This is a genomic window from Hydrogenophaga sp. (assembly GCF_035481345.1).
Lineage (GTDB): Bacteria > Pseudomonadota > Gammaproteobacteria > Burkholderiales > Burkholderiaceae_C > Hydrogenophaga.
In genome coordinates, this window is the sequence record NZ_DATIGV010000131.1 from 1 (window position 1) to 54,958 (window position 54,958).

The following is a 54,958-nucleotide window of genomic DNA, read 5'->3' on the forward strand; positions in this document are numbered from 1 at the left end:
TGCAGCATGTCGCCGACCTTGCCCAGGGCGCCTTCGGCGGTCTGAGCGAGGGAGATGCCGTCGTTGGCGTTGCGGGCGGCGACGTTGAGGCCGCGCACCTGGCTGTTCATGCGCTCGGAGATGGCCAGGCCGGCGGCGTCGTCCTTGGCGGAGTTCACGCGCAGGCCCGAGGACAGGCGCTGCATGGAGGTGGCAAGCGAACTGGCCGAGCCACTCAGGTTGCGCTGAGCGGTCATCGACATCACGTTGGTGTTGATGGTGGTCATGGTGGTGTCCTTTGAATGAGGGTCGTCGATCAGCGCAGCAGGGACAGCACGTTCTGCGGCGCCTGGTTGGCCTGCGCGACCATGGCGGTGCCGGCCTGTTGCAGGATCTGGGCGCGCGACAGGTTGGAGGTCTCTTTCGCGAAGTCGGCGTCGACGATGCGCCCGCGCGCGGCGGAGAGGTTCTCGCCGGTGATGTTGATGTTGGCCACGGCGTTCTCGAAGCGGCTCTGCAGGGCACCCAGGTCGGCGCGCGAGCTGTTGATCGAGTCGATCGAGGTGTCGATCACCTTCATCGCGAGCTGGGCGGCGCCGAAGCTGTTGATGTCGATGTCGGTCAGTGCGAAGTCGGCGTCGGCGTAGGTGGCGCCGCCGACGTCGCCCGTCGGGGCGGCCGCGAAGGAGCCGCCAAACTCCGTGCCGTCCAGCGTGCGCGAGGACGAGAACACCGAGTAGCCGGTCACAGCGCCCGCGGCGTCGTATTCGATCTTGGCGAAGATGTCCGTGTCGGACGACTTGGCGTTGATCGCGTCGACGATCTGCGAGGTGCGCTGTTCGTTGGTGGTGGCGGCACCGATGGGGCCCAGGTCGATGGCGTTGCCGGCCGCGTCTTCGATGGTCAGGTCGCCGGCGGCCAGGGCCACGCCGTCGGTGGCGTTGGCGGTTTCCACGTCCACCGCGATGACATCGGAGGAGCTCACCGTGGTGGTGCCCAGGGTGTCGGACTTGGCGGACACGATGGACTCGATGGCGATGCCTTCACCGGCGTTGGCGCCGACCTGGAAGGTGGCGTTGGCAAAGGTGCCGTCCAGCAGCTTGGTGCCGTTGAAGCTGGTGGTCTTGGCCACGCGGTCGATTTCCTGGCGCAGCTGCGTCACTTCGGACTGCAGGGCGGTGCGGTCATCGGCGTTGTTCGAGGCGTTGGCCGACTGCACGGCCAGCTCGCGCATGCGCTGCAGCATGTCGCCGACCTTGCCCAGGGCGCCTTCGGCGGTCTGAGCGAGGGAGATGCCGTCGTTGGCGTTGCGGGCGGCGACGTTGAGGCCGCGCACCTGGCTGTTCATGCGCTCGGAGATCGCCAGGCCGGCGGCGTCGTCCTTGGCGGAGTTCACGCGCAGGCCAGAGGACAGGCGCTGCATGGAGGTGGCGAGCGAACTGGCCGAGCCACTCAGGTTGCGCTGAGCGGTCATCGACATCACGTTGGTGTTGATGGTGGTCATGACGGACTCCTGTGAAGGGCTTGTTGAAGGCAACCGGCGCGGCGGCCGGATCACGAACCGCGATCCGTGGCCCGTTGCCTGGGTGTTTCGGCCAGGCCGTCGATTACTTGAGTCCGCAGGCACCTGGCCCTAAAACAGAACGGGCGGTGGATGTCCACCGCCCGTCGCGCTTTTCAAGCCGCACTTCGCCTCATCACCCGGTGTTCCTGTTCCACATCGTGATCTGTTGCGTGATGTACGCGTTGAGCGAGTTCAGGCGCGCCACGTTGGCGTCCATCGCGTTGTAGTAGGCCAGGTAACGCGTCTCGGCGCGCGCCGCGCGATCCACCACCTTGTCCATTTCCTTGTTGGTGCGCTTGATGCTGGCGTTCAGCGATTCGGTGCGGTTGCTGATGGTGCCACCCGACTCGACGAGGCCATCGGCGAAGGCGTCGAGCTTGAGCCCGAAGCCGCGCTTCGTGGGGTCGTCGCTGGTGGCGCCGAAGAGCTTGCCCAGCTCGGCGGGCTTGTCCAGCGCGGCGTCGAGCTTGGTGCTGTTGATGCTCATCTTGCCGTCGGACTTGATCTCGATGCCGATGTCCAGCAACTGCGTGAACTCGCCGCCGGGCGTGCTCGATCGCATCATGCTGCGGATGGCGTTGCGCAGGCCCGTGGCGGTGCTGTCACCCTGCAGCGAGCCGGCGACCTTGGTTTCCGGGTCGTATTTGGTGGTCGTGGCCAGCAGGTCCATGACCGCGTTGTACGCGTCCACGAAGCCCTGCACGGTCTTCTTCATCGCGTCCTTGTCGTTGCTCACGGTCACTTCCACGGGGCCCGTGGTGACCTTCTTGAGCTCGAAGGTGAGGCCGTCGACGCTGTCCTTGACGGTGTTGGTGGCCGATTCGATGGCCACGCCGTTGATGGTGAGCTGCGCGTTCAGGCCCGCCTGCGTGAGCGAGGTGGGCGAGCCCGCGCCGGTGTAAGCCAGGCGCCCGAGGTCCTTGCCATCGCCTGCGTCCGCATCCGTGGCCTCGACCTGAAAACCCATCTCGGCACCCGTGGCCTTGGAGCGCAGCAGCAGCCGTTCGCCGTTGGCGTCCTTCAGCACGGTGGCGGTGACGCCTGCGTCCGACTCATTGATCTGTTTGGCGATGTCGGCCAGGGTGTCCTTGCCTTCCTCGACCGTGATCTCCACCGGCGTCTCGCTGCCGGCCACGAAGCTGCCGCTGCCCCAGTTGCCCAGGGTGATGGTCAGTGTGCCCGCGCCCATGCCGCTGCCCGCGGTCACGGCGGCGCTGGAGGTGTTCTGTGCCTGCGCCAGGCGCTGCACCTCGAGCGAAAAGCCCGTGGGCGCCGTGCCCGCGGCCACCGTCACGCCCAGCGATTCGGGCAGCGAGGAGGTGGCCTTCACGGCCTTGAAGGCGTTCGCCTCGGCCAGCTTGGCGCCCGCGTCGCCCAGCGTGGTGACGAGCGAGCTGATGGTGCCGTAGATCGACAGCTTGCTCTGCGCCTTGTTGACCTGCGTCTGCAGCCCCGTGAGCGGCGCGCGTTCCAGCGCCACGAGCTGCGCGACCATTTCCTTGATGGGCAGGCCGGAGGCCATGCCGGGTGAAGTGATGGTCGCCATGCGGTTCCTTCGGGGTCAGTGGTGGGTCAGCGTCCCAGCAGCGACAGCACGTTCTGCGGGATCTGGTTGGCCTGCGCGACCATGGCGGTGCCGGCCTGCTGCAGGATCTGGGCGCGCGAGAGATTGGAGGTCTCTTTCGCGAAGTCGGCGTCGACGATGCGCCCGCGCGCGGCGGAGAGGTTCTCGCCGGTGATGTTGATGTTGGCCACGGCGCTTTCGAAGCGGCTTTGCAGGGCGCCGAGGTCGGCGCGCGAGCTGTTGATGGCGTCGATGGCGTTGTCGATGACCTTCATCGCGAGCTGGCTGTCGCCGAAGTTCTCGATGTTGATGTCCTCGAGCGTGAAGGGCGCGGCGGTGGGCGCGGTGGCGACCACGGTACCGACGTCGGCGGCGGCGCCGGCCAGGCTTTCCAGGGCCTCGCCCGCGCCAGTGGCGAGCGCGCGGTCCGAGAAGATCTCGTAGCCCGTGGTGGCGCCCGTGGCGTCGAGCACGGGGCGCGCGAACACGCCGGTGTCGGAGGACTTGGCGTTGATGGCGTCGATCACCTGACCGGTGCGCTGCGCGCCGGTGGTGGCTTCACCGATGGGGCCCAGCGGGATGGCGTTGCCATCGGCGTCAAGGATTTCCAGCGTGCCGGCGGGCACGGCGGCCAGCACGGCCGGGGCCACGGGGTCGGCCAGGTTGTTGATGGCGGGGGTGATGTTGAAGTCGGTGGCGCCGATGTCGTCCACGCGGGCGCTGACGATGGATTCGATGGAGATGCCTTCACCGGCGTTGGCGCCGACCTGGAAGGTGACGTTGGCGAAGGTGCCGTCGAGCAGCTTGGTGCCGTTGAAGGCGGTGGTCTTGGCCACGCGCTCCACTTCCTGGCGCAGCTGGGTCACTTCGGCCTGAAGGGCCTTGCGGTCGTCGGCGTTGTTGGAGGCGTTGGCCGATTGCACGGCCAGTTCGCGCATGCGCTGCAGCATGTCGCCGACCTTGCCGAGGGCGCCTTCGGCGACCTGGGCGAGGGAGATGCCGTCGTTGGCGTTGCGGGCGGCGACGCTGAGGCCGCGCACCTGGGTGTTCATGCGCTCGGAGATGGCCAGGCCGGCGGCATCATCCTTGGCGGAGTTGACGCGCAGGCCCGACGAGAGGCGTTGCATGGAGGTCGCGAGCGACCCCGCCGACGTCGCCAGGTTGCGCTGGGCGGTCATCGACATCATGTTGGTGTTGATGGTGGTCATAACTCACTCCTGTGATGGACTGGAAGGGTTGACCCGGGACACTCCGGGTCTCACCGTCACTGATCGCCGCCCTGGCTGGCCTGGCGACGAACTCCATCGGGAAGCTCGCTCCGTCAATTTCGGTGATAGCCGCGAATTCTTTAGATTTGTCCGATGGGGAACGGGCGGATAAGCGGTGCCGAACATCGGCTGTTCTTGGCTTTGCCTGGGGTTGCGCCGGGTTTTCGGTGCGCCCTTTTCGCTCGTGGCACCTCGCGGGTTTCGCTCGTGGCACCTCGCGGGCTCGCGGCCACTGGGTGCCCTGCTCCGCGAATGTCCTCCGGACGGCTGGCTGCGCCGTCCTCCCCCTTTATTTCGCTACGCAGGGCACCCGAGCGCCGATGACCGGACCCACCGGAGAAGAACCGCGCAAACCCTCGACCGACGGCTCCCGAGCGGTCATGAGCGTGAAAAACCGCAATAACTAAAACCTAGGTTGTAGGCATTGCGCCGACACCCCCTACCGGTATTCCCGACAGCACGCACAGACGTTTCCCGATTCAAGTTTGTTCACCACTCGACACAATTCCTCACATCGGGTCAGCAAACGCAACGCAAACGACCCTCAACCGACGACCGACGTGTTTAAGGAGTGAGTGATGGACAGCGAACAACTTCTGGCCGAGATCCGCGAAGCCAACCTGACCTACCTGATGCTGGCGCAGAACCTGATCCGCAAGGACCGCGCCGAAGCCCTGTTCCGCCTGGGCCTGACCGAGGAAGCCGCCGACCTGCTGGCCATGCTCTCCACCGCCCAGCTGCTCAAGATCGCCTCCAGCAACATGCTGCTGTGCCGCTTCCGCGTCGACGACGACCTCGTGTGGAACCTGCTGACCAGCCACAACGTGAAGAAGGTGGACAACAGCACCACCACCCAACTGCACGCCAGCATCCTCATGGCCGGCAAGTACGCCGAGTCCATGGCCGCCACGGCGCACTGATACCCCTTACCTGTAACAGACGAAGCGCAGGAGCACGAACATGGCCGCTGGCAAAAGCATTCTCAACGAGTCGCGCGACATCGAACGCGCGGTGGCCCTGATCCAGCTGGGCGCGCGCCTGCAGGTGCTGGAGTACGAGACCAGCCTGTCCTACGAGCGCCTGCTGCGCCTGTACAAGGAAGTCGCGGGCAAGAGCCCCTCCAAGGGACAACTGCCGTTCTCCACCGACTGGTTCCTGACCTGGCAGCCCAACATCCACGCTTCGCTGTTCCTCAACATCCACGAGTACCTGTCCAAGTCCAGCGCGCTCGAGGACATCGACACCGTCATCAAGGCCTTCCGCCTCTACAGCGAACAGATGACCGCCAGCGCCATCGAGCCGCTGCTGTCCATCACCCGCGCCTGGCGCCTCATCAAGTTCGTCGACAGCGGCATGCTCACGCTGACCAAGTGCTCCTGCTGCGGCGGCCACTTCGTCACCGAACCCTACGAGAACGCCCGCCACTTCATCTGTGGCCTGTGCCAGCCCCCGGCCCGCGCCGGCAAGGGCAGCGCCGCCGGTTCGCTGCGCTTGCACTGAGAAAAAACACACCCGCGCCGTCAAAGCCGGAAAAGGGCCCCTGCGGGGGCCCTTTTCGCGTTTCTGGCGATCTTCATCGCCCCTAGAGTCGGTCGATAAGTCCTGTATCCATTCATTCGACCAAGAACATGTTCGTCATCATCGGCTTCGTGGTCTCGATGCTCTGCATCTTCGGCGTGTTCATCGCGCACGGAGGCAACATCGGCGTCGTGCTCAAGGCGCTGCCGTTCGAGATGACCACCATCCTCGGCGCGGCGCTGGGCGCCTTCCTCATCAACAACCAGATGAAGGTGGTGAAAGCCGCCTTCAAGGGCATGGCCGGCTGCTTCAAGGGCAGCCGCTACACCAAGGAGCGCTACCTGCAGTTGCTGGCGCTGCTCTACGACCTGCTGCAAAAGGCCCGCAAGGAAGGCCTGATGGCCATCGAGCAGGACGTGGACAACCCGCACGAGTCGGCGGTGTTCCAGAAGTACCCCACCATCACCGCCGACCACCACGTGGTGGAGTTCATCACCGACTACCTGCGCATGATGGTCTCGGGCAACCTGAACGCGCACGAGATCGAGTCGCTGATGGACAGCGAGATCGAGACCCACCACCAGGAAGCGCACGCGCCCGTGGCCGCCATCGGCCGCCTGGCCGGCGGCCTGCCGGCCTTCGGCATCGTGGCCGCCGTGCTGGGCGTGGTGAACACCATGGGCTCGGTGGGCCAGCCGCCCGCCGTGCTGGGCGCCATGATCGGCTCGGCCCTGGTCGGCACCTTCCTCGGCATCCTGCTGGCCTACGGTGTGTTCGAGCCCCTGGGCGGCCTGATGGACCAGAAAGTGGAAGAGAGCGGCAAGGAGCTGCAGTGCGTGAAGACCACGCTGCTGGCCAGCATGCAGGGCTACGCCCCCGCCACGGCGGTGGAGTTCGGCCGAAAGGTGCTGTTCAGCGATGTGCGCCCGACGTTCACCGAACTCGAAGGCCATGTCAAAGGGAAGAAAGCGTGAGGATGCGTCATGGCGGGTGATGGAAAGAAGCTCCAGCCCATCGTCATCAAGCGGGTGAAGAAGGCGGGCCACGCGGCGCACGGCGGCGCGTGGAAGATCGCCTACGCCGACTTCGTGACGGCCATGATGGCCTTCTTCCTGCTCATGTGGCTGCTGGGCTCCACCGCCAAGGGCGACCTGGAGGGCATTGCCAGCTACTTCGTCAACCCGGTCAAGGTGTCCTTCCTGGGCGGCGACGGCACCGGCAACAGCAGCAGCATCATCCCCGGCGGCGGGCGCGACCTCTCGGCCGCCACCGGCCAGCGCGACTCGGGCGACACCGAGCGCACCGTCAAGCAGATCGGCGCCCAGATGGCGCGCGCCGAGCTCGCGCGCCAGGACCAGGAGCGCATCGACGCGCTGGAGCGCAAGATCAACACGCTGATCGAGACCGACGGCAAGCTGGGCGAGTACCGCTCGCAGATCCGCATGGTCAAGACGCCCGACGGGCTGCACATCCTGATCGTGGACGACCAGAACCGGCCGATGTTCGACACCGGCAGCGCCCTGGTGAAGCCCTACATGCGCGACATCCTGCACGCCATCGGCCGCTCGCTGGGGGGGGTGGAGAACCGCATCTCGCTGGCCGGGCACACCGACGCCAAGCCGTATGGCAGCGGCGAGCGCGGCTACAGCAACTGGGAGTTGTCGGCCGACCGCGCCAACGCCTCGCGCCGCGAGCTGGTGGCCGGCGGCCTGCCCGACGACAAGCTGCGCCGCGTGGAAGGCCTGGCCGCCAGCGTGCCGCTGCTGCCCGAACAACCCTTGGATCCGAGCAACCGGCGCATCAGCATCGTGATCATGACGCGCGACTACGAGGAGCGGATGTTCCCGCCCGCGCTGCCCGCTGCGCCCGTCTTGGGCCAGGGCGACGCACAGGCCCCGCGGGCACCGGCCGGGCCCAGCACCCCTGCCGCGCCCGCGACGTCTTCCTTGGCGCCCGCCACGGCTGTGGCCGCCACGACCCTACAGATTTCGCCCGACCTGACGAAAACAACCGAGACGAGCACGCGCTGAGCGGCCCGATCCTTTCCGACCCCCACCTCCGCGGAGGCTGCCATGTCCACGCCGATGAAATTCCTGATCGTTGACGACTTCTCCACCATGCGCCGCATCGTGCGCAACCTGCTCAAGGAGATCGGCCACGCCGATGCCGATGAGGCCGAGGACGGCGCGATCGCGCTGGGCAAGCTCAAGGCCGGCAACTTCAACTTCGTCGTCACCGACATCAACATGCCGAACATGAACGGCTTCGAGCTGCTGGCCGCGATCAAGGCCGACGAGAAGCTCAAGCAGTTGCCGGTGCTGATGGTGACGGCCGAGGCGCGCAAGGAAGACATCGTGCTGGCGGCGCAGAACGGCGCGGCCGGCTACATCGTCAAGCCTTTCACCAAGGCCACGCTGGAAGAGAAGCTCGCGAACATCTTCAAGAAGCTGGGCCTGTAAGGGCATCGGGAGAACAAGGTCATGAACGACACCCCCGATACCCCCGGCACCAACCCCGACATGTTCCGCAAGCTGGGCGCGATCACGCGCCAGCTGCACGACGCGATGAAGGAGCTGGGTTACGCCGACAAGCTGCAAGGCACGGTGGAACAGCTGCCCGATGCGCAGAGCCGCCTGACCTACATCGCCAAGCTCACCGGCGAGGCCGCCGAGAAGGTGCTGAGCCAGGTGGAAGAGGGCAAGAAGGAGCAGGAGCAGCTCGCGCAGCGGGGCCGCGAACTGGCCGACACCATCCGGCGCGTGCCGGCGCTGGCCAAGGCCATGCCCGAGCTGCTGGAGTGGTCCACCGACGTGGTGGCGCTGGCCGAGAAGACCGACGCGCGCCTGACCGAGATCATGATGGCGCAGGACTTCCACGACCTCACCGGCCAGGTGATCGCGCGCGTGGTGGGCCTGGCGGGGACGATCGAAGAGCAGTTGCTGGGCCTGCTGCTCGAGTCGGTGCCGACCGGGCAGCCGGGCCAGGACAAGGCGCACGAACTGGCGGGACCGGTGGTGAACGCCGAAGGCCGTACGGACGTGGTGACCAACCAGCAGCAGGTGGACGACCTGCTGGCCAGCCTGGGTTTCTGATCCCGGGGAAAAGCGCGGTTTCGCCGCGCCTTATCGCCCTTTAGTTTTTCGCTCCCGTTTCCACAATCAGGCTCACTTCCCCGAGCCTGACCGATGGATTCCTCGAGCCAAGACAAGAACCTGCCCGCGACACCGCAGCGCCTGAAGAAGGCGCGCGACGACGGCCAGGTCGCCCGCTCCAAGGACCTGTCCAACGTCACCGTGCTGGGCGGCGGCATGCTGGTGCTGTTCGCGCTCGCGCCCGCCGGTTTCGCCCAGTTGCGCGACGCGCTGGCCAGCCAGCTGCGCTTCGACAACGCCAGCGTGCGCACGCCCGAGCTGATGCTGCAGCGCCTGTCGGGCAGCACCGCGCAGGCGCTCATGGTCTACCTGCCGCTGGGCCTGCTGGTCGTCGCACTGGCCATCGCGGCCCTGGTCGCGGCGGGCAGCTTCGCCTTCAGCACCAAGCCCATCGAGCCCAAGCTCAGCAACATCAGCCCGCTGTCGGGCTTCAAGCGCCTGTTCTCGCGCCAGCAAGTCATCGAGACCTTCAAGCTGGTGGGCATCACCGCCGTGGTGCTGCTGGTGGCCGGCCAGTTCATCGTCAACCACGCCGAGGCCTTCGCCACCCTGCTCATGCGCCCGCTGGAGGCCGGCATCGGCCAGCTCGCGCAATGGCTGGCCGTGGGCGTGGGCCTGCTGCTGCTGGTGATCGGCGTGGTCGCCGCCATCGACGTGCCCACCCAGCGCTTCCTGCACAAGCACCGCCTGCGCATGTCGCACGACGAGATCAAGCGCGAGCACAAGGAAGCCGAGGGCGACCCGCACGTGAAGGGCCAGCGCCGCGCGCGCCAGCGCCAGCTCGCGCAGCGCCAGAGCATCCGCGCCGTGCCCAAGGCCGACCTGGTGGTGATGAACCCGACCCACTACGCCGTGGCCCTGCGCTACGACGAGGCCACCATGACCGCGCCGCGCGTGATCGCCAAGGGCACGGACCTGCTGGCGATGAAGATCCGCGACGTCGCCAAGGCCAACGCCGTGCCCGTGCTGCAGTCGCCCATGCTGGCGCGCGCGCTGTACGCCCACGCCGAGATCGACCAGGAAATCCCGGGCGCGCTCTACACCGCCGTGGCCCAGGTGCTGGCCTGGGTGTACCAGTTCAAGGCGGCCATGAACGGCCAGGGCCGCATGCCGGCCGACCCGCAGCCGACGGTGCCGCCCGAACTCGACCCGCATTTCAAGAAAAAGCCCCAGGAGGCTGAGCAATGAACGCCCTGCAGCAGTGGTTCAAGCGCAATGGCGCGCTGGCCGGTGGACTGGCCGCGCCCATGCTGGTGATGACCATCCTGTCCATGATGGTGCTGCCGCTGCCACCGTGGATGCTGGACACCTTCTTCACGCTCAACATCGCGCTCTCGCTGGTGGTGATGATGGTGGCGGCCTACATGCGCCGCCCGCTGGACTTCTCGGTCTTTCCCACGGTGCTGCTGCTCACCACGCTGCTGCGCCTGTCGCTCAACGTGGCCTCCACGCGCGTGGTGCTGCTCGAAGGCCACACCGGCCCCGGCGCGGCCGGCGAGGTGATCGAGGCCTTCGGCCACTTCCTCATCGGCGGCAACTTCGCCGTCGGCCTGATCGTCTTCGTGATCCTGGTGGTGATCAACTTCATCGTGATCACCAAGGGTTCGGAGCGCATCGCGGAGGTGTCGGCGCGCTTCACCCTGGACGCCATGCCCGGCAAGCAGATGGCGATCGACGCCGACCTGGGCGCCGGCCTGATCGACGAGAAGGAGGCCAAGCGCCGCCGCGCCGAGGTGGGCGAGGAGGCCGAGTTCTTCGGCTCCATGGACGGCGCCTCCAAGTTCGTGCGCGGCGACGCCATCGCCGGCATCCTGATCCTGATCATCAACGTCATCGGCGGTTTTGCCATCGGCATGGTGCAGCATGGCCTTTCCGCAGGTCAGGCGGCGGACAACTACATCCTGCTGGCGGTGGGCGACGCGCTGGTCGCGCAGATTCCCGGCCTGCTGATCTCGGTGGCCGCGGCCATGGTGGTCTCGCGCGTGGGCAAGGACGAGGACCTGGGCCAACTGGTGGCGCAGCAGATGTTCCTGTCCTCGCGCGTGCTGGGCATCGCCGCGTCGGTGCTGTTCCTGCTGGGCGTGATTCCGGGCATGCCGCACCTGTTCTTCCTGCTGTTCGCGGCTCTGCTGGGTGGCCTGGCGTACTGGCGCCGCCAGCAGGAACTGGCGCCCAAGCCCGAACCCGGCGCCGCCGCCGCGGGCTCGCCCGCCAACGACGGCGAGGCCACCTGGGACGACCTGCAACCCGTGGACCTGCTGGGCCTGGAACTGGGCTACCGACTCATCGCGCTGGTGGACAAGAACCGCCAGGGCGATCTGCTCACGCGCATCAAGGGCGTGCGCAAGAAGTTCGCGCAGGACGTGGGCTTCCTGCCCCCGCCCGTGCACGTGCGCGACAACCTGGAGCTGCACCCCAGCGCCTACCGCATCACGCTGCGCGGCGTGGTGGTGGGCGATGGCGAGGTCTTCCCCGGCATGTGGCTGGCCATCGACCCCGGTGGCATCAACACGCCCCTCATCGGCACGCCCACCACCGACCCGGCCTTCGGCCTGCCCGCGCACTGGATCGACGAGCGCCAGAAGGAAACGGCGCAAATGGCCGGTTTCACCGTCGTTGATTCCGAGACCGTGCTGGCGACCCATCTTTCACACTTGATGCAAGTCCAGGCGGCCAAGTTGCTGAGCCGGACGGAGACCCAGGAACTGGTCGAACACGTGACCCGCCTGGCCCCCAAGCTGATCGAAGAAGTCGTGCCCAAGATGGTTTCGGTTGCCACCTTCCAGAAAGTGCTCCAGCTGCTGCTGGAAGAAGGTGTGCACGTGCGCGACATCCGCACCATCATCGAATCGATCGCCGAGCACGCCGTGCACGTGACCGAGCCCCACGAACTGGCCCGCCGCGTGCGCATGGCGCTGTCGCCGGCCATCGTGCAGCAGATCTACGGCCCGGTGAAGGAGCTCGAGGTCATCGCCATCGAACCCGGCCTGGAGCGGCTGCTGATGCAGGCCCTGTCCGGCCAGAACGCCGGCGCGCTGGACCCTGGCGTGGCCGAGATGCTGAGCCAGTCCGCGACCGACATCGCCAACAAGCAGGAGGAGAAGGGCGTGCCCGCCTGCCTGCTGGTGCCCGACGCCATCCGCAGCGCCATGGCGCGCCTGCTGCGCCGCGCCGCGCCGCGCCTGCAGGTGCTGGCGCACAGCGAGATTCCCGAGACCCACCTGATCCGCATCGGCCCCATCCTGGGCCAGCTTGCCGCATGAACAAGAAGCACCCCCGCCACGCTTCGCGTGACCCCCTCAAGGGGGCGGCACCTGCGGCCCGGCAAAGCCGGTTCCGTGGTGCCCCCCGGTTTGCATCCCTAGCCTCCTGAACGTTCTCTGGGACTTATCGAATGAACATCCAACGCTTCATCGCCCCCACCTCGCGCGAGGCCATGTCCAAGGCACGCCGCCAGTTCGGCGACAGCGCCGTGATCCTCTCCACCCGCCAGACGGCGGACGGCTTCGAGGTGATGGCCGCCGCCGAGGAAAGCCTGGCGGGCATCGCGCAGGCCGGGCAGTCCCTGGCGCCCGCACCCGCTGTGGCCGCGGCGGTGGCCAAGGCCGATCAACTCGCGACGGCGCAGAAGATGGGGCACATCAGCTCGGTGGGCAGTGACACCGAAGCCATGGCGATGAGCACCCTGTCGTTCCAGGAATACGTGCGCGAGCGCATGCTGCGCAAGCGCCGCGAGCAGATGGGCGAGGCCGCCGCGCCCGCCGTGGCCGCGCCCGCCGCAAAGGCCGCCCCCGCGGCACCCGCCAAGCCTTTCCTCGCCGAACCGGCGGACCCGATCATGGTGCCGGTGCAGCGCTACAACGAGCCGGCCGAGATGGCCCAGCCGGCGCGCCGGCCGCAGGCGCCGATCCGCACGCGCGAGACCGCCTTCGAGGATTCGGTGCCGCCCACGCGCTTCGCCACGCAGGAAGACAACCGCATGGCCGTCGAGCTCAACGCGCTCAAGGACATGATCGAGGAGCGCTTCAACACCCTGGCCTGGCTGGGCTCGAGCAAGCAGAACCCGATCCAGTCGAGCCTGATGCACAAGCTCATCCGCGCCGGCTATTCGCCGCAACTCGCGCGCGCCCTGCTGGAGCGCCTGCCCGCCGAAGCCGGTGCCGGCGAGTCGCTGCGCTGGGTGATGGACGCGATCCAGCGCAACCTGCGCGTGGCCGCCACCGGCGCCAGCCTGGCCGAAGAGGGCGGCGTGGTCGCCCTGGTGGGCGCCACCGGTGTGGGCAAGACCACCACCGCCGCCAAGCTGGCCGCGCAGTGCGTCAAGCAGTTCGGCTCGGGCAGCGTGGGCCTCATCACCCTGGACAGCTACCGCGTCTCGGGCTACGAACAACTGCGCGCCTATGGCCGCATGCTCGGCGTGGTGGCGCACCTGGCGCACGACCGCGCCGCGCTCAAGGACCTGCTGGGCCTGCTCTCGGGCAAGCGCCTGGTCATCATCGACACCGCCGGCCTGGGCCAGCGCGACCAGCGCGTGCAGGACATGCTCGACGTGCTGGAAGTGCCTTCGCTCAAGAAGGTGCTGGTGCTCAACGCCGGCGCGCAGGGCGACGCCATCGACGAGACCCTGGCCGCTTTCAAGTCCGACAAGCTGCACGGCGTGGTGCTGTCCAAGGTCGACGAAGCCGTGAAGCTGGGCCCCGCGCTGGACGCGGCGATCCGCCACCAGGTGACGGTGCGCGGCGTGGCCAATGGCCAGCGCGTGCCCGAAGACTGGCAGAACGCCGACGCCGGCACGCTGGTCAAGCTCAGCATGGGCTCGGCCGGCAAGTCCGCCTTCGACCCCGCCAGCGCCGACATGGGCTTCTACTTCGCGCAGTCCGGTGGCCGCGGCATGCCGCTCGGGGGTCTGCATGTTTGATTTCGGCGTCGATCAGGCGGCCGGGCTGCGGCTGGAGGCCAAGGCCCGCCACGGCGGGCCCGCGCTGATGCCGCTGGCCAGCCCCGCGATGCCTTCGCGCGGCTTCGAGTGGCTGTGCCGCCTGGCCATGGACCTCGCCGAGACCGGTCAGCGCGTGGTCGTCATCGACGCCTGTGCCACCGAGCGCGGCGACAGCGGCGGCCTGAGCCACGCGCTGGCCGACACCGGCGTGGCGAACCTGGGTGCCGATGCCCGGCCCGCCGACGGCACCGACTGGCTGGTGATGCCCGCCGCGCAAGGCCTGCAGAGCCTGGTGGCCACGGCCGATGCCGCGGGCGCCGACACCGCGCTCACGCGCCTGTTCGCCCCCTTCGCGTCCGGTGCGCTGCTGCTGCTGTACGCGCCGGCCCAACTGCTGGCCCGCCTGCTGGCCGGCGTGAAGGCGCGGGTGCTGGTGCCCGTGGTGCCGCAGCCGCAGGCCAGCATCGACGCCTACGGCGCGCTCAAGTGGCTGCATGGCGCGGGCCTGCACCCGGTGCTGGCGCCGCTGGAGGCGCACACGCAGGTGCTGTCCAACGTGCTCGACTGCGCGCAGCGCCACCTCGACCTGAAAGCGCCCGTGTGGTCGCGCGCCGCCTGGGGCCAGCGCGTGCCCGACGCCGCCCTGGTCTGCGCCGACGCGCCGGCCTTCGTTCCCTACCGCTCACCCGCCCGCGGCGCGCACGCCGGGGCCGACATTCCCTTCTGGAGCTGACGATGTACACCGCCAAAGGCACGCTCAACCGCGAGGACCAGCTGCGCAAGTACAGCCCCCTGGTCCGTCGCCTGGCGCATCACATGATCGCCAAGCTGCCCCCGAGCGTGGAGCTCGATGACCTGATCCAGGTCGGCATGATCGGCTTGACGGAGGCGATCGCGCGCTACGAGCCGTCGCAGGGCGTGCAGTTCGAAACCTTCGCCAGCCAGCGCATCCGCGGCGCGATGATCGACGAGCTGCGCGACGGCGACTGGATGAGCCGCGGCTCGCGCAAGAGCCAGAAGGACATCGAACAGGCCGTGCACCGCCTGCAGCAAAAGCTGCACCGCCCGCCGCGCGAGAGCGAGATCGCCGCCGAGATGGGCCTGACGCTGGCCGACTACCAGACCCTGCTGGCCAAGGTGCGCGGCACCCAGCTCGTGTACCTGGAGGACATCGGCGGTGGCGCGGGCGACGACGAGGACGGCTTCCTGGACCGCCACATGGGTGACCACGAGGCCGACCCGTCGGCCATGCTCATGGACCACCGCATGCGCATGGCGCTGGTGGAGGCCATCAAGACCCTGCCCGAGCGCGAGCAGCACATCATGAGCATGTACTACGAGCACGACATGAACCTCAAGGAAATCGCCGCCGTGCTCGGCGTGACCGAATCGCGCGTGTGCCAGCTGCACAGCCAGTCGATCGCGCGGCTGCGCTCGAAGCTGCGCGAGCATTGAGCGGCGGTCAGCCAAGCACCAGGGGGCAGGCAGCGAGATACTCCGGCAGTCGATCGTGCAAATGGATCGCGTCAGCCGGCAGGATCAGTTGCTCCGGTGCCGGATCGATCCCATCGCGCAGGACGGCGAAGCGGTCCATCAGTCCATTGGTGATCAGCAGATCCAGCGTGTCGGGCGAAATGCCTTTCAGCGAAAGCGTGGCATGCGGCTGAAACAGCATCTGCGCCAACTGGTCGCCCGCTGACGCAAGATCATTGCGTCGCGGATCGTTGGTGGACAACGCGTCCAGCTCCTCCCTAAGCGCCGCCGCGAACCGCTCGGACGTGTACCGTGCACGGGTGCGCAACTGGAACTCCGAAACGGGAGGCCTGACCGCGTTGAATTCCGCGTGCAAGGCCGCGTTGGCCTCGCGCAGTTCCGCAACCCGTGGCATGTAACCGTCTGGTTTCCATTGGCGCATCAGGCGGCGCATGTTGTGCACCGCATGGCCGTTGCCGCCTTTCAGTTCGCCGAACATCTCGTCCAGGAACTCCGGCAAGTGGTTTTTTTGTATGTGCTTGTGCTGCTCGGAGGGCGACCGCGTGAAGAGCTTGTAGCTGCCGTCGGCCTGGCGCTCGGCACCGACGCGGTGCATTTCACAAGACCGGCCGGGCGACGGTTCGAGAAAGCTCGGGAGCGTGGGCGCTTCCAGGAATGTGCCGAGTTGTTCGATTTTTTTGATGGGGCGGGGACTGGTTGAAATCATGAGCGTGGATTCGATGGGGGAACCTGAGGCTGGCGTTTGCGCCGGCCGCTGAGTAGTCCCTCCGCCATGAATGTTGCGCCTGCACCCTTTCTCTTCGCTCACGCGCATTTGGTGATAAGAGCCGCCGGCAACACAATGGCCACGCCCCCCCAACGCCCAGGAGGCCGCATGTTCCGCCCCCTCACCCTCGATCACCTGGTCCTGCGCGTCGTTGACCTCGACCGCATGCAACGCTTCTATTGCGAGGCGCTGGGCTGCACCGTCGAGCGGCGGCAAACCGACATCGGGCTGCTGCAACTGCGCGCGGGCCATGCGCTGATCGACCTGGTGCCGGTCGATGGCCCGCTGGGCCGCGCCGGCGGTGCACCGCCCGGGCGCGAGGGGCGCAACCTCGACCACTTCTGCCTGCGCGTGGAGCCCTTTGACGAGGTGTTGATCCGCGCGCAACTGGCCCGCCACGGCGTGGAGGCCGGGCCGGTGGAGCAGCGCTACGGTGCCGAGGGCGAGGGGCCGTCGATCTACCTGGACGATCCGGAGGGCAACGTGGTCGAACTCAAGGGGCCGCCGCGCGCGTGAGGTATTTCACGTTCGTCGCGGGCGTGTCCCCTCCCCTGGGGGAAGTGCGCCTGCTGCCGCCGGGCGAATGCTGATGCAATCGCGCCCATCGTTCTGACGGACGCGATCGGGATCCCATGCCTTGGATGAGCCAGTGCTTCGAGCTGTCGCGCGGCAGCGCCCACAACGTGCGGCCCATGGAAGGCCTGCGAGGCTTCGCGGTCTTCCTCGTGTTCCTGGTGCACTACGCCACCCTGGTCGAGCACTGGCTGGACACCGACGCCTCGGTGCGGCAGCTGGCCGAGGCCCTGCACACCGTGGGCAACACCGGGGTCGACCTGTTCTTCGTGCTCAGCGGCTACCTCATCTACGGCTCGTTGATCGCGCGGCGCCAGCCCTTCGCGCGCTTCATGGCGCGGCGCATCGAGCGCCTGTACCCGGCCTTCACGGTGGTGTTCGTGCTGTACGTGGCGCTGTCCTTCCTGTTCCCGGCCGAGAGCAAGATCCCGGCGGACACCGGTGAGGCCCTGGTCTACCTGCTGCAGAACTTCCTGCTGCTGCCCGGCCTGTTTCCCATCGAGCCCATGATCACCGTGGCCTGGTCGCTCAGCTACGAGCTCTTCTATTACCTGGTGATCCCGCTGGTGATCGGCGCCCTGGGCCTGCGCGAGCGCAGCGCGGCCTGGCGCGCCGTGTTCTTCGCCGCGGCCGGCGCGGCCCTGCTGGTGTGGTGCGCCCTGGCCGGCGGCCACGTGCGCCTGGCGCTGTTCATCGCGGGCATCCTGCTGCACGAGGCCATGAACGCGCCGCGCGTGCCCACGCCCTCGGCGGCGGCGGGCGGGCTTGCCCTGGTGGCGGGCCTGCTGGGCACCCTGTTGCCCTGGGAGGGCCCCATGGGAGGCTCGCTCAGCACCCTGATGCTGTGCCTGAGCTTCTTTCTGGTGTGCCTGGCCTGCTTTCGCACGCCGCTGGCCCCGTTGGCGCGCCTGTTCTCCTGGTCACCGATGCGCTGGCTCGGCAACATGAGCTACTCGTACTACCTGATCCACGGGCTCGCGCTGAAGGCGGCGTTCCTGGCGATGTCGGTGCTGATGCCGCGCGCGGTGTTCGACTCTTGGTTCTTCTGGGCCCTGATGCCCGTAATGTTCGGCCTCACGCTGCTGCCCTCGGCGGCGCTGTTCCTTGCGGTGGAGCGGCCGTTCTCTCTCGCGCGCGAGACGGCCAGGCCGCGCGAGGCGGTGGCCTCGACGCTCTGACCGAGAAACTGACGGGAAGAAGGTTCAGGCGCCCGCGTAGCGGCGCGCGCCCGGCTTGCCCAGGCCTTGGTAGGTGGGCTTTTGCAGGTGGTCGGGCAAGAGGCTGCCCAGGGCGCGCTCGTTGAGCGCGGCGGCGCGCAGGGTGGCGGCGCGCAGTTGGGTGAAACGCTGGGCGGCCGCGTGCAGGTCCTGCGTGTGGCCGTCTTTCAGTTCAAGGGTGCGCGGGGCCTGCTGCAGCGCGGCCTGCACCGCGCCGCTGGCCAGTTCCGCGCCCGGGGCGTCGCCCTGCAGCAGCGCGCGCTCCAGGGCATCAAGCCGCTCGTGCAGCAGCGCGATCCAGGGGTGCTGGGCGCGGGCCTCGGTCATGGCTTCAGCCTCGGCCGGCGTTGAGCATCTCGGCCGCGTTGGCCAGGAGCTTGTCGGCGATGGCTTCCGGGTTGACCTGGAAGGTGCCGTCGGCGATGGCCTGCTTCACGGCGGCCACCTTCTCGGCGTTGAACACCGCGCTGTCCGAGGCACCGCCCACGGCGGCGGCCGAGGACAGGGTCACGGTCACGCCGGGTTGCGGCGCGCCGGCGGCGGGCTTGGCCACGGCTTCGCCCTGGGCGACGGGCGCCTTGGCGGGGCCACCGGCCACCGAGCCGATGTAGGAATCCGTTGACGAATCGACTTTCATGTCACGCTCCAAACCCTGATGGCAGGGTCCTGTGCACGTTGTATCGACCTCGATCCCTGGAACTTTAGTGTTTTGAGGCGGTTATTTTGCCGTTCATCGGTCGAGACGCCCGGTGAGCACACGCTCAGAGGGGCACCTCCACCACCTGATCGGCCCGCACCTGACCGCTGACCACCTTGCCGCTGGGCAGGCGCACGCGCGCGCTCTGGCCCACCAGGCCGGCGTTCAGCGCCTGGCCGATCACCGTGATGGCGAAACCGGGGCCGCCCGCGCTCACCTTCACCGGCGTGCCGGCCTCGAAGGCCTGGGGCGCGCGCACCATGTTCTCGCGGATGACCTGGCCCGGCGTGAGCGCGTAGGCCGCCTGCTGGCCGACCCAGCGCTCGGGCAGGGCCAGCACCATCGATGGGTGGGCCGCCCAGTCCACTTCGGCGCGCTCGGCGTGTTCTTGAGTGAGGGTCTCGCCGGATTGCACCGGTGTCTTGAGCACCCAGGCCGGCCCGAAAGCCTGCACCGTGACGGGGAAGTAGACGGCCCAGCGGGTCGGGCCGTCCACGCAGCGCAGGCCCACGCGGCTGCGGCCCCAGAGGCGGCCGTTGGGCGGCAGGAACGGCTCGATGGCCCTGCACGGCGCCAGGCGCAGTCGGTTGTCCAGCGAACCCATCACCACCTCGGCGCGAAGCGGCATGCCCGCTTGCTCGGTCAGGGCCTGGTCCACGGCGGGCTGCAGGAAATCGCGCGCCAGCTGCTCAAGGCCGCTGTTGTCGTTGGCGCGCGCGCTCGCGACCGCGCCCAGCAGCGCCAGGCCGAAGGCAACGGTGAGCAGCAGGCGAAGGGCGGGGCGGTTCATGGCGGGCTCCGGTGACAGGTTCACGGCGACCACTGTAGGCCGCCCCACGCACGGGCTAAGCCGTGAAATGCCGGCCCTGGCTGCCGCTGTTCCGCGCTTATCCCTTCCTCAAGTCTTTTGACAATTCGTCCACGCCCCGGTCCGGGCATGTTCCCGGGCCGGCCACGACAACCGCACGCCAGGGGGTGCGCATGCTCGAACAGATGACCGGCCGGCTGGACTTCCACGCCCAGGCGCTCACGCTGCGATCGCAACGGCAGCAGGTGCTGGCCAGCAACATCGCCAACGCCGACACACCGGGCTACGTCGCGCGCGACTTCGATTTCGCCGCCGCGCTCAAGAGCGCCAGCGGCGGCGGCACGGGCCAGGCCGTCACCACCGACGCGCGCCATTTCCGCAGCGTCGGCGCGCACGCGGGCGATCCCAAGCTCGCCTACACCGTGCAGACCCAGCCGTCGCAGGACGGCAACTCGGTCGACCTCGACCGCGAGCGCGCCAACTTCGTGGACAACACCATCCGCTACGAGTCCACGCTGCGCTTCATCAACGGGCACGTCAAAACCATGCTGTCCGCGATCACCGGGCAATAAGGAAGTCCACGATGTCGATGTTCAATATCTTCAACGTCTCGGGCAGCGCCATCAGCGCGCAGCAGCAGCGCCTGAACGTGGTGGCCAGCAACCTGGCCAACGCCGACGCCGTGGCCGGGCCCGATGGCCAGGCCTACAAGTCGCGCCACATCCACTTCCAGACCGTGGCCATGGGCGACGCCGGCAGCGCCGGGGTGAAGGTGCAGACCATCACCGAGAGCGAGGCGCCCGGCCGCCGCGTGCACGACCCTTTGCACCCCAGCGCCGACGCCGAGGGCTACGTGACGCACTCCAACGTCAACCCGGTGGAGGAGATGGTCAACATGATTTCGGCCTCGCGTTCGTACCAGAACAACGTCGAGGTGATGAACACCGCCAAGAGCCTGCTGCTGAAGACGCTGCAGATGGGCCAGTGATTCCACACAGGGGCACCTTGCCATGATGTTTTCCAACCCGTTCGATCTCTCCGCCCTGGGCAACACGCCGGGCGCGTCCACCAAGTCCGGCACCACCGCCACCGGTGCAGAGGCCACGCAGGACCGGTTCCTCAAGCTGCTTGTCGCGCAGCTGAACAACCAGGACCCGATGAACCCCATGGACAACGCGCAGATGACGACGCAGATGACGCAGATCAACACCGTCGCGGGCATCGAGTCGCTCAACACCACGCTCAAGGGCATGGCCACGCAGTTCACGGCCATGCAGAACCTGCAGGGCCTGTCGCTGATCGGCCGCGAGGCCCTGGTGGAGGGCAAGACCTTCGGCTTCGACGGCACGGTCGGCAAGGCCGCGTTCCGCATCGATTCGCCCGCCGACAGCGTGCAGGTCGACGTGCTCGACAAGGCCGGCCAGGTGATCGACACCCTGGACTTCGGCGCGCTCACCGCGGGTCAGCACTCCTTCAACTGGGACGGCAGTGATTTCAACCCCAACGACGTGGCCAGCTACCGCGTGCGCGCCTCCAACGGCAACGCGCCCGTGGGCTCGTTCATGTACAGCCGCCTCACGGTGACCTCCGTCGGCATGAAGGACGGCCAGATGCAACTGCAGCTGCAGAACGGCAGCACGGTCGGCTACGACAAGATCACCACGTTCATGTAACCCGCGACTTCGAAACGCAAGGACACACCATGGCATTCCAGCAAGGACTCTCCGGCCTGAACAGCGCGAGCAAGAACCTCGACGTGATCGGCCACAACATCGCCAACGGCAACACGGTGGGCATGAAGTCCTCGCGCGCCGAGTTCGCCGAGGTCTACGCGAGCTCGGTCAACGCGGCGGGCGGCGTCAACATGGGCATCGGCGTGTCGGTCGCGGCCGTCACGCAGAGCTTCACCCAGGGCAACATCACCATCACCGGCAACGACCTGGACGTGGCCATCAACGGCGCCGGCTTCTTCGAGCTCACCATGCCCAACGGCAGCACGGCCTACAGCCGCGCTGGCATGTTCAAGCTCAACGACCAGGGGCAGATCGTCAACCATCAGGGCGCGCAGCTCATGGGCTACCCCACGGACCCCGAGGGCAACCGCCTGAGCTTCGACACGGTGCCGCTCACGCTGCCCACCAGCGCGCCCATTCCCGCGCAGCGCACCACCAACGTCACGGCCGAGTTCAACCTGGACGCGCGCGCCCCGGTGTGGAACAGCGTGACGCCACCCACGCCGCTGTCCGCTTATGGCACGTCCTTCGTGGCCTTCGACGACCAAGGCCTGGAGATCCCCGTGTCCATGGCCTTCCGCAAGGTGGGCAACAACACCTGGGAGGTCTACACCGGCGTCAACGGTGCCGACCCCGCCCTGTCAACGCCGTTCACGCTGACCTTCGATGACAACGGCGCGCTCGACCCGGCCACGGTGATCCCGCCGCTGACGGTCGCCTCGCCGAATGACCCGACGCTGACCTTCCCGGTCACCCTCGACTTCGTCAACGTCACCCAGACCGGCACCGCGTTCGGCGTGACCGAGCTCGACCCCGATGGCTACCGTCCCGGCCAGTTCCTGGGCCTGAAGATCGGCGAGAACGGTGTCATCACCGGCCAGTACTCCAACGGCGAGACGCGCGCGGCCGGCCAGATCGCGCTGGTGAACTTCCGCAACGCGCAAGGCCTGCAGCCCACCGGTGGCGGCAACTGGACGGCCACCTACGCCTCGGGCGACCCGCTGCGCGGCGAACCGGGCACCGGCAACTTCGGCGCGCTGCGCGCGGGCGCCACCGAGGACTCCAACGTCGACATCACCGCCGAGCTGGTGAACATGATGACCGCGCAGCGCGCCTACCAGGCCAACGCGCAGACCATCAAGACGCAGGACCAGGTGCTGAGCACGCTGCTGAACATGCGTTGAAGCCCTGCAGAGGAGAGGCGAAAGCGGTACCACCTTCGCCGTGAGCGAGGCAATGCCGCATCCGCAGTAGCGGTTGGTCTCCGGCAACAGGACGAGTGCGCGCCGCGCGCGGCGTGGCTAGCATGGCCGGCCCCGCCACTGCGTCCATCGCCCCATGACCGACACCACGCCCTCCTCGTTTCTCACCGACGTCGACCTGCCGTTCCCCCCCGCGCAGCGCCTGGGCGCCAAGGTCCAGTACTTCCACTTCCTGCCGCACGAGAAGTCATACACGGTCAACGTGTACTTCATCCGCCAGGCGCCCGATGCCGCCACCATCGACCGCGTGCTGCGCGAGTGCCTCGCGCTCGCGGCCGCCCACGATGGCCGCTTCATGATCAGCGGGGGCGCCTACCTGGCGTCGGGCGATGACATCGACGTGCATGGGCGCAAGGAGCTGCTGCCCTGGGGCAAGGACCGCTTCCTGTGCTTCGACGCGGATCTGCGCCAGATCGGGGTGCGCCGCTATGGCAAGAAGCACTTCGAGGAGAAGCAGGCGATCACCGGGGTCGGCGCCATCGGAACGGGTGACAAGGTGGACTATCCCGATCGCCCGGCCAACCCCGTGTACGAGGGCGAGGACATGGACGAATACGTCGACGACGCCACGGACACGCAGCGCGGCCTGGTCAGCGAATGGCTGTGGTACGGCTACTGCAGCTTCGAGAGCATCAATCGCTGGATCGATGAGAACCACGCCGCGGGCGATGGCTTCGACCTCCCGTGGATCAAGGCCTTCGCCGTGCGCGCGCTGGCCCGCAAGCGCGCCGCCGAGGCGCTTTGGCCCCAGGTCACCGACGTCGATCGCCTCCATCAAGCCTTCGAAAGGCTGCACGAGCAAGGCATTTGCGCCGTGCATTGGGCCGGCAACACCATGGCAGAGGGCGAGCAGGCCGTCTGGGACGCGATCGACGAAGCTTGCGCGGCCGGTGTGGCCGAAGACCACTACTGGGGCGTTTGCTTCTTCCACAGCCAGGACATGGATCGCGCGCTCCAGGGCGAGGGCCTGCGGATCGCCTTCAGCGGCGTCGAGGCCAACGATGAGGCCCAGACACTGCGCGTCGCGCACTTGATCTGCGAGACGTTGCAGCAGCACGGCCTCAAGACCGAATGGAACGGCAGTGCCAACACCCGCATCGACCTGCCCGCCCTGCGCTGGCAGCGCCGCACGCCGGTGTGACGACGCCCCCCGGGCGGCCCACGCGCCGCCCGCCGGCCCCCACCGCTGGGGCGCTGAAGCGAGGAATTGAACGGCGCGACCCACGCTGTTCCGGGCATTGCCCCCCCTCAAGAATTTTCACAATCCTTTCCAAGTCCTCATGGCCAGCGCTGCTGGCGCGAGCGGCGAGCGAAAGGATTTGGGTTGGACCGCTTCATCTACACCGCCATGACGGGCGCCAGCGCGGCGGCGCACCGCCAGCAGGTGCTGTCGAACAACCTGGCGAACGTCTCCACCACCGGCTTTCGCGCGGAGCTCTCCACCTTCCGCGCCGTGCCCATCCGGGGTGACGGCGCCAGCACGCGCGTCTTCGCGCTCGAAGCCACGGCCGGCCATTCCAGCCTGCCGGGCTCCATCCAGCAGACCGGCCGCAGCCTGGACATTGCCGCGCAGGGCGACGCCTGGTTCGCCGTGCAGGGCCTGGACGGCACCGAGGCCTACACGCGCGCCGGCGCGCTGCAGGTGAACGCCGAAGGCACGCTGGTCAGCGCCAGCGGCCTGCCCATGTTGGGCGATGGCGGCCCCATCGTGATTCCCGAGAACGCGCGCGTGGACATCGCTGCCGACGGCACCGTCAGCACGCGCGTGGGCAATGAGCCTGGCCAGGTGGCGGGCCGCCTGAAGATGGTGGTGCCCGACGCCGACACCCCGCTCAAGCGCGGCGAGGACGGCCTGTTCCGCGGCCCCGAGGGCAACCCGCTGCCCAACAGCGAAGTGGCGCGCCTGCACGACGGCGCGCTCGAAGGCTCCAACGTCAATCCGGTCGAGGCCATGGTCGGAATGATCGCGGCCTCGCGCCAGTTCGAGTACCAGATGCGCATGCTGCAGAACGGCGAGGGCAACGACCGCAGCGCCTCGCAACTGCTCAGCGCCAACGGCTGATCCGCCAGACCGCAGAGGACAAGACCATGATCAATTCCCTGATGACCGCCGCCACCGGCATGACCGCGCAGCAGACCCAGCTCGACGTCATCTCGCACAACCTGGCCAACGTGAGCACCAATGGCTTCAAGCGCTCGACCGCGGTGTTTGAAGACCTCATGTACCAGAACCTGCGCCAGGTCGGGGCCAACGCGGCCGAACAGGCCGAGCTGCCCACCGGTCTGCAGATCGGCCTGGGCGTGCGCACCGTGGCCACCAGCCGCAACTTCACGCAGGGCACGCCGCAGCAGTCGGGCCGCGCGCTGGACGTGGCCATCAACGGTGGCGGCTTCTTCCAGATCGAAATGCCCGACGGCACCACCGGCTACACGCGCGACGGCAGCTTCCAGATCGACGCCCAGGGCCGCCTGGTCACCAACAGCGGCTTGCCGCTCACCGCGGGCATCACCCTGCCGGCCGAGACCGAGAGCGTCACCATCTCGGCCGATGGCATCGTCAGCGCCAAGCTCGCGGGCCAGACCCAGCCGCAGCAGGTGGGCCAGATCGAGCTCGCCAACTTCATCAATCCCCCGGGCCTGGAGCCGCTGGGACAGAACCTCTACCGCGAGAGCGTGGCCTCGGGCGCGCCCATCGCCTCGGCGCCTGGCGCCACCGGCATGGGCCACCTCATGCAGGGCTACACCGAAGCCTCCAACGTGAACGTGGTGCAGGAACTGGTGGACATGATCAAGACGCAGCGCGCCTACGAAGTGAACTCGAAGGCCATCCAGACCTCGGACCAGATGCTGCAGAAGCTGTCGCAGCTGTGAATACGTCAACACCCCCGCGCCGCAGCGCGGCTTCCCCTCAAGGGGGCGGCGCCTGCGGCCCGGCAAAGCCGGTCCCGCGGCACCTCTGAGTCGCGGGTCGGCATTCGAAAGGAAGTGCGATGTTCCATCGTCTTGTCTCCTCAGCCCTCACGCTTGGCCTGGCTCTGCTGGTCAGCGGCTGCCAGACCCTGCGCAACGAACCGCAGGTCGAGCTGGTGCCGGCGCAGCCCATCCAGTACGTGCAGCAGGCGCCCGCGGTGGCGCCGGCGCCCACCGGCAGCCTGTTTCGCCCCGTCACCTACCGCCCTGCATTCGAAGACCCGCGCGCGCGGCTGCCAGGCGACACGCTCACCATCCAGATCACCGAACGGGTGAGCGCGAGCCAGAGCTCCTCGGCCTCGATCGAGCGCAGCGCGGACGCCTCGGCCAGCATCGACGCGATCCCGCTGTTCGGGGGCTCCGCGCCCTGGAACAAGGCCAACCTTGGCGCGCAGAGCGAGAACAACTTCTCGGGCGATGGCCGCACCACGAGCAACAACACCTTCACCGGCTCCATCACCGCCACGGTGCAGGAGGTGCTGCCCAACGGCCACCTGCGCGTGGTGGGCGAGAAGCAGATCGGCGTGAACGCCAACGTGGACGTGATGCGCTTCTCCGGCACGGTCGATCCGCGCCACATCCGACCGGGCAATGTGGTGGCCTCCACCCAGGTCGCCGACGCGCGCATCGAGTCGCGCAACCGTGGCGCGCAGGGTGAAGCCATGTCAATTGGCTGGTTGGCGCGCTTCTTTTTGAGCGTTCTGCCGTTCTGACCCCTACCCACAATGGGGCGAACCGCTTCCCTTGTTCGTTCCTGGTGCCTTTGACATGACTATCGTCCACTGCCTGCGCAACTTGATGCTGATCTGCTGCGCGTTGGCGAGCTTTTCCGCCGCCGCGCAAAGCGTGCGTGTGAAGGAGATCGCCGCGGTGCAGGGGGTGCGCAGCAACATGCTCACCGGCTACGGCCTGGTGGTGGGCCTGGACGGCTCCGGCGACCAGACCACGCAGATGCCTTACACCGGGCAGAGCCTGGCCAACTTCCTTCAGCAGTACGGGCTGACGCTGCCGCCCGGCGCGAACCCGCAGTTGAAGAACGTGGCCGCCGTCATGGTCACGGCCGAGCTGCCGCCCTTCGCGCAGCCGGGCCAGGCCATCGACGTCACGGTCTCTTCCATGGGCAATGCCAAGTCGCTGCGCGGCGGCACGCTCATCGTCACGCCGCTGCGCGGCGCCGACGGCGAGATCTACGCGCTCGCGCAGGGCAACCTCATGGTCGGTGGCGCGGGCGCCGCGGCCGGCGGCAGCAAGGTGCAGATCAACCACCTGAGCGCGGGCCGCATTCCCGGCGGCGGCCAGGTCGAGCGCGCGGTGCCCACGCCGCTGCACGCGGGCGGCACGCTGGACCTGGGCCTCAACAGCAACGACTTCCAGACCGCCAGCCGCGTCACCGACGCCATCAACAAGGCCCTGGGCGCCGGCACCGCCAGCGCCATCGACGGCCGCGTGGTGCGCCTGAACGCGCCCGCCGATCCCTCGCAGCGCGTGGCCTTCCTGGCGCGCGTCGAAGAGGTGCGCATCGAATCCAGCGTGCCCAGCGCGAAGGTGGTGATCAACGCACGCACCGGCTCCATCGTCATGAACCAGGCCGTCACGCTCGGCCCCGTGGCCGTGGCGCACGGCAACCTCTCGGTCAGCGTGAGCAGCACGCCCGTCATCAGCCAGCCCGCGCCCTTCTCCGGTGGCGAGACGGTGGTGCGCGAGCAGGCCAACATACAGATCAGCCAGGACAAGGGCTCGCTCATCCACATGGGCCCGGCCGCGCAGCTCAGCGAAGTGGTCAAGGCGCTCAACACCCTGGGCGCCACGCCGCAGGACCTGATCGCCATCCTGCAGGCCATCAAGGCGTCCGGCGCGCTCAACGCCGAGCTCGAAATCATCTGACGGCCATGATCGGCAGCAGCAGCTTCACCCCGCCCACCGGCCTGGCCGCCGACCCGAACGCGCTCAACGCGCTCAAGGGCTCGACGGACAGCAAGGCCGCGCTCAAGGAAGCCGCCAAGCAGTTCGAAGCCCTGTTCATGCGCGAGCTCCTCAAAAGCATGCGCGAGGCGACCGCCAAGAGCGGCATGCTGGACAGCGAGGGCGAGAACCTGGGCACCGACCTGCTGGACCAGCAGTTCGCGCAGCAGCTCACCGGCCTGCCAGGCGGGCTGTCCGAGGCCATCGAGCGCCAGCTCGCCGGCCGCATCGCCAATGGTGGTGCCGGCGCCGAGCCCCTGCCCGGCAGCGCCACGCCCAGCACCGTGGGCCGCGCCAGTGCGGGCGAACGCCAGACGGCCTTCGTGTCGAAGCACGGCGCCGCCGCGCAGGCCGTGGCGCGCGAGTCGGGCATTCCCGCCGCCTTCATGCTGGGCCAGGCCGGGCACGAGAGCGGCTGGGGCCGCGGCGAGATCCGCCACGCCGACGGCTCGCCCGCGCACAACCTGTTCGGCATCAAGGCCACGGGCGGCTGGACCGGCAAGGTCGCCGAGATCACCACCACCGAATACATCGACGGCGAGCCGCGCAAGGTGACGGCGAAGTTCCGCGCCTACGACTCCTACGAGGACTCGTTTCGCGACTACGCGCGCCTGATCGGCAACAGCCCGCGCTACGAGGGCGTGATGGAGCAACTGCACTCGGTGCAGGGCTTCGCCAAGGGCCTGCAGCGCGCCGGTTACGCCACCGACCCGTCCTACGCCGAGAAGCTCGGCCGGGCGATCAACACGACGCTGAGTCTGCAGCGCGCACAAGGCTGAGGGAGCCCACGACATGTCTTCGTTGAACATCGCCACCCGCGCGCTCAACACGAACCTCGCTGCGCTGCAGGTCATCGGCCACAACATCGCCAACGTCAACACGCCGGGCTATTCGCGCCAGAACGTGGTGCTCTCCAGTGCGGGTTACCAGTTCACCGGCGGCGGCTACTTCGGCAAGGGCGTGGAGATGAGCACGGTGGAGCGGGCCCACAACGAGTACCTGACGCGCGAGGCGCGCCAGACCGGCTCGGTGGCGGCGTCGGACGCGGCGCGGCTGGCCCGGCTGGAGCAACTCGAGACGGTGTTCCCCACCGGTGAAAAGGGCCTGGGCGTCGCGCTCAACGACATGCTCAATTCCTGGACCGATCTCACCTCGGCGCCGGGCAATTCGACCGCGCGCCTGGTGGTCATCGCGCGCGCCGACGAGTTCGCCAGCCGCTTGCGCGACAGCGCCGGCCAGCTCGACCTGCTGCGCAACTCGACGCAGCAGCAGGTGAAATCGATCACCGACGACATCAACCGCCTCGCGCAGGACCTGGCCAAGGTCAACCAGCGCATCGTCGAGACGGCGGGCACCGCGCACACACCCAACGACCTGTTCGACCAGCGCGACCAGTTGCTCGCCGAGCTGAGCCAGCGCGTGCAGATCAGCACCGTGCCCGGCGAGGCCGGTGCGGTCAACGTCTTCGTGGGCGGCAGCCAGCCGCTGGTGCTGGGATCGCAGGCCGCCAAGCTGGCCGCGCAGACCGATCCCATGGACAACTCCCGCATCAGCATCAACTTCGTGCAGGGCGGCGTGTCCTCGCCGCTGGCCGATGCGGCGCTGGCCGGCGGACAACTGGCCGGTGTGGTGCGTTTTCTCAACGACGACCTCGCCGCCGCGAGCAACCAGCTTGGTCGTATCGCGCTGGCCACGGCGACGATGATGAACGAGCAGCACGCCCTGGGCGTGGACCTGCAGGGCAACCCGGGCCAGAACTTCTTCGTGCCGCCCGCGGCCGCCCAGGGCATCGCGTCGCCGGCCAACGGCGGCACGGGCCAGATGAGCGCCGTGGTGAGCGACCCGCAAGCGCTCATCGCCTCCGACTACGAGGTGCGTGTGGAAGCCGGTGGCTTCAGCATCGTGCGCCTGAGCGACGGCAACACCACCAGCGTGGCCGCGCTGCCCACCGAGGTGGACGGCCTCAGCTTCCAGGTGGACGCGGCCGGCGCGCTGCCGGGCGACCGCTTCCGCATCCGGCCCTTCCAGGCCGCTGCACGCAACCTGCAGGTGGCCATCGACGCGCCCGAGCAACTGGCCGTGGCCAGCCCCGTCATGGTGACGCCGGCCACCACCAACTCGGGCAGCCTGAGCGTGGAGAAGCTCTACGCCGTCGAGAACTCGGCCAACCTCACCGATCCCGTCACCATCACCTTCAACGCCGACGGCAGCTTCAGCGCCACCGGCCTGGGCCCCGGCAACCCGCCGCCCGACAACCCCGGCCCGCCCCCGAGCTACAACTTCAAACCCGGTGAGCCCATCGTGCTCAACGGCTGGAGCATGACGCTGCGCGGCAATCCCACCGCGGGCGACAGCTTCTCCATCGGCGCTTCGCCGTCCAACGCCATTGCGCAGAGCGCGGGCAACGCCAACGGCATGCTCGCCCTGCGCGACCTCGCCACCTTCGATGGCGTGCCGCTGTCCGACGGATACGTCAGCCTGTTCTCCGACCTGGGCACGCGCGTGCAGGGTGCGCAGTTCGCGGCCGACTTCTCGGCCGGCGTGGCCACCGCGGCCGAACAGGCCCGTGCCAACGTGGCCGGCGTCAACCTCGACGAGGAAGCCGCGCGGCTGCTGCAGTTCCAGCAGGCCTATCAGGCCTCGGCCAAGTTCCTGCAGATCGCGCAAAGCACCTTCGACAGCCTGCTGCAAACCGTGGGACGCTGAACACCATGAGCTACCGCATCGCCACCGCCAACCAGTTCGACCGCACCATCGACCAGCTCGCCCAGCGCCAGTACGACCTGGCGAAGCAGCAGGAGCGCATCACCGCCGGCAAGCGCGTGATGAAGGCCAGCGACGACCCCGTGGCCGCCACGCTGGCCGAGTCGGCGCACAACCGCATGACGCGCGTGCAGGCCGACCTGCGCGCGCTGGAGGCCTCCAAGACCAGCCTGCAGCAGGCCGAGTCGGGCCTGGCCGAATCGGGCGAACTCATCCAGCGCGTGCGCGACCTGCTCGTGACCGCCGGCAACGCCAGCTTCTCCGACGCCGAGCGCGAGGACGTGGCGCGCCAGCTCGAGGGCCTGCGCGAACAACTGCTGGCCGTGGCCAACCGCACCGACAGCAATGGCCGCACGCTCTTCGGCGGCCTGGGTGGCGCGCCCACCCCCTTCGTGGACATCTACGGGCCCAGCGGCAACGGCGTGCAGTTCGAAGGCCAGCGCGGCCAACCCGCCGCGGGCAACGCGACCCTGCCGCAGTCGCTCGACGGCGACGCCATCTGGATGCGCATCCCGCAGGGCAACGGCACGTTCACGCTGGGCTTGCCCACCACCAACACCGGCGGCGTGAGCACCAGCCTGGGCCAGGTGACCGACGCGACCGCGCTCACGGGCGACAACTACCGTGTGGACTTCGCCGACGTCGGTGGCGTCATCCAGTACACCATCACCAACACCACCACCGGCACGCCGGTGGCGGGCCACGCGGGCGTGCCTTACGAGGCCGGCAAGACCGTGGCCTTCGACGGCCTGTCCTTCGAGATGAGCGGCCGGCCCGACGCGGGCGACCGCATCGATCTCGCGCCCACCACGGGCACGACCGACCTCTTCTCCGTGGTGCAGGGCGCGATCGATGCCTTGCGCTATCAGGGCGACGGCGAATCGGCCCAGCGCACGCAGGCCCTGGGGCGCGCCCTCACCGAGGTGGACGCGGGCCACGACCGCGTGCTGCTGGCGCGTGGCCGCGCGGGCGAATGGCTCAACCGGGCCGATTCGATGGACCTGCTGATGAACAACCGCAGCACCGACCTGGAGCTGGAAGAGTCGCGCCTGGTCGACCTGGACATGGTCAAGGGCATCTCCGACTTCAAGAACAAGGAACTCGCGCTCAACGCCGGCCTGCAGGCCTACGCCTCCGTGCAGCGGATGTCCCTGTTCGACTACATCAAATAACGCGCTGACACCCCGACATGCTGATGCCAGCACACACCGTCCTCGACAGCGTGGCCATGGCCTACGTGCCGCTGTGGAACCGCGCGCGCGAGCTGGCGGGCGTGCGCCTGTGCGTGCGCGCCATCCACCCCGAGGGCGTGGACGCCAGGCACCTGCTGGAAGCCATCGGCGAGGACTGGCCCGACGGCGCGCCGCCGCTGCTGCTGTCGCTGCAGTCGCCGCGCCTGCTGCAGCAGGCCCTGTCCTGCCCGCCGGTGCGCAACACCTTCCTGGAAGTGCCGGCTTCACTCTTTGGCGCGCAGGAAACGCTGGCCCGCCTGTCGCTGGCGCGGCGCAACGGCCACCTGCTGGTGCGCCACGGCGAGTGGAGCGCGCTGCACGGGTGGCCCACGCCCGGCGTCGATCACCGCAACCTCTTCACCATCACCCCGGACGACCGCCTTGCTCCCATGCCCGGCCAGATGGTGGAGGGCGTGGACACGCAGGAGCGCCTGCGTTTGGTGCTGGACCAGGCTCAGGCCGCCGCCGTGCTCGGCTGGCCCGCGGCCGACGTGCTGCGCGCGCACAAGCGCCAGCCATTGAGCTACGACCCGCGCGTGGTGCAGCAGGTGCTGCTGGCCATCGACGACGAGGAATGTTCGGTGGAATACCTGGAGCGGCTGGTGCGCCAGGACCCGGTGCTGGTCTACCGCATCCTCATGCTCGTCAACTCCGCGGCCTACGGCCTGCGGCGCGAAATCGGCTCGCTGCGCCACGCCATCATGATGCTGGGCTTTCGTGAGCTGGGCCGCTGGCTCATGGAGCAACTGCCCGAGGCCGAGCCCGACGTCGACCTGCAGCCCGTGCGCTACGCCATGGTGATGCGCGCGCGCCTGGCCCACCACCTGCTGGCCACCGGCTCCGACGACCTGCTGCGCGCCGAGGTCTACATGACCGCGCTGCTCTCGCAGCTCGACCAGTTGCTGCACCAGCCCCTGTCCGACCTGCTGCACCGCCTGCCCCTGGCCGGCCGCGTGACCGACGCCGTGCTGCGCCACGACGGGCCGTACTTCTCGCTCATCGACCTCTCGCGTGCGATGGGCGACCCCGAGCGCCTGGACCGCATGGAGACCCTGTGCCGCCGGCACGAGCTGACGCTGGAACAGGTGAACCGCGCGCTGCTGCGCATGCTGGCGACGAGCCGCGACCATGCGAACAAGCGATCGGAGCGCTTGACGCACTGAGGCGCGGCGGCCCCGCCGGTGGCCTGGGCGTTGATACAGTGCACGGCTCGTCCATGAACCGTGTTGCACTTCCTTCACCACGCGTTGTGATCGTCGGCTCCAGCTGCGCCGGCAAGTCCACCTTTGCCCGAGCGCTTGCCGTATCGCGCGGCTGCCCGGCGATCGAACTGGACGAGCTCTTTTGGTCGCCAGACTGGAGGCCCAAGCCGACGGCCGAATTTCTGCGCCTCGTCAGCGAGGCCACATCCGGCGATCGCTGGGTGGCGGCGGGCAACTACGGCCTGGCGCGCGACGCGCTCTGGGGCCGCGCCACCACCATCGTGTGGCTCAACTTCGGCTTGCCGCGGGTGTTCTGGCGCGGCCTGCGGCGCACCGTGGCGCGCGTGGTGTCGGGCGAGGAGCTGTTCCACGGCAACCGGGAGTCCTTTCGCCGGTCGTTCCTGTCGCGCGACTCCATCCTCTGGTGGATCCTCACCACCTTTCACCGGCGCCAGCGCGAGTTCGAGGCCTTGCGCGACGCCGGTGCGTTCGCCCACCTGCAGTGGCACGAGGCGCGCCACCCGCGCGAGGCGCACGCTATCCTGCGGCGCTTGCGTGACACGCCGTGACCGCCCGACACCGCCCATGACGTCCACCGTTGTCCGCCTCACCGAAGCAGCGAGCCTAGGTGAGGGTCAGGACGTCGTATTCGCCCAGGGCCTGCAGCTTGCCCTTGAGGTAGTGGTGTTCATTTGATCCCAGTACGCGTTTTACGTCGCGGTCCGGCTGGCGCATCCGTTCGAACTCCCGAATCGGATACACCTGATGGGGCGGTGGCACCCAGGGGTCGCACACCACGGCATGGGGGCCCCAGGTGCTCATGTCTTTCAAGTCGGCCCCGTCCGCGATGCCGATGACCACCAAGGCGTGGTCACCGCCGATCAGATCGCACAAGTGCACCCTTGTGTGAGGGGGCAAATGTTCAAGCAGATAGCAGTAGGCGCACGCGGCCTGCTCGGAGCAGGTGCCGAATTTGTTCTTGAGCAGCGTTGCGCTTCGGAACTTCGCCATCGTTGCCGTCGGCACCTGGATCGCGCTGTTCCCGGACTCGTCCGTCGTTTGAACGAAAGGAACCGTCCCATCCTTTAGGGCTTCGGCGAGGAGGTCGTTCGTCTCTATGCGATTCCTGACGAACATATCGTGAACTTGTTGCGGCTCGGCCTTGGCGTCGTGCGCGGCGTTGGATCCATGGGCGAGTTGGGCCTTCACGTGAAGACAAGCCTTTTGGGCCCACATCATGTGGTCGCCTGTCGGCCCTTCCTGTTCGATCCTGGCGATGGCTTCCTTGCGTTGGGTCTCCTGCAAGCTGCGTTCTTTCAACAGGTGTTCTTTGTTCACGTGGATCGCTGGCCGGTATGAATTGCTGCGGACTCTCATGGGAAATGCTCGAGGTGTGTGGTTTTTTTGATCGCCCTGGACGCACGAGTGAGGGGAACTGTGAGCCCCAGGGACTGCGAGATCCGGTGTAGGTAGCGTGCGTGCGCCGTGGGTTCGTGGCCAGATGACCGCCAGCCGAATGGCGCTCTGGCCAGGCGCTCCTTCGCGCTGATCCTGCGCAGCAGGAGGCCGCTGTCCCGCGGGCAATGCGAGGTTGCGGCAGCCTGGCTGAGCGGCCCCCTTCAGTTGGGCATGACATCATCGGGAATGCCCTCGACTTCCCTTGTCGTTCCCCTGGCCGAAGCCCACTTCCACCAACTGCACGCGGTGCTCGACGAGGTCGCACGCGAGAAGCGCTACCTGGCGATGCTGCAGGCGCCGCCGCGTGAGCAGACCTTCGCCTTCCTGCGCGAGAGCCTGAGCAACCGCAACCCGCATGTCGTGGCCTTGCTGGATGGGCAGGTGGTGGGCTGGTGCGACGTGCTGCCCGTGTTCGGCGAGGCGCGGCGCCACGTGGGTACCCTGGGCATCGGCCTGGTGCGGCGCGCGCGCCACCGGGGTCTGGGCCGCGCCCTGCTGGAGGCCGCCATCGCGGGGGCCTGGGTCAAGGGCCTCGCGCGCATCGAGCTGACGGTGCGCGCCGACAACCACAACGCCCGCGAGCTGTACGAGCGCCTGGGTTTCCAACACGAAGGCCGCCAGTACGGCACCTTCCAGGTGGATGGCGAGACCTTCGATAGCCACGCCATGGCGCTGCTGCGCGACGGACCCCGCTGAGCCCTACCATCGAGCCCATGCCCGAACCCACCCGCCACACCCGCGCCCTGGTCCTGTTCTCCGGCGGCCAGGACTCCACCACCTGCCTCGCGCACGCGCTGGCGCGCTTCGACCACGTCGAGACCATCGGTTTCGACTACGGCCAGCGCCACCGCGTGGAGCTCGACGCGCGCCTGGTCGTGCTGCGTGAACTGCGCTCGGCCTTTCCCGACTGGGCCGCGAAGCTCGGCGACGACCACGTGCTCGACCTCGCGGTGCTGGGCGCCGTGTCCGAGACCTCGCTCACGCGCGACATGGCCTTTCGCATGGAGGCCAACGGCCTGCCCAACACCTTCGTGCCGGGGCGCAACCTGCTCTTCCTGACGCTGGCCGCGGCGCTGGCCTATCGGCGCGGGCTGTCGGTGCTGGTCACCGGCGTGTGCGAGACCGACTTCTCCGGCTACCCCGACTGCCGCGACGACACCATGAAGGCCATGCAGCTCGCGCTGTCGCTGGGCATGGACCAGCGCTTCCTGATCGACACGCCGCTGATGTGGATCGACAAGGCCGACACCTGGCGGCTGGCGCGCGAACTGGGCGGCGAGGCGCTGGTCGGTCTCATCGTCGAGCACACCCACACCTGCTACCTGGGGGACCGCGAGCACCGCCACGACTGGGGCTGGGGTTGCGGGCAATGCCCGGCCTGCGAGCTGCGCGCGCGCGGCTGGGCCGCCTACCGCGAAGGAGTGTCAACATGAGCGCGATGACCATCCGCCGCGACGACCTGCGCGGTCCCGAGATCCGCGCGCTGCTGGAGGAGCACTTGGCGCACATGCGCGCCATCTCGCCGCCCGACAGCGTGCACGCGCTCGATCTGGACCGCCTGCGCCGCCCCGAGATCGCCTTCTGGACCGTGTGGGATGGCACCGATCTGCTCGGCTGCGGTGCGCTCAAGCGCCTGGGTGAGCACGACGGCGAGATCAAGTCCGTGCGCACCGCTACGCGCCACCAGCGGCGCGGCGTGGCGCGCGCCATGCTTGAGCACATCCTGGCGCACGCGCGCGCCGATGGCGTTCAGCGGCTGTGGCTGGAAACCGGATCCACCGAGCACTTCATCGCCGCGCGCACGCTGTACGCGGCCTTCGGCTTCGTGCCTTGTGGGCCGTTCGCCGACTACCGGGAAGACCCGCACAGCGCGTTCATGCGGCTGGATCTGTGACCACCGTGCACAGGGTGGTCAGGCGGCAGGCGGCGCTCAGGCCTCGCCCAGCCGCTCCTCCAACCAGCGCCGCAGCGCCTGCAGCGCTGGCGTTGCCCGCCGCCGGCTCAGGCGGGTGAACCAGTAGCGGCCCACCGCCACCTCCACGTCGAACAGGCGCACCAGCCGGCCGGCCTGCAGGTCGCGGCTGAACAGGCGCAGCGGCAGCAGGGCCACGCCCGCACCTTGCGCGGCGGCGTCGGCCAGCAGCAGAGACGAGTCGAACTGCGGCCCGGTGAGCAGCGGCGCGCGCACGCCCGCGGCCTCGAACCAGGCGGGCCACTCGTCGCCGCGGTAGGAGCGCAGCAGGGTCTCGCGGCCCAGGTCGGCCGGGGTGCGGATGCGGTGCGCGAGCGCCGGGGCGCACACCGGCGCCAGGGGGGTGTCCATCAGTGGCACGGCCTCGCAGCCGGGCCAGTTGCCGTCGCCGAAGCGGATGGCGGCGTCCAGGCCCTCGGCCGCCAGATCCACGCGGTTGTTGTGGGTGAACAGGCGCAACTCGATCAAGGGGTGGCGGGCCTGGAAATCGCGCAGGCGGGGCAGCAGCCAACCCACCGCGAAGGTGCCCACCACACCGATCGACAGCACCTCGCGGCGCTGACGCGTCTGCAGGCTGGCCAGCGTGGCGCCCATGCGCTCGAAGGCATCGCTCAGCACGGGCAGCAGGGCCTGGCCTTCGTCCGTCAGCGCCAGGCCACGCGGCAGGCGGCGGAACAGCCGGCGGCCCAGGCGGTCTTCGAGCTTGCGCACGTGCTGGCTGACGGCGGTCTGGGTGAGGTGCAATTCCTCGGCCGCGCGGGTGAAGCTGAGGTGGCGGGCCGAGACTTCGAAGGCGCGCAGGGCGTTGAGGGGCAGGTCCATGTCTGATAGAAGTTTTTGTTGGGTCTGGTGGAGATTATTTCCGTTTGAGCGAGGCGAAGGAGCTCTTTAGCATCCGCCCACCTTTCGCTCATTACCCAGGAGATCAAACCATGCAAAGACGAAAGTTCCTCAACGCCACCGGCGGCCTGGTCACGCTCACGAGCTTTCTGAGCCCGAAGTTTGTCTGGGGTCGAACCGAGATGCCCGAGCTCGACGCGGCTGTGCGCGGCCTGGAAGCCACGTCCCAAGGGCGACTGGGCGTGCATTTCCTCGACACCGCCGATGGCCGCGAATGGGGTTACCGCAGCGACGAGCGCTTCCTCATGCTCAGCACCTTCAAGACACTGGCCTCGGCGCTGGTGCTCCAGCGCGCCGACGAGGGCAAGGCGCCCTTGAGCAAGCGCGTGCGCTACCGCCAGCGCGATCTCGTGCAATGGTCGCCGGTGACCGAGAAGCACGTGGGCGGCCAGGGCCTGAGCCTGGCGCAGCTCTGCGAGGCCACCATCACCACCAGCGACAACACCGCGGCCAACCTGATCCTGCGCGAGGTGGGTGGCCCCGCCGCGCTGACGGCCTTCCTGCGCCGCGTGGGCGATCCGGTCACGCGCCTGGACCGCCTGGAGCCCGAACTCAACGAGCCCTCGCCCGGCGAGGACCTGGACACCACCACGCCGCGCGCCATGGCGCGCACCCTGCGCACGCTGCTGCTGGGCGAGGCGCTGTCGCCGGCCTCGCGCGCGCAACTCGCGGCTTGGCTCAAGGCCAACACCACGGGCGGCAAGCGCCTGCGCGCGGGTGTGCCGCCGAGCTGGGGCATCGGGGAAAAGACGGGCACCGCCGGCCCGAGCGCGAACGACGCGGGCATCGTCTGGCCGCCGGGGGCGGCACCCATCCTGGTGAGCGCCTATCTGGCGGACAGCCCGGCGGGCGCGGAGGTCCGCGAGCGCACGCTGGCCGGCGTGGGCCGGCTGCTCGCGGCCTGGTGAGTGGTGAAGCCGCGCCTCAGCCCGTGGCCACGCGGTAGCGCGGGCCGTCTCCGCCACCAGGCTCGAGCACCCAGCGCCGCGCGTGGTATGCCGCCACCCCGGGCCGGTGCGCGATGGACACGATGGCGCCGTCCTGCGCCTTCACCAGGGCCTGCAGGCGCTCGTAGAGCGTGGCCTCGGCCGCTTCGTCGAGCGCGCTGGTGGCCTCGTCGACGAACAGCCAGCGCGGCTGCTTGAGCAGGGCGCGCGCGATGGCCAGGCGCTGCTGCTCGCCACCCGAGAGCTTCTGGCCCCAGGCGTCGTGCTCGTCGAGCCGGGCCACCAGGTCGGGCAGCAAGGCGTCGCGCAACGCGGCCTGCAGCTCCTCGTCGCGGTAGCGCTCGGCGGGTTCGGGGTAGGCCAGGGCGTCGCGCAGGCGGCCGTTGGGGAAGTAGGGCCGCTGCGGCAGGAACATGGCGCGCGCGCTGAAGTCGGCCGGCAGGCGCAGGCGGCGCTTCGCCCAGGGCCAGATGCCCGCCAGGCCACGGAACAGCGTGGACTTGCCGCTGCCCGAGGGGCCTTGCACCAGCACCGAATCCCCGGCCGCGATGCGCGCGCCGTGCACCGCGAGCAGCGCGGCGCCGCCGGGCAGGGCGAGGTCCAGTCCGTCGAGCGCAATGGCGTCCTCGGCGTTGGTCTCGCTGGCGGTGGCCTGGTCGTCGGCCTGCAGGGCGGCGAAGCTCTCCTCGAAGCTGGTGAGGCGGTCGGTGGTGGCGCGCCAGGTGGCGAGCTGCTGGTAGTTTTCGACGAACCAGGACAGCGCGGTCTGCACGCGGTCGAAGGCCGAGGCGATCTGCATCAGCTCGCCGAGCTGGATGGCGCCACTGAAAAAGCGCGGCGCGGCCACGATGAAGGGGAACACCACGGCGGCCTGGCCGAAGCCTGTGCTGAACCAGATCAGGCGTTTCTGCGCGCGGATGAGCTGCAGGTAGTTGCGCAGCACGTCGCCGAAGCGCAGGCCGAGCTGGCGGCGCTCCACGGTCTCGCCTTTGTCCAGCGCGATCGATTCGCTGTACTCGCGCACACGCACCAGGTGGTGGCGGAAGTCGGCTTCAAAACGCTGCTGCTGGAAGTTGAGCGCGATCTGCGGGCGGCCGATGTAGTGCGTGATGACGCTGCCTGCCACGCAGTAGATCACCGCCATCCAGACCATGAAGCCCGGGATGTCGTAGGACTGCCCCTGGAACGTGAAGCCGAAGCTGCCCGACAGCGTCCAGAGGATGCCGATGAAGCTGAGCAGCGTGACCACCGCGTTGAGCAGGCCCATGGACAGGCCCACGGTGTAGCTGGTGAAGAGGTTGATGTCCTCGGCGATGCGCTGGTCCGGGTTGTCGGGCGGCGCGGCCTCGCCGCGCGCGTAGCGCGCGAGCTCCATCTGGTAGAAGCGGTGGCGCTGAAGCCAGCGGTCCAGGTAGTGGTGCGTCATCCACTCGCGCCAGCGCATCTCCAGCAATTGCGTGAGGTAGAAGCGGTACACCGCGATGACGATGAAACCGAAGGCGAGGTAGGTGAAGCGGCCGAGTTCGCGCCAGAAGACGGCGGCGTCCTTGTTCTGCAGCGCGTCGTAGAACACGCGGTTCCACTCGTTGATGAGCACCAGCATGTAGACCGCGCCGAGGTTGAGCAGCACGATGGCCAGCAGCAGGCCGCGCGCCTTCCACTTGTCTTCGGAATGGAAGTAGGGCGCCGACAGGCGCCAGGCCTTGCCGGCGAATTCGCGGAAGGCGCGCCACTTGCTGATCCTGGGTTCGGTCATGGGAGGACTCCGGCGGCGAGGGCCGCGATCTCGACGGTGAGGCGGTGCTGGCCACCGGGTGGCAGCCTGAGGGTGTCGTCGCCCGCGTTGGCGGTCTCGACGCAGACGAAGCGCTGGTGCGTGTCGGGGCCCAGGTCGCTCATGGTGGCGGCGAGTTCCGCGCCCGGGTTCCACAGCACGGCGGTGCGGCTGCCTTCGCTGCGCAGGTCCAGGGTTCGGCCACCGGCCGCGCCGAGCAATTGAAGCCGCGCGGGGACCGGTTGGTAGATGCGGTCGAGCCGGCCGTGGAAGCGCAGGGGTTCACCGCTGGCCTCGCCACGCGCGGCGGCGCCGGGCAGTTGGTCTATGAAGCCGCTGCCCTCCAGGCCCAGTACCCGCACGGTGTCGATGTGGTCCACCGCGAAGTAGCTGTGCAGGGCCTGGGTGATGGTGAAGGCGGTGTCGCCGGTGTTGCGCGTGCTCAGGCTCAGCCGCAGCGTGCGGCCCACGCGAATGTCCAGCCGCAGCTCGAAGGCGTGCGGCCACAGGGCACGCGTGGACGGATCGTCGTTGAGGGCCAGGGTGAGCCGCGTGGTGCCGTCGCTGTCGTCGGTGTGCTGGCGCAGCGCCCAGGGCCGTTGCCGCGCGAAGCCGTGCGCCGGACGGCCCTGGGCCTCGGGGTCGGGGCCGAACCAGGGCCAGCACACGGGCACGCCGCCGCGGATGGGTTGGCCGGGCTCGAAGCGCGCGCGCGGGCTCAGGAACAGCCAGTCGGGCTGGCCGTGCGGCTGGAAGGACAGCAGCTGCGCGCCCTGCAGCGACACCTGCGCGCGGGCCAGCGGGTTGTTCACCTCCAGGACCGGCAGGCCGCCCGGGCCGGCCACGGGGCACACGGTGGCGGGGGCGGGGCGGTCGGGGCGCTGCACGGTGGGTGCGCTCAGGGGTTTGAAATGCCCGAGGCCACGTGCCCCGCCGGCACGTGCTGCGCGGCGGATTCGATGTGGCCGGTCTGGTCGTCGAAGAAGAAGTCGGGCTCGAACTCGCGCAGGAATTCGCCCTTGGGCAGACCGCCGAGGAACATGGCCTCATCCACATCGATGTTCCAGTTCATCAGGGTGCGGATGGCGCGTTCGTGCGCGGGCGCGCTGCGGGCGGTGACCAGCGCGGTGCGCACGCGCATGAGCGGCGTGCCCTCGCTCTGCAGGCGGTGCAGGGCTTCAAGCAGGGGTTTGAACGGACCGCCTTCGAGCGGGGTGGTGGCCTTGCTCGATTCGTGCGTCTGGAAGGCCGAGAGGCCCTGCGCCTGATAGACGCGCTCGGCCTCGTCGGAGAAGAGCACGGCGTCGCCGTCAAAGGCGATGCGCACCTCGTGCGGGTGGGCGTCGCTGGCGCGCACCGAGGTGGGGTAGACCTGCGCGGCGGGCACGCCGGCGTCGAGCGCGGCGCGCACGTCGGCCAGGTGGGCCGAGAGGAACAGGTTGGCGCGCAGCGGGCGCAGGTAGCGCCAGGGCGGCTGCCCGCGCGTGAAGCTGCCGCGCTGGATGGGCAGGCCGTAGTGCTGGGCCGAGCGGAACACGCGCATGCCCGAGACCGGGTCGTTGCGCGAGAGGATCACCACTTCCACGCGCTGGGCGTGGGCGTCGTTGAAGGCGAGCAGCTTGTGCACGAGAGAGAAGGCCACGCCGGGTGCGGCGGGCGTGTCCAGGCGTTCCAGCTGCAGGCGCATGTAGGCCTTGTCGTCGCCCTGTTCGAAGATGCGGTTCTCTTCTTCGAAGTCGAACAGGGCGCGGGAGGAGATGGCAACGACGAGCTTGCCGTCCAGGGTGACGGGCATGTTCAGGTGACGAGTTGGTTGAGCTGGATGATCGGCAGCAGCACCGCCAGCACGATGAGCATGACGATCAGGCCCATGCCCACGATGAGCAGGGGTTCCAGCACCGTGGCCAGGGACATGGCGCGGCGCTGCACCTCGGCGCCGAGCTGGTCGGCCGCGCGCTGCAGCATCTGCGGCAACTGGCCGGTCTGCTCGCCCAGGCGGGCGAACATGCTCAGCAGCGGCGGAAAGCGCTTCTTGGCCGCCAGGGCCGAGGCCAGCGGCGCGCCTTCGCGCACGCGCACCAGGGCGTCGAGCGCGTCTTCGCGCAGGGCGCGGTTGTTGAGGGTTTCGGCGGCCGTCTGCAGCGCGCGCAGGATGGGCACGCCCGAGCCGGCGAGCATGGCCAGGGTGCCGGCGAAGCGCGTGGCGTTGAAGCCGCGCGCCAGGCGGCCGAGCACGGGCAGGCGCAGCACGGCGGCGTCCATGCGCAGGCGCACCGACTCCTGCCGGCGCGCGAACACCAGGCCGATGATGGCCAGCGCGAGCACGGCCAGCACATACCAGCCCCATTCGCGCACGAAGGCGCTGATGCCCATCATGATCACCGTGAGCGTGGGCAAGGCGCGTTCGCTGCCCTCGAACACGCCCGCCACCTGCGGCACCACGTAGCTCACCAGGAACACCACGATGACGATGGCCACGAGCGTGACGATGGCCGGGTACAGGGCCGCGGCGATGAGCTTGTTGCGCAGCGCCTCGCGGCCTTCCAGGTCGTCGGCCAGGCGCTCCAGCACGGTGCCGAGCTGGCCGCTTTGTTCACCGGCGGCCACCACGGCGCTGTAGCTGGCGGAGAACTCGCGCGGGAACTGCGCCAGCGCGCGCGCGAAGGCCGAGCCCGCGTTGACCTCGCTGCGCAGCGTGGCGACCAGGTTGCGCAGCTTGTCGTTCTCGGCCTCGTCGGCCAGGGCGCTGAGGGCGCGCTCCAGCGGCATGCCGGCGGCCACCAGGCCGGCGAGCTGGCGCGTCCACACGCCCAGTGCCGTGGCGTTGAACACGCGGCCGCCCCAGAGCGTGACGTTGAGGCCTTTGCCGCCGCCACCACCTTGCCCGGCCTGCGCCGCGGGCTCCACCGCCAGCGGCACCAGCGAACGCGCGCGCAGCATGCCGCGCGCGGCGCGCGCGGTGTCGGCGTCGATCACGCCCTTGTGCGTGTCGCCGTTGGCGTCGACGGCTTCGAAGGTGTAGGCGGGCATGCGAAAACCGCTATTCGCGCGTCACTGACATCACCTCTTCCACCGAAGTCACGCCCGTTTCGATCAGGCGCTGGCCGTCCTCGCGCATGGTGCGCATGCCGGCCTTCTCAGCGGCGGCGAACAGGCGGCTTTCGGCGGCGCGCTGGTGCACCAGGGCTCGGATCTGGTCGTCGGCCACCATGAGTTCGTAGATGCCGGTGCGGCCCTTGTAGCCGCTGTGGCTGCAATGCTCGCAGCCCACGGGGTGCCAGCGGCCTTGCGCGTCCTGGCGACGGCAGTGCACGCAGAGCTTGCGCACCAGGCGCTGTGCCAGCACGCCCAGCAGCGAACTGCTGAGCAGGAAGGGCTCCACGCCCATGTCGGTGAGGCGGGTGACGGCGCTGGGCGCGTCGTTGGTGTGCAGCGTGGCCAGCACCAGGTGGCCGGTGAGCGAGGCCTGGATGGCGATCTGCGCGGTCTCGTGGTCGCGGATCTCGCCGATCATGATGACGTCCGGGTCCTGCCGCAGGATGGCGCGCAGGGCCTTGGCGAAGGTCAGCTCGATCTTGGGGTTGACCTGCGTCTGGCCGATGCCGGGCAACTCGTATTCGATCGGGTCCTCGACCGTCATGATGTTCTGGCGCCCGGCGTCCAGGCGCTGCAGGCAGGCGTAGAGCGTGGTCGTCTTGCCCGAGCCGGTGGGGCCGGTGACGAGGATGATGCCGTGCGGCTGTGTGATGAGCCGCAGGAAGCGCGCGAGCACGTCGCCCTGCATCCCCACGGACTCCAGGTCGAGCTTGCTCTCGCTCTTGTCGAGCAGGCGCAGCACGGCGCGTTCGCCGTGCGCGCTGGGCAGGGTGGAGACGCGCACGTCCACCGCGCGCGTGCCGATGCGCAGGCTGATGCGGCCGTCCTGCGGCAGGCGTTTCTCGGAGATGTCGAGCTCGGCCATGATCTTCAGGCGCGAGATCAGCGCCGCGTGCAGGGCGCGGTTGGGCTGCACCACCTCGCGCAGCGTGCCGTCCACGCGGAAGCGCACGCTGGAGTGGCGCTCGAAGGGCTCGATGTGGATGTCGCTGGCGCCGTCGCGCGCGGCCTGCGTGAGCAGGGCGTTGAGCATGCGGATGATGGGCGCGTCGTCGGCCGTCTCCAGCAGGTCCTCGATGGCCGGCAGCTCCTGCATCATGCGGCTGAGGTCGGCGTCGCTCTGCACTTCGCTCACCACGGCGGCGGCGCTGCCTTCGCCCTGCGAGTAGGCGGAACTGATGCGCTGGCGCAGCAACTCGCCGTCTTCCCATTGCAGGTCGAGCAGGGGGTGCGTGCGCAGGATCTCGGACAGCGCGGACAGGCGCTTGGCCTGGGCCTGGGCGTCGGGCGCGGGCGTGCGGCTGCCCACCAGGGTGAGCCGGCCCGCGTCTTCCTCCAGCAGCCAGTGGTGCTCGCGCGCGAAGGCGTAGGGCAGCGGGTACTTCATGGGCGCGGCCTCACTGCGTGGGCGCGGGCGCCGGTGCCGGCGCGGCGGCCGGTGGCGTGGCCGGCGGTGTGGCCGCGGGCACGGTGTTGGGCGAGCCCTCGGGCGCACCGAGCGGCGTGGGGCGCGGCGCCTGGCGCACGTAGGGCAGGGCCTGAGGGCCCAGCACCGGGGTCTCGTTGATCTTGAGCACGCTGCTGGGCGTGGGCTGCAGTTCGCGCTGGATGGCGCGCATCTGCTCGTAGCGGTCGAGCGCGAGGTTGGCGGTGTCGCGTTCGTCGCGCAGCACCACCGGGCGCAGGAAGACCATCAGGTTGGTCTTGCGGCGGCTGCGCGTCTCGCTGCGGAACAGTCCGCCGAGCACGGGCACGTCGCCCAGGCCGGGCACCTTGTCCTGGTTCTGCGCGTACTCGTCCTGCAGCAGGCCGCCGAGCACCACGATGGCGCCGTCGTTGACGAGCACGGTGCTTTCGATGCTGCGCAGGTTGGTGATGAGGCCGGTGCTGGAATTGACCGAGGCCGGCGCCACGCTGCTCACCTCCTGGTAGATGGTCAGCTTGATGGTGCCGTTCTCGCTGATCTGCGGCTTCACGCGCAGGGTGATGCCCACGTCCTTGCGCTCGATGGTCTGGAAGGGGTTGACCGAGCCGTTGTTGCCGCCGCCGGTGTTGGTGAACTGGCCGGTGACGAAGGGCACGTTCTGGCCGATGACGATCTTGGCCTCTTCGTTGTCCAGCGTGAGCAGGTTGGGCGTGGACAGGATGTTGCCGGCGCCGTTTTCCTGCAGGAAGCGCGCGAGGAACCCCAGCACGTAGACGCCGTTGGTGCGGCGCGCGAGGCCGATGTTGAGACCGGTGGCCGGCGCCGTCTCGCCTTGCGCGAGGCTGAAGATGTTGCGCCCGCCTTCGCCGAAGTTGGTGCCGAGCAGGCCGATGACGCGGTCGCCGGAGCTGCCCGAGGCGCCTTGCCACTGGATGCCGAACTCGGCGGCCTTGTCGTCGTTGACCTCGGCGATGAGGCTTTCCACGTAGACCTGGGCGCGGCGCGAGTCGAGCTGGTCGATGACGGCGCGCAACTGGCGGTACAGCGGCTCGGGCGCGCTGATGATGAGCGAGTTGGTGGCCGGGTCGGCCTGGATCATGCCCCCGGTGGAGGGCTGGGCGCTGGCCGCCACGGGCGTGCTGGCGGCGCTGCCCATGCCGCCCCCTGTGTTGCCGCCGGTGAGGTTGATGGCCGTGGTGCTGGCGCGCGAGAGGTTGCCGCCGTTGGCCGTGCCGCCCCCGCCGCCCAGGCTGCCGCCGCCGCCTCCACCGCCGTCGCCGGCCGCGATGGCCGCGCGCAGCGTGGTCGCCAGCGACACCGCGTCGGCGTTCTTCAGGTAGACCACGTGGATGTTGCCGCTGGCTGCCACGGCCGAGGGCTGGTCGAGCCGCACCACGAGCGACTTGACCAGGGCCAGGCGCGCCGGGTTGGCCGCGCGCAGCACCAGGGCGTTGCTGCGCGGCTCGGCCACGATGGTGGTGCGAAAGGACGCGTCGCCGGCACCGGCGCCGCCGGCCGCGCCGCCCGCGGCGGTGGGGTCGATCAGGCGCTGGATCAGCGGCACGATGTCGGCCGCCACGGCGTGCTGCAGCGGGATGATCTCGATGTCGCTCGCGCCGGGCACGTCGAGCGCCGCGACGATGCGGCCGATGCGCTGCAGGTTCTCGGCGTAGTCGGTGATGACCAGGGAGTTGTTGCCCGGGTTGACGTTGATGGTGTTGTTGGGCGGGATCAGCGGGCGCAGCACGGGCACCAGGTTGTTCGCGTTCTCGTGGTTGAGGCGGAAGATCTGGGTGACCACGGTGTTGGACGCCGGCAGCGCGGAGACGGCGCCCGCGCTCACCACATTGCCCTGCAGCTTGGCGTCGGCCTCGGGCACGATCTTGTAGAGGCCGCCGGTGTCCACCAGCGCGAAGCCCTGCAGCCGCAACGCGGCGGCGAACTGGTTGAGCGCGGCGGCCGGCGCCACGGGCCGGTCGGTGGAGAGGTTGATGGTGCCGCGCACGCGCGGGTCGACCACGACGCTGCGGCCGGTGATGGTGGCCATGGTGCGCGCCACCGCCTCGATCTCGGCGCCCACGAAGTTGAGCGTGACGGGCTCGGACGGCCGGTTCTGCGCGGAGGCCGTGGGCGCGCCGGTCAGGCTCAGCGCCAGCGTGCAGGCCAGCGCGAGTGCGCTGCGGCGGCCGGCCAGGGGGGTGAGGGCAAACATGATGGCGATCCTACGTCCAGGGCGTGCTCACACTACTTTTTCAAGTGCGAACGGGGTGAGAACAGCGCCAATCTAGGCGCATGACGACGGCCAGGCTGGGTGCCTGGCCTAGGAGTGCAACGACGAGTGGCGCTGTTCTCACCCCGTTCCCTCCGGGTTGCGGCCAAAAATGCCATGCGCCGCGTTGCGAAGCCTCGCCGGGCCACTGGCCCGTCTGCGTTTCGCGCCTTGCGCATGGCATTTTTGATCCGCAACGCATCTTGAAAAAGTAGTGTGAACACGCCCTGGCTCACCCGATGGTGATGACCGAACGGGCGCCTTGGCGGCGGCCCACGATGTTGAGCAGGTTGGCAAGCGCTTCTTCGTTGCCGGGCGCGGCCTGGGCGTCGCCCGCGAAGCGCAGGCGCCCGCCCACCCATTGGCCGTTGCCCTGCAGCAGCAGGGCGCCGCTGAGGGTTTGCACGTCCAGGCGGGCGGTGTTGCCGTCGGCCTCGGCCTGCAGCGTGGCGCGGTAACTGCCCAGGGGGCGGATGCTGGACAGGCGCGAGGCGACGTCGAGCGCGTCGATGTTCAGCCCTCCCTGCAGGCGTGCGCGGCCACTGGCCAGCGCCACCCGGAAGCCATCGCTGCGCAGCGCGAGCGTGCCCTGCAGGCGCAGGGTGTTCCAGGGCGTGCCCAGTCCGGCGAGCAGTTCGGCCGGCCAGCGGCTGTCGAAGGCGGCGATGTCGAGCGCGGTTTCGCTCAGGCCGGGGCGCAGGTGCAGGTTCAGCGGCTGTGGGGTGCAGCACGGGGCTTGCAGGGCCAGGGCCAGGGCGGGGCCGCCGTCGTGCCAGGCCGGGCGCAGGCGCCAGCGCAGGCCCTCGGGCAAGGCACTGCGGGTGCGGCTGCCCTCGCCGCCGGTGAGCAGCAGGTCGGCCTGGCCGGTCCAGACGCTGCCGCGCGCGTTGACGAGTTGCACCTGCCCGCCGCTGGCCTGGCCGAGCGCGGCGGCCAGCCAGCGCGCCGGCGCAAACAGCAGCAAGGCCAGCAGCAGGCCCAGCACGGCGGCGACGAAGGCCAGGCGGCGCACGGTGGTGATGGACATCATGAAACCTTCGCGCAGCGCGCTGCGGTGCGAACGCCTTCGGGCGGCCGGGCGGCGTTCATCTCAGTTCCCCGCGAGCGGTGGCCCGCTCAAGACCAGCGTGCCGCTCCAGGTGGTGCCCGGGCCGTCGCGGTTGAGTTGCGATTCGAGGGGCAGCAGCCGCGCATTCACACGCACCTGCTGCAGCCAGCCGGCCAGGGCCTGGGCCTCGGTCTGGCGCAGCGTGAGGGTGGCGCGGTCGGCCAGCACGGCGATCTGGCCGGTGCCGCCGAGCGCGCTTGTGGCGGCCTCCAGCGCGCGCAGGGCCTCGTCGCGGCCCGGCGGCTGGCCGGTGGACCCGGCGCGCAGGCCCTCGGTGGTCTGCGCGAGTTGCTGCATGCGCGCCAGTTGCGCGTCCAGCGCGGCGTGGCGGGCGGGGGCGGCGCGCAGCGTTTGCCAGGCGGGGGCGATGGCCAGCCACCACAGCAGGGCCAGGCCCACGATCAATGCAGCGACCAGCACCAGGCGGCGTTCGCGCTCGGCCAGGGCGCCGTACCAGGCGGCCACGCCGGAGCGGGCGCGCTGCAGGGGGGAGGGGGAGCGGTCGGCGGCGGCCATGTTCAGGGTTGCGGTGCCTGCAGCACCAGTTCGTTGCCGTCGTATTGCGCGCGCCAGCCACCGCCCTGCAGGGCTTGCTGCAGGGCGCGCACCTGTTCTTCGCCCGCGCGCCAGCCGGACAGGCGCAGCGCGCCGTTGTCGTAACCGATGCGGGTGGGGGAGAGCGGCTCGCTGCCGGCCGCCCGGTCCACCGCGGCGAGCAGGGTTTCCAGGTCGCCGGCGGCGAGCTGGCCGCTGGCTTGCTGCAGCCGCGCCACCTCGCGCTGCATCTGCGCGGGCGCGTCGAGCACCAGCTGGATCTGCGGGAAGGTGGTGGTGAGCGTGGTGCGCACGGCGTCCTGCTTGGCTTGCAGGCTCTGGCGCTCCTGCCAGGCCACCAGGTTCAGGCCCACGAGTTGGGCCACGAGCAGGGCCACCAGGCCCCAGCGCGCCGCGCGCCATTGCGGGGCGCTGCGGAACTGGCGCCAGGCGCGCCGCCAGCGCTGGCCGCGCCGCGCGCCCGAGGAGAGGCTCAGGTCGAACTGGGCGAGGTTCCAGTCGGTCTGGCCCGCGCGCAGCAGCCACTGGGCCGGCGGCACGGGGTCGAAGGGTCGCTGCAGGACGCGTTCGGCGAGTTCGCTCACCAGCGGGTCGGCCAGCCAGACGTCCAGGGCGTCGGTGGCGCGCCAGTCGTTGCCGTTGTTCGCGCTGGGCAGCAGGGCGTCCAGCGGCAGGGGCTGGTCGTCGCGCAGGGGCACGCTGCTCACGCCGAGCACGCTGGCGCTGGCCAGCCAGACCTGGTCACCGTCGATGTGGGCCCAGTGCAACTGGCCGGGCGAGTCCATGGCGAAGCTGCGCGTGGCCCCGGCGGCGCCGGGCACCCGGGCCGCCACCAGGGGCCACATGAGCGGGGCGATGCGCGCGACCGGGCGGCCGGCGGATTCGAGCGCGCGCAGCCAGTCGCGCAGGCGGTTCTTGTCGGTGCTGGCGATCCACACGGTCTGGCCGGGCCGGCCGCCGGGTTCCAGGGCGTGGTGCAGGGCACCGACCTCGCTGAGCACCTGGTCTTCCAGCATGCCGTCGAGCGCCGCGCGCAGGCGCGGGCCGCTCACGCGCGGCAGGCTCAGGCGGTGCCAGGAAAGGGCGCGCGGCGGCAGCGCCAGCACCAGCTCGTCGTCGCGCGGCAGCAGCGAGATGGCGGACTCGCCGTCTTCGGCCGGGTACTGGCCATCGGTGCTGCGCACCCATCGCATGAGCGTGGCCGCGGCCGAGGGCGCGGCCTGGTGGTCGATGGGCGTGACGATGAGCACGGGCGGGATTTCAGCAGATGGGACCGGCCATTCTAGAGAGGGTGCATGGCAAAACCACGCTTCAAATACTCTAGGGCGTTGTGCTGTGGCTTCAATGGAGGCATCGGCTGTGCTTGGCGGCGCCCGCAGCGGTCTCAGCGGCGCGTGAAGCGCTCGCGCCAGACGATGCGCACGTCCAGGGCCTGGCGCACCACCAGGGAGCGCTCTTCGATGATGGTGTCGTCCAGCCGCAGGCGGCCGCGCACCTCGAAGTAGGCGCTGCGCACGCCGTGGTACTGGTCGCTCAGGGTCACGGGTCCTTCGGGCAGCAGGCGCTGGGCCTCGGCGATGGCGCGAAACGGCTGGCGCTCGCGCGCCGAGACGAGCCCACGCGCCTGGGCCAGGTCCAGGCCCGGCAGCGAGGCGGCGATGGCTTCGGGGCTGGCGGTGTTGAGGTTGAGCGTGGTGCGCTGCGGCAGAACGGTGAGGTGCGGCTCCAGCCGCGCCAGGCTTTCGGGGGAGAGGCCGAGCCAGGCCAGTTGCGAGAGCTTGGCCGGCAGCAGCGCGGTGCGCGAGGGCAGGGGGTCGCTGAGCGCGAGCCGGGTGCTGGCCAGCAGTTCGTTCACGGCGGCGTCGAGTTCGCTGACGGGCAGGCCCAGCAGTTCGTAGAGGCGGCGCAGGATGTCCAGGTCGGGCTCGGAGATCTCCACCTGGCGCGTGCCCGGGCCCTGTCCCGGGCCTGACCCTTGCCCGGTGGTCTGGCGCACCGCGTTGTTGAAGTTCAGGCGCGACTGCAGATCGGTCATCTCGCCCGAGAGGAAGGCCTCGAGCGCGCTGTCGGCGTTGTTGTCGCGGTCGGCGGCGAGGAAGCTGGACAGCCGGGCTTCCTCCAGGGGCAGCGCCCAGGGCTCGCCCAGGTGGTCGGGGTTGCCATTGGTCTGGTTGCCGCGCGCGTCCTCGCGCAGGATCAGGCGCGCCCAGTCGAGCGCCCCGGCCAGGATCCAGGCGGCCTGGGCGCGCTGGCGCTCGGCGCGCTCGATTTCCAGGGCGCGCCACTGCTGCCACAGCGCGCTGGCGGCCAGGGCGGCCACCAGGGTGACGGTGAGCATGGCCAGCAGCAGGGCGGCGCCGCGTTGGCGATTCCCCGCCGGGCCGCGCAGTGGTGAAGCCTGGGGGCGCAGCTTCATGGCGCGGCCTCGAGCGTGGGCCGCACCCAGTCGCGTTGCAGCACGCCTTGCAGCGCACTGCCGGCGGCGGGCAGCTCCAGCAGCACGCGCACGCCGTTGGGCAGGTTCAGGTTGGGCGCATAGGCGTCGCCGCCGGCCGGGGGCTGGTTGTCGGCGGCCGACTGCGGGTTGGTCCAGGCCTCGCCGCGGTGGTAGTAGAGCTGCCAGCCGAGTGCCGGCACCAGGGCGATGGCGCTGTCGGCCGTGGGCGCGGTGAGCGGATTGCCCGGGTTGCCGCTGTCGCCGGGCACGGCCATGCGGCCGCTGGCCCAGTCGGCCGCGCGTTGCCAGGCGCGGGCGAGTTCGTCGCGCTGGCGCAGCGGGCCCGACTGCCAGCGCGACCAGCGCGGGCCTTCGGGGCTGCCGAGCAGGGCCCAGGCGACGACGCGGATGCCGCGGCTGTCCAGCCCGGTCTCCATCGGGTCGCGCCGCGTGAGGCGCAGCACCTGGCCGTTGAAGTCGATCGGCGCGATCTCGCGCGTGTCGATCATGGCGTCGAGGTCGGCCGTCCACTGCCCCAGCGCGGCCTGCAGGCGCCGCAGGTCGTCGGCGCGGGTCTGGGTGATGGTCTGCGTGCGGCTCATGCCGTCGATGGCGCGCCAGGCCAGGATGGCGATCGTGGACAGGATGGCCAGCGCCACGAGCAGCTCGATGAGGGTGAAGCCGCGCGTGCGTTGCATGGGCTTCATGGATCAGTAGCGGCCTTGGACCGTCGACAAGGTCAGCAGACGGGTGCCGGAGCCATCGGTGCCGCGAATGACCGTGGCGTCGACCCGGCGGAAGTTGGGGTTGGGCGTGGGCAGCACCGACACGCGCACGCGCAGGGCGTGGCCGGCCTGTTCGCAGACGGCGTCGGTGTCGCCGGTGCCGGGCAACTGGCGTTGCAGGCGCAAGGCGGTGAGCGCGTTCTCGGCGCACAGGGTCGCCAGCCACTGCTCGGTCTGCCGCTCGGCGGTGCGCGTGAGCGCGCTGCTGGCCTGCAGGCCGGTGGTGAGCGTGAGCGCCACCACGCCCAGGGCCACCAGCACCTCGATCAGGGTGAAGCCGCGCGCGGTTTTCATGGGGTGTCGGTGGCCACGCGGAAGGGGCCCAGGCCGTCGGTGGCCAGCACGAGGCGGCGCTCGCCCAGGCCGAGGGCGATGCGCTGGGCGGGAATGAGCGGCTCGGGCCCCAGCACCAGGGCGGTGGCGCCGGGCGGCTGCAGCACCAGCGCGGCGGTGTCGGCGTTGAGCCACTGATGCACGCCTTCAGACGGCGTGGGGCCATCGCCAGCCCGTGCGCGCGGCAGACCGATGAATTCGAAGCCTTTGGGCCGCACGCGCCAGACCACGGGCAGGCCGCTGGTGAGCGATTGCGCGCGCGCCGATTCGAGCATGGCCGACAGACGCAGCGCCTCGCGCTCGAGCCGGGTGCCGCTGTCGTCGCGCAGCGAGAAGGTGACGGCCGCGGTGGCCATGGCGATGATGGCCACGACCACCATCAGCTCGAGCAGCGTGAAGCCCCGGAGGTGGCCGCGATGCATGGGGTGGTGGCTGGCCGTCAGCGGGCCGGCCGGTTCACTGCCAGCTGCCGACGTCGGCGTTGGCGCCTTCGCCGCCGGCCTGGCCGTCGGCGCCCAGCGAGAGCACGTCGATCTCGCCATGCACGCCGGGGTTGAGGTACTGGTACGGCCGGCCCCAGGGGTCGTTGGGCAGCTTGTCGAGGTAGCGGCGCCAGTTGGGCGGGATGGCACCCACGGTGGGCTTGTTGACCAGCGAGCCCAGGCCCTGCTCGGCGCTGGGGTAGCGCTGGTTGTCCAGGCGGTAGAGCTTGAGCGCCTGCATCAGGTTGTTCACGTCGGTGCGCGCGGCGGTCACGCGCGCGTCGTCGGTGCGGTCGAGCACGTTGGGGACGATGAGCGCGGCCAGCACGCCGATGATGACCAGCACCACCATCAGCTCGATGAGCGTGAAGCCGCGGCGCAGCGCGCGCCGGGCGGGCGTGAAGGAGGGGAGGAGGGGGCGTGTCAAAGGGGTCTCCGGCACCGTGTCGTCAGGGCCCCGCGAAGGGGTCGGTCGATCATAATGCGCGCATGAGTCGGCCATCCACTTTCGGGCACTCGGTCTTCCTCGGCGAGGGCGCGGCGGCGTCCGGCGGCGCGCCCCGGCGCGCCCCGGGCTTGCTGGCGGTGCTGCTGTGGCTGGCCGCCGGGCTCAGCGTGGGTTACTGGGTGTTGCAGACGCTGGGGCGCTCGCCGCTCACGCCGGTGGCCGCGCCCGCCGTGGCGCCGCCCGTGCCCGACGCGGCATCGGTGGCCAGGGTGCTGGGTGCCGTGCAGGTGCCTGCCGTGGACGCCCCGGCCGGCGCGCCGCCCCCACTGGCCTCGCGCTTCCAGTTGCTGGGCGTGGTGGCGGCCGGCGGGGCCGATGGCGCCGCCCTGATCGCCATCGACGGCCAGCCGCCCAAGCCCTACCGCGTGGGCATGGAGCTCGACGGCGGTGTGGTGCTCGAGTCGGTGCAGCGCCGCTCGGTGCGGCTGGCGCCCTCGGGCGCTGGCGCGTCGGGCTTCGAGCTCACGCTGCCCGAGGTCCCGGGCGAATCGTCCTGAGGCCGCTGGCGACCCGGCCATGGCCCAGCGCGGTGCCACGACGACCGAGCCGATAGCACCGGACGCCTTGCGGCCCTCGGGCAGCCTGTTGGCCAACCTGAGCGACGAGCTGCGGCGCCATCCGCCCTTCGACGAGATGGACCCCGCGCACGTGAGCGCCTTCGTGGCGGCCTCACGCCAAGCCTATTACGCCCCCGGCGAACCGGTGGTGGCCCCCGAGGACGGCCCCGTGCGCGAGCTGTTCTTCATCCGCCGCGGCGCGGTCACCGGCAAGCGCGGGCTGTCCGAGGTCTCGGGCGGCGCCTTTCAATATGAGGCGGGGGACCTGTTCCCCATCAGCGCCGTGCTCGCTCAGCGCGCGCCGACCACGCAGTACCACGCCACCGAAGACACCTTCGTGCTGGTGATCGGCGCCGAGGACATGCGCGCCCTGGCCCAGCGCAGCCCGCCGTTCGGCGATTTCCTCAACCGGCGCATCCTGAAGTTCCTGGAACTCTCGCGCGCGGCGCTGCAGGTGGCGTACTCCTCGCAGGCGCTGGCGGAGCAGTCGCTGGAGACGCCGCTGGCCGAGCTGGTGGGCCACAAGGCGCCGGTGAGCTGCGCGCCGCACACGCCGTTGCGCGAGGTGCTCGGGCAGATGCATGAGCGGCGCATCGGCTCGATGCTGGTGGTGGATGGCGCGGGGGCACCCACGGGCATCCTTACGCGCTCCGACGTCTTGGGCCGTGTGGCCTTGCCACAGGCGCCGCTGGACGCGCCCGTGTCGTCCGTGATGGTGCAGCCCGTGCACAGCCTGCCGCACGACGCCACCGCGCAGGACGCGGCGCTGGCCATGTCCACGCATGGCATCCGCCACGTGCCCGTCACCCGCGGCGGGCGCCTGGTGGGCATCGTGTCCGAGCGCGACCTGTTCGCGCTGCAGCGGCTCAGCCTCAAGCAGGTGAGTTCCAGCATCCGCAACGCCACCAGCGTGGACACGCTGCGCGTGGTGGCGCACGACATCCGGCGCTTCGCGCGCACCCTGCTGGGCCAGGGGGTGCAGGCGCGCCAGCTCACGGCGCTGATCAGCCACCTCAACGACGCGCTCACCACGCGGCTGATCGAGCTGGCCGCCGATCGGCACCAGTTGTCGCTCGCGGACGCGTGCTGGCTGGCGCTGGGCTCCGAGGGGCGCAGCGAGCAGACCATCGCCACCGACCAGGACAACGCCCTGATCCGCCCTGAGGGCAGCGATCCGGCGCGCTACCTGGCCTTCGCGCGCGAGGTGAACCAGGCGCTGGACGACTGCGGCTACCCCTTGTGCAAGGGTGGCGTGATGGCCGGCAAACCCGAGCTGTGCCTGACGCTGTCGCAGTGGCGCGAGCGTTTCGCGCACTGGATCGAGCACGGTTCGCCGAAGGACCTGCTCAACGCCAGCATCTTTTTCGACTTTCGCCCGCTGGCGGGCGACGAAGGCCTGGCGCAGGCGCTGCGAGAGGAGGTGACGGAGCACGCGCGCACCACGCCGCGCTTCCTGAAACAGCTCGCGCTCAACGGCCTGGAACATGAAGCGCCGCTGAACTGGCTGGGCAACATCGACACGGTCACGGTGGGCGGACACGACACGCTGGACATCAAGCTGCAGGGCACCGCGATCTTCGTGGACGTGGCCCGGCTGTACGCGCTCGCGCACGGCGTGCCGGCCACCAACACGCGCGAGCGCCTGCAGGCCGTGGGGCCGCTGCTGGGCGTGCCCGCGCACGAGTCCG

At 69.6% G+C, this 54,958-nt stretch carries 56 protein-coding genes and 1 pseudogene (1 of these 57 cut by a window edge); 33 read left to right on the forward strand and 24 right to left on the reverse strand.

Translation table 11 applies throughout. The features are described from left to right. From VLG41_RS14355 to VLG41_RS14370, 4 genes and pseudogenes are all read right to left on the reverse strand, one after another. A pseudogene (locus VLG41_RS14355) lies at nt 1–266 on the reverse strand (flagellin); the annotation flags it as partial. A 29-nt stretch (nt 267–295) separates the two neighbouring features. Beyond that, the gene (locus VLG41_RS14360) at nt 296–1,483 is read right to left on the reverse strand and encodes a flagellin (protein WP_325350080.1); all 1,188 of its coding nucleotides are present in this window, start codon (nt 1,481–1,483) and stop codon (nt 296–298) included. 193 nt (nt 1,484–1,676) lie between these two features. After that, nucleotides 1,677–3,089: a flagellar filament capping protein FliD gene (fliD, locus tag VLG41_RS14365; protein WP_325350081.1), complete on the reverse strand. Its 1,413-nt coding sequence runs from the start codon at nt 3,087–3,089 to the stop codon at nt 1,677–1,679. Nucleotides 3,090–3,115: 26 nt separating this feature from the next. Then, nucleotides 3,116–4,315, reverse strand: coding sequence for a flagellin (locus tag VLG41_RS14370; RefSeq protein ID WP_325350082.1), 1,200 nt, complete (start codon nt 4,313–4,315; stop codon nt 3,116–3,118). A gap of 638 nt (nt 4,316–4,953) precedes the next feature. Between VLG41_RS14370 and flhD the strand changes: the two genes are divergently transcribed. From flhD to VLG41_RS14425, 11 genes are all read left to right on the forward strand, one after another. Continuing rightward, nucleotides 4,954–5,295, forward strand: coding sequence for a flagellar transcriptional regulator FlhD (gene flhD, locus VLG41_RS14375; protein WP_325350083.1), 342 nt, complete (start codon nt 4,954–4,956; stop codon nt 5,293–5,295). Between the two features lie 40 nt (nt 5,296–5,335). After that, nucleotides 5,336–5,875, forward strand: coding sequence for a flagellar transcriptional regulator FlhC (flhC, locus tag VLG41_RS14380; protein ID WP_325350084.1), 540 nt, complete (start codon nt 5,336–5,338; stop codon nt 5,873–5,875). A gap of 128 nt (nt 5,876–6,003) precedes the next feature. Beyond that, entirely contained in the window at nt 6,004–6,867 is an 864-nt protein-coding gene (motA, locus tag VLG41_RS14385) for a flagellar motor stator protein MotA (RefSeq protein WP_325350085.1), read from the forward strand. 9 nt (nt 6,868–6,876) lie between these two features. After that, complete coding sequence (motB, locus tag VLG41_RS14390) at nt 6,877–7,923, forward strand: flagellar motor protein MotB (protein ID WP_325350086.1); 1,047 nt, start codon at nt 6,877–6,879, stop codon at nt 7,921–7,923. Nucleotides 7,924–7,965: 42 nt separating this feature from the next. Then, on the forward strand, nt 7,966–8,352 hold the full coding sequence (cheY, locus tag VLG41_RS14395; protein WP_009516291.1) for a chemotaxis response regulator CheY: 387 nt from the start codon (nt 7,966–7,968) through the stop codon (nt 8,350–8,352). 21 nt (nt 8,353–8,373) lie between these two features. Then, nucleotides 8,374–8,985 carry a protein phosphatase CheZ gene (locus VLG41_RS14400; protein ID WP_325350087.1) on the forward strand — a complete coding sequence of 204 codons (612 nt, stop codon included), beginning with the start codon at nt 8,374–8,376 and terminating at the stop codon, nt 8,983–8,985. A 93-nt stretch (nt 8,986–9,078) separates the two neighbouring features. Further along, the gene (locus tag VLG41_RS14405; RefSeq protein ID WP_325350088.1) at nt 9,079–10,233 is read left to right on the forward strand and encodes a flagellar type III secretion system protein FlhB; all 1,155 of its coding nucleotides are present in this window, start codon (nt 9,079–9,081) and stop codon (nt 10,231–10,233) included. Further along, entirely contained in the window at nt 10,230–12,308 is a 2,079-nt protein-coding gene (gene flhA, locus VLG41_RS14410; RefSeq protein ID WP_325350089.1) for a flagellar biosynthesis protein FlhA, read from the forward strand. Before VLG41_RS14405 ends, flhA begins: the two co-directional genes overlap by 4 nt. Before the next feature lie 131 nt (nt 12,309–12,439). Next, nucleotides 12,440–13,963, forward strand: a complete 1,524-nt coding sequence (gene flhF, locus VLG41_RS14415) for a flagellar biosynthesis protein FlhF (RefSeq protein ID WP_325350090.1) — start codon at nt 12,440–12,442, stop codon at nt 13,961–13,963. Beyond that, a complete protein-coding gene (locus VLG41_RS14420; protein WP_325350091.1) occupies nt 13,956–14,717 on the forward strand; it encodes a hypothetical protein in 762 nt (253 codons plus the stop codon). Before flhF ends, VLG41_RS14420 begins: the two co-directional genes overlap by 8 nt. 2 nt (nt 14,718–14,719) lie before the next feature. Continuing rightward, on the forward strand, nt 14,720–15,439 hold the full coding sequence (locus VLG41_RS14425) for an RNA polymerase sigma factor FliA (RefSeq protein WP_325350092.1): 720 nt from the start codon (nt 14,720–14,722) through the stop codon (nt 15,437–15,439). 7 nt (nt 15,440–15,446) lie between these two features. On the opposite strand, the gene VLG41_RS14430 is transcribed toward VLG41_RS14425, so the two are convergent. Beyond that, on the reverse strand, nt 15,447–16,184 hold the full coding sequence (locus tag VLG41_RS14430) for a hypothetical protein (RefSeq protein WP_325350093.1): 738 nt from the start codon (nt 16,182–16,184) through the stop codon (nt 15,447–15,449). 168 nt (nt 16,185–16,352) lie between these two features. Here VLG41_RS14430 and VLG41_RS14435 point away from each other — a divergent pair, with 168 nt between their 5' ends. Together VLG41_RS14435 and VLG41_RS14440 are read left to right on the forward strand one after the other, a co-directional pair. After that, nucleotides 16,353–16,760 carry a VOC family protein gene (locus tag VLG41_RS14435; protein ID WP_325350094.1) on the forward strand — a complete coding sequence of 136 codons (408 nt, stop codon included), beginning with the start codon at nt 16,353–16,355 and terminating at the stop codon, nt 16,758–16,760. A gap of 125 nt (nt 16,761–16,885) precedes the next feature. Next, nucleotides 16,886–17,995, forward strand: a complete 1,110-nt coding sequence (locus VLG41_RS14440) for an acyltransferase (RefSeq protein ID WP_325350095.1) — start codon at nt 16,886–16,888, stop codon at nt 17,993–17,995. 24 nt (nt 17,996–18,019) lie between these two features. Here the strand turns inward: VLG41_RS14440 and VLG41_RS14445 are convergent, their stop codons facing one another. The 3 genes from VLG41_RS14445 to flgA form a co-directional block, all read right to left on the reverse strand. Beyond that, nucleotides 18,020–18,361 (reverse strand): hypothetical protein, encoded by a 342-nt coding sequence (locus VLG41_RS14445; protein WP_325350096.1) that lies wholly within the window; start codon nt 18,359–18,361, stop codon nt 18,020–18,022. Between the two features lie 4 nt (nt 18,362–18,365). Next, a complete protein-coding gene (flgM, locus tag VLG41_RS14450; protein WP_009520051.1) occupies nt 18,366–18,671 on the reverse strand; it encodes a flagellar biosynthesis anti-sigma factor FlgM in 306 nt (101 codons plus the stop codon). Between the two features lie 124 nt (nt 18,672–18,795). Then, nucleotides 18,796–19,521 carry a flagellar basal body P-ring formation chaperone FlgA gene (flgA, locus tag VLG41_RS14455; protein ID WP_325350097.1) on the reverse strand — a complete coding sequence of 242 codons (726 nt, stop codon included), beginning with the start codon at nt 19,519–19,521 and terminating at the stop codon, nt 18,796–18,798. A gap of 191 nt (nt 19,522–19,712) precedes the next feature. Here flgA and flgB point away from each other — a divergent pair, with 191 nt between their 5' ends. The 14 genes from flgB to VLG41_RS14525 all read left to right on the forward strand — a co-directional run bounded on the left by flgB (nt 19,713) and on the right by VLG41_RS14525 (nt 33,232). Next, nucleotides 19,713–20,111 (forward strand): flagellar basal body rod protein FlgB, encoded by a 399-nt coding sequence (flgB, locus tag VLG41_RS14460; RefSeq protein WP_325350098.1) that lies wholly within the window; start codon nt 19,713–19,715, stop codon nt 20,109–20,111. Nucleotides 20,112–20,122: 11 nt separating this feature from the next. Next, entirely contained in the window at nt 20,123–20,527 is a 405-nt protein-coding gene (gene flgC / locus VLG41_RS14465) for a flagellar basal body rod protein FlgC (RefSeq protein ID WP_325350099.1), read from the forward strand. A 22-nt stretch (nt 20,528–20,549) separates the two neighbouring features. Beyond that, nucleotides 20,550–21,212: a flagellar hook assembly protein FlgD gene (locus tag VLG41_RS14470; RefSeq protein ID WP_325350100.1), complete on the forward strand. Its 663-nt coding sequence runs from the start codon at nt 20,550–20,552 to the stop codon at nt 21,210–21,212. Between the two features lie 29 nt (nt 21,213–21,241). Continuing rightward, the gene (gene flgE / locus VLG41_RS14475; RefSeq protein ID WP_325350101.1) at nt 21,242–22,456 is read left to right on the forward strand and encodes a flagellar hook protein FlgE; all 1,215 of its coding nucleotides are present in this window, start codon (nt 21,242–21,244) and stop codon (nt 22,454–22,456) included. 154 nt (nt 22,457–22,610) lie between these two features. Next, nucleotides 22,611–23,675 carry a DUF6891 domain-containing protein gene (locus VLG41_RS14480; RefSeq protein ID WP_325350102.1) on the forward strand — a complete coding sequence of 355 codons (1,065 nt, stop codon included), beginning with the start codon at nt 22,611–22,613 and terminating at the stop codon, nt 23,673–23,675. 183 nt (nt 23,676–23,858) lie between these two features. After that, nucleotides 23,859–24,596, forward strand: a complete 738-nt coding sequence (gene flgF, locus VLG41_RS14485; protein WP_325350103.1) for a flagellar basal-body rod protein FlgF — start codon at nt 23,859–23,861, stop codon at nt 24,594–24,596. A gap of 26 nt (nt 24,597–24,622) precedes the next feature. Next, nucleotides 24,623–25,405, forward strand: coding sequence for a flagellar basal-body rod protein FlgG (gene flgG, locus VLG41_RS14490; protein ID WP_325350104.1), 783 nt, complete (start codon nt 24,623–24,625; stop codon nt 25,403–25,405). Nucleotides 25,406–25,524: 119 nt separating this feature from the next. Next, nucleotides 25,525–26,217, forward strand: a complete 693-nt coding sequence (locus tag VLG41_RS14495) for a flagellar basal body L-ring protein FlgH (protein WP_325350105.1) — start codon at nt 25,525–25,527, stop codon at nt 26,215–26,217. A gap of 55 nt (nt 26,218–26,272) precedes the next feature. Beyond that, nucleotides 26,273–27,388: a flagellar basal body P-ring protein FlgI gene (locus VLG41_RS14500; RefSeq protein ID WP_414652498.1), complete on the forward strand. Its 1,116-nt coding sequence runs from the start codon at nt 26,273–26,275 to the stop codon at nt 27,386–27,388. A gap of 5 nt (nt 27,389–27,393) precedes the next feature. Further along, nucleotides 27,394–28,245 carry a flagellar assembly peptidoglycan hydrolase FlgJ gene (gene flgJ, locus VLG41_RS14505; RefSeq protein WP_325350106.1) on the forward strand — a complete coding sequence of 284 codons (852 nt, stop codon included), beginning with the start codon at nt 27,394–27,396 and terminating at the stop codon, nt 28,243–28,245. 13 nt (nt 28,246–28,258) lie between these two features. Then, complete coding sequence (gene flgK, locus VLG41_RS14510) at nt 28,259–30,172, forward strand: flagellar hook-associated protein FlgK (RefSeq protein WP_325350107.1); 1,914 nt, start codon at nt 28,259–28,261, stop codon at nt 30,170–30,172. 5 nt (nt 30,173–30,177) lie between these two features. After that, nucleotides 30,178–31,401 (forward strand): flagellar hook-associated protein FlgL, encoded by a 1,224-nt coding sequence (flgL, locus tag VLG41_RS14515; protein ID WP_325350108.1) that lies wholly within the window; start codon nt 30,178–30,180, stop codon nt 31,399–31,401. A 17-nt stretch (nt 31,402–31,418) separates the two neighbouring features. Continuing rightward, a complete protein-coding gene (locus tag VLG41_RS14520; RefSeq protein WP_325350109.1) occupies nt 31,419–32,624 on the forward strand; it encodes an HDOD domain-containing protein in 1,206 nt (401 codons plus the stop codon). 86 nt (nt 32,625–32,710) lie between these two features. Further along, the gene (locus VLG41_RS14525; protein ID WP_325350110.1) at nt 32,711–33,232 is read left to right on the forward strand and encodes a toxin; all 522 of its coding nucleotides are present in this window, start codon (nt 32,711–32,713) and stop codon (nt 33,230–33,232) included. Nucleotides 33,233–33,287: 55 nt separating this feature from the next. Here VLG41_RS14525 and VLG41_RS14530 read toward each other — a convergent pair whose 3' ends face one another. After that, complete coding sequence (locus tag VLG41_RS14530; protein WP_325350111.1) at nt 33,288–34,040, reverse strand: hypothetical protein; 753 nt, start codon at nt 34,038–34,040, stop codon at nt 33,288–33,290. A 267-nt stretch (nt 34,041–34,307) separates the two neighbouring features. On the opposite strand from VLG41_RS14530, the gene VLG41_RS14535 reads away from it, so the two are divergent. Genes VLG41_RS14535 through VLG41_RS14545 form a run of 3 tightly spaced genes read left to right on the forward strand, consistent with a single transcriptional unit; the run spans nt 34,308 to nt 36,015 of the window. Next, nucleotides 34,308–34,817, forward strand: a complete 510-nt coding sequence (locus VLG41_RS14535) for a GNAT family N-acetyltransferase (protein WP_325350112.1) — start codon at nt 34,308–34,310, stop codon at nt 34,815–34,817. 17 nt (nt 34,818–34,834) lie between these two features. Next, nucleotides 34,835–35,554: a 7-cyano-7-deazaguanine synthase QueC gene (queC, locus tag VLG41_RS14540; RefSeq protein ID WP_325350113.1), complete on the forward strand. Its 720-nt coding sequence runs from the start codon at nt 34,835–34,837 to the stop codon at nt 35,552–35,554. Then, on the forward strand, nt 35,551–36,015 hold the full coding sequence (locus VLG41_RS14545) for a GNAT family N-acetyltransferase (protein WP_325350114.1): 465 nt from the start codon (nt 35,551–35,553) through the stop codon (nt 36,013–36,015). The genes queC and VLG41_RS14545 overlap by 4 nt, the downstream gene beginning before the upstream one ends. A gap of 36 nt (nt 36,016–36,051) precedes the next feature. Here the strand turns inward: VLG41_RS14545 and gcvA are convergent, their stop codons facing one another. After that, nucleotides 36,052–36,915, reverse strand: coding sequence for a transcriptional regulator GcvA (gene gcvA, locus VLG41_RS14550; protein ID WP_325350115.1), 864 nt, complete (start codon nt 36,913–36,915; stop codon nt 36,052–36,054). Nucleotides 36,916–37,025: 110 nt separating this feature from the next. Here gcvA and bla point away from each other — a divergent pair, with 110 nt between their 5' ends. Further along, a complete protein-coding gene (gene bla / locus VLG41_RS14555) occupies nt 37,026–37,901 on the forward strand; it encodes a class A beta-lactamase (RefSeq protein ID WP_325350116.1) in 876 nt (291 codons plus the stop codon). A 16-nt stretch (nt 37,902–37,917) separates the two neighbouring features. Here the strand turns inward: bla and VLG41_RS14560 are convergent, their stop codons facing one another. The 14 genes from VLG41_RS14560 to gspG form a co-directional block, all read right to left on the reverse strand. Beyond that, the gene (locus VLG41_RS14560) at nt 37,918–39,696 is read right to left on the reverse strand and encodes an ABC transporter ATP-binding protein/permease (RefSeq protein ID WP_325350117.1); all 1,779 of its coding nucleotides are present in this window, start codon (nt 39,694–39,696) and stop codon (nt 37,918–37,920) included. After that, nucleotides 39,693–40,601, reverse strand: coding sequence for a D-hexose-6-phosphate mutarotase (locus VLG41_RS14565; protein ID WP_325350118.1), 909 nt, complete (start codon nt 40,599–40,601; stop codon nt 39,693–39,695). The genes VLG41_RS14560 and VLG41_RS14565 overlap by 4 nt, the downstream gene beginning before the upstream one ends. 11 nt (nt 40,602–40,612) lie before the next feature. Continuing rightward, on the reverse strand, nt 40,613–41,509 hold the full coding sequence (locus VLG41_RS14570) for a 5'-nucleotidase (RefSeq protein WP_325350119.1): 897 nt from the start codon (nt 41,507–41,509) through the stop codon (nt 40,613–40,615). A gap of 2 nt (nt 41,510–41,511) precedes the next feature. Further along, nucleotides 41,512–42,744 (reverse strand): type II secretion system inner membrane protein GspF, encoded by a 1,233-nt coding sequence (gene gspF / locus VLG41_RS14575; RefSeq protein WP_325350120.1) that lies wholly within the window; start codon nt 42,742–42,744, stop codon nt 41,512–41,514. 10 nt (nt 42,745–42,754) lie between these two features. Next, a complete protein-coding gene (gspE, locus tag VLG41_RS14580; protein WP_325350121.1) occupies nt 42,755–44,197 on the reverse strand; it encodes a type II secretion system ATPase GspE in 1,443 nt (480 codons plus the stop codon). A 10-nt stretch (nt 44,198–44,207) separates the two neighbouring features. Next, complete coding sequence (gspD, locus tag VLG41_RS14585; RefSeq protein WP_325350122.1) at nt 44,208–46,448, reverse strand: type II secretion system secretin GspD; 2,241 nt, start codon at nt 46,446–46,448, stop codon at nt 44,208–44,210. Between the two features lie 289 nt (nt 46,449–46,737). Further along, nucleotides 46,738–47,532: a type II secretion system protein N gene (gspN, locus tag VLG41_RS14590; RefSeq protein WP_325350123.1), complete on the reverse strand. Its 795-nt coding sequence runs from the start codon at nt 47,530–47,532 to the stop codon at nt 46,738–46,740. A gap of 63 nt (nt 47,533–47,595) precedes the next feature. Then, the gene (gene gspM / locus VLG41_RS14595; RefSeq protein ID WP_325350124.1) at nt 47,596–48,129 is read right to left on the reverse strand and encodes a type II secretion system protein GspM; all 534 of its coding nucleotides are present in this window, start codon (nt 48,127–48,129) and stop codon (nt 47,596–47,598) included. A gap of 2 nt (nt 48,130–48,131) precedes the next feature. After that, on the reverse strand, nt 48,132–49,418 hold the full coding sequence (gene gspL, locus VLG41_RS14600; RefSeq protein WP_325350125.1) for a type II secretion system protein GspL: 1,287 nt from the start codon (nt 49,416–49,418) through the stop codon (nt 48,132–48,134). Nucleotides 49,419–49,552: 134 nt separating this feature from the next. Next, a complete protein-coding gene (gene gspK, locus VLG41_RS14605) occupies nt 49,553–50,584 on the reverse strand; it encodes a type II secretion system minor pseudopilin GspK (protein WP_325350126.1) in 1,032 nt (343 codons plus the stop codon). Then, nucleotides 50,581–51,303: a PulJ/GspJ family protein gene (locus VLG41_RS14610; RefSeq protein ID WP_325350127.1), complete on the reverse strand. Its 723-nt coding sequence runs from the start codon at nt 51,301–51,303 to the stop codon at nt 50,581–50,583. Before VLG41_RS14610 ends, gspK begins: the two co-directional genes overlap by 4 nt. Before the next feature lie 12 nt (nt 51,304–51,315). Further along, nucleotides 51,316–51,684, reverse strand: coding sequence for a type II secretion system minor pseudopilin GspI (gene gspI / locus VLG41_RS14615; RefSeq protein WP_325350128.1), 369 nt, complete (start codon nt 51,682–51,684; stop codon nt 51,316–51,318). Continuing rightward, nucleotides 51,681–52,145, reverse strand: a complete 465-nt coding sequence (locus VLG41_RS14620) for a prepilin-type N-terminal cleavage/methylation domain-containing protein (RefSeq protein WP_325350129.1) — start codon at nt 52,143–52,145, stop codon at nt 51,681–51,683. The genes gspI and VLG41_RS14620 overlap by 4 nt, the downstream gene beginning before the upstream one ends. 34 nt (nt 52,146–52,179) lie before the next feature. After that, nucleotides 52,180–52,632 carry a type II secretion system major pseudopilin GspG gene (gene gspG, locus VLG41_RS14625; RefSeq protein ID WP_325350130.1) on the reverse strand — a complete coding sequence of 151 codons (453 nt, stop codon included), beginning with the start codon at nt 52,630–52,632 and terminating at the stop codon, nt 52,180–52,182. Between the two features lie 62 nt (nt 52,633–52,694). Between gspG and VLG41_RS14630 the strand changes: the two genes are divergently transcribed. Next, on the forward strand, nt 52,695–53,210 hold the full coding sequence (locus VLG41_RS14630) for a type II secretion system protein N (RefSeq protein ID WP_325350131.1): 516 nt from the start codon (nt 52,695–52,697) through the stop codon (nt 53,208–53,210). A gap of 19 nt (nt 53,211–53,229) precedes the next feature. Continuing rightward, nucleotides 53,230–54,958: the 5' portion of a DUF294 nucleotidyltransferase-like domain-containing protein gene (locus VLG41_RS14635; RefSeq protein WP_325350132.1), read on the forward strand. It continues 194 nt past the right edge of the window; only the first 1,729 of its 1,923 coding nucleotides appear in the window; it begins with the start codon at nt 53,230–53,232; its stop codon lies off the right edge, out of view.

Excerpts from the sequence above, each read along its gene's own strand:
- VLG41_RS14360 (WP_325350080.1), bottom strand. The coding sequence starts at position 1,483 with ATGACCACCATCAACACCAACGTGATGTCGATGACCGCTCAGCGCAAC.
- fliD (WP_325350081.1), bottom strand. The coding sequence starts at position 3,089 with ATGGCGACCATCACTTCACCCGGCATGGCCTCCGGCCTGCCCATCAAG.
- VLG41_RS14370 (WP_325350082.1), bottom strand. The coding sequence starts at position 4,315 with ATGACCACCATCAACACCAACATGATGTCGATGACCGCCCAGCGCAAC.
- flhD (WP_325350083.1), top strand. The coding sequence starts at position 4,954 with ATGGACAGCGAACAACTTCTGGCCGAGATCCGCGAAGCCAACCTGACC.
- flhC (WP_325350084.1), top strand. The coding sequence starts at position 5,336 with ATGGCCGCTGGCAAAAGCATTCTCAACGAGTCGCGCGACATCGAACGC.
- motA (WP_325350085.1), top strand. The coding sequence starts at position 6,004 with ATGTTCGTCATCATCGGCTTCGTGGTCTCGATGCTCTGCATCTTCGGC.
- motB (WP_325350086.1), top strand. The coding sequence starts at position 6,877 with ATGGCGGGTGATGGAAAGAAGCTCCAGCCCATCGTCATCAAGCGGGTG.
- cheY (WP_009516291.1), top strand. The coding sequence starts at position 7,966 with ATGTCCACGCCGATGAAATTCCTGATCGTTGACGACTTCTCCACCATG.
- VLG41_RS14400 (WP_325350087.1), top strand. The coding sequence starts at position 8,374 with ATGAACGACACCCCCGATACCCCCGGCACCAACCCCGACATGTTCCGC.
- VLG41_RS14405 (WP_325350088.1), top strand. The coding sequence starts at position 9,079 with ATGGATTCCTCGAGCCAAGACAAGAACCTGCCCGCGACACCGCAGCGC.
- flhA (WP_325350089.1), top strand. The coding sequence starts at position 10,230 with ATGAACGCCCTGCAGCAGTGGTTCAAGCGCAATGGCGCGCTGGCCGGT.
- flhF (WP_325350090.1), top strand. The coding sequence starts at position 12,440 with ATGAACATCCAACGCTTCATCGCCCCCACCTCGCGCGAGGCCATGTCC.
- VLG41_RS14420 (WP_325350091.1), top strand. The coding sequence starts at position 13,956 with ATGTTTGATTTCGGCGTCGATCAGGCGGCCGGGCTGCGGCTGGAGGCC.
- VLG41_RS14425 (WP_325350092.1), top strand. The coding sequence starts at position 14,720 with ATGTACACCGCCAAAGGCACGCTCAACCGCGAGGACCAGCTGCGCAAG.
- VLG41_RS14430 (WP_325350093.1), bottom strand. The coding sequence starts at position 16,184 with ATGATTTCAACCAGTCCCCGCCCCATCAAAAAAATCGAACAACTCGGC.
- VLG41_RS14435 (WP_325350094.1), top strand. The coding sequence starts at position 16,353 with ATGTTCCGCCCCCTCACCCTCGATCACCTGGTCCTGCGCGTCGTTGAC.
- VLG41_RS14440 (WP_325350095.1), top strand. The coding sequence starts at position 16,886 with ATGAGCCAGTGCTTCGAGCTGTCGCGCGGCAGCGCCCACAACGTGCGG.
- VLG41_RS14445 (WP_325350096.1), bottom strand. The coding sequence starts at position 18,361 with ATGACCGAGGCCCGCGCCCAGCACCCCTGGATCGCGCTGCTGCACGAG.
- flgM (WP_009520051.1), bottom strand. The coding sequence starts at position 18,671 with ATGAAAGTCGATTCGTCAACGGATTCCTACATCGGCTCGGTGGCCGGT.
- flgA (WP_325350097.1), bottom strand. The coding sequence starts at position 19,521 with ATGAACCGCCCCGCCCTTCGCCTGCTGCTCACCGTTGCCTTCGGCCTG.
- flgB (WP_325350098.1), top strand. The coding sequence starts at position 19,713 with ATGCTCGAACAGATGACCGGCCGGCTGGACTTCCACGCCCAGGCGCTC.
- flgC (WP_325350099.1), top strand. The coding sequence starts at position 20,123 with ATGTCGATGTTCAATATCTTCAACGTCTCGGGCAGCGCCATCAGCGCG.
- VLG41_RS14470 (WP_325350100.1), top strand. The coding sequence starts at position 20,550 with ATGATGTTTTCCAACCCGTTCGATCTCTCCGCCCTGGGCAACACGCCG.
- flgE (WP_325350101.1), top strand. The coding sequence starts at position 21,242 with ATGGCATTCCAGCAAGGACTCTCCGGCCTGAACAGCGCGAGCAAGAAC.
- VLG41_RS14480 (WP_325350102.1), top strand. The coding sequence starts at position 22,611 with ATGACCGACACCACGCCCTCCTCGTTTCTCACCGACGTCGACCTGCCG.
- flgG (WP_325350104.1), top strand. The coding sequence starts at position 24,623 with ATGATCAATTCCCTGATGACCGCCGCCACCGGCATGACCGCGCAGCAG.
- VLG41_RS14495 (WP_325350105.1), top strand. The coding sequence starts at position 25,525 with ATGTTCCATCGTCTTGTCTCCTCAGCCCTCACGCTTGGCCTGGCTCTG.
- VLG41_RS14500 (WP_414652498.1), top strand. The coding sequence starts at position 26,273 with ATGACTATCGTCCACTGCCTGCGCAACTTGATGCTGATCTGCTGCGCG.
- flgJ (WP_325350106.1), top strand. The coding sequence starts at position 27,394 with ATGATCGGCAGCAGCAGCTTCACCCCGCCCACCGGCCTGGCCGCCGAC.
- flgK (WP_325350107.1), top strand. The coding sequence starts at position 28,259 with ATGTCTTCGTTGAACATCGCCACCCGCGCGCTCAACACGAACCTCGCT.
- flgL (WP_325350108.1), top strand. The coding sequence starts at position 30,178 with ATGAGCTACCGCATCGCCACCGCCAACCAGTTCGACCGCACCATCGAC.
- VLG41_RS14520 (WP_325350109.1), top strand. The coding sequence starts at position 31,419 with ATGCTGATGCCAGCACACACCGTCCTCGACAGCGTGGCCATGGCCTAC.
- VLG41_RS14530 (WP_325350111.1), bottom strand. The coding sequence starts at position 34,040 with ATGAGAGTCCGCAGCAATTCATACCGGCCAGCGATCCACGTGAACAAA.
- VLG41_RS14535 (WP_325350112.1), top strand. The coding sequence starts at position 34,308 with ATGCCCTCGACTTCCCTTGTCGTTCCCCTGGCCGAAGCCCACTTCCAC.
- queC (WP_325350113.1), top strand. The coding sequence starts at position 34,835 with ATGCCCGAACCCACCCGCCACACCCGCGCCCTGGTCCTGTTCTCCGGC.
- VLG41_RS14545 (WP_325350114.1), top strand. The coding sequence starts at position 35,551 with ATGAGCGCGATGACCATCCGCCGCGACGACCTGCGCGGTCCCGAGATC.
- gcvA (WP_325350115.1), bottom strand. The coding sequence starts at position 36,915 with ATGGACCTGCCCCTCAACGCCCTGCGCGCCTTCGAAGTCTCGGCCCGC.
- bla (WP_325350116.1), top strand. The coding sequence starts at position 37,026 with ATGCAAAGACGAAAGTTCCTCAACGCCACCGGCGGCCTGGTCACGCTC.
- VLG41_RS14560 (WP_325350117.1), bottom strand. The coding sequence starts at position 39,696 with ATGACCGAACCCAGGATCAGCAAGTGGCGCGCCTTCCGCGAATTCGCC.
- VLG41_RS14570 (WP_325350119.1), bottom strand. The coding sequence starts at position 41,509 with ATGCCCGTCACCCTGGACGGCAAGCTCGTCGTTGCCATCTCCTCCCGC.
- gspF (WP_325350120.1), bottom strand. The coding sequence starts at position 42,744 with ATGCCCGCCTACACCTTCGAAGCCGTCGACGCCAACGGCGACACGCAC.
- gspE (WP_325350121.1), bottom strand. The coding sequence starts at position 44,197 with ATGAAGTACCCGCTGCCCTACGCCTTCGCGCGCGAGCACCACTGGCTG.
- gspD (WP_325350122.1), bottom strand. The coding sequence starts at position 46,448 with ATGTTTGCCCTCACCCCCCTGGCCGGCCGCCGCAGCGCACTCGCGCTG.
- gspN (WP_325350123.1), bottom strand. The coding sequence starts at position 47,532 with ATGTCCATCACCACCGTGCGCCGCCTGGCCTTCGTCGCCGCCGTGCTG.
- gspM (WP_325350124.1), bottom strand. The coding sequence starts at position 48,129 with ATGGCCGCCGCCGACCGCTCCCCCTCCCCCCTGCAGCGCGCCCGCTCC.
- gspK (WP_325350126.1), bottom strand. The coding sequence starts at position 50,584 with ATGAAGCTGCGCCCCCAGGCTTCACCACTGCGCGGCCCGGCGGGGAAT.
- VLG41_RS14610 (WP_325350127.1), bottom strand. The coding sequence starts at position 51,303 with ATGCAACGCACGCGCGGCTTCACCCTCATCGAGCTGCTCGTGGCGCTG.
- gspI (WP_325350128.1), bottom strand. The coding sequence starts at position 51,684 with ATGAAAACCGCGCGCGGCTTCACCCTGATCGAGGTGCTGGTGGCCCTG.
- VLG41_RS14620 (WP_325350129.1), bottom strand. The coding sequence starts at position 52,145 with ATGCATCGCGGCCACCTCCGGGGCTTCACGCTGCTCGAGCTGATGGTG.
- VLG41_RS14630 (WP_325350131.1), top strand. The coding sequence starts at position 52,695 with ATGAGTCGGCCATCCACTTTCGGGCACTCGGTCTTCCTCGGCGAGGGC.